Here is a 57,671-nt window from a genome sequence, read left to right as displayed (position 1 = left end):
CAATCGTCTCAACTTCTCCTAAAAAAAGTATTAATGAAATGATTCGTATCTGCGGTTTAGAAAACATGTTTGATCTGATAGTCAGCGGTGAAGATTATCCTAAATCAAAGCCGGATCCAGCTGTTTATAATGCAGCCAGAGATGCGCTTGGGTATGAAGCAGATGAATATCTGGTTATTGAAGATTCAGATACCGGTATAGCGGCGGCAAAAGGCAGCGGTTTATCAGTAGCTGCCATACGGGCTGCTCAGTATGGTTTCCATCAAGATCAAGCGGATATGCTGATTGATACGGTAGATCAAGTATTAGATATTATTAAAAAAATAAATAAGGAGTGATTCCATGAGTATGCTTAAGACAATTGGTACTGTATTTATAGGTATCGGAATGGCTGGTGTGGCAATCAGTGCAGTGTCCAAAATCGTGAAAATAAGTCAGGAAAAGAAAAACAAGGCTGAAACATCAGCGGTTAGTGAGCCAATCGTTTCCGTGCCAATTGAAAAGATTGCGATTGCAAGACCTAAACCTGCACAAATCCGTCACATGAATGAGCTTTTAAGACGGGTAGAGATACATGATGATCGTTTGAAAAGATCAGCGGCAAAACGTTTATCTACAATCAGAAAAAGAACGCGGGTCATTATTCATAAATAATAAAAAAATGCATTATTTAGCTGTCCGGATAGCGGATGGTGATAATAATGCATTTTTATTAGTCGAGGCTGATATATTATGATATTAATAATTATAGAAACGGTGCCAATACAAGTGAAAGTATCACAGTGATAATTCCGCAAAGACCTAAAGCAATACCGCTCATTGCACCTTCAACCTCACCGATTTCCAATGCTTTTGATGTGCCGAGCGCATGCGAAGAGGTGCCGATGGCAATGCCGCGAATAACAGGGTCTTTAATTTTAAATACTTTAATTAAGGTTGGTGCTAAAACAGCCCCAATTATGCCGGTTATAATCACAGCGGCAATGGTGATCGGTACGATGCCGCCTAAAGAAGCACTGACGTCCATGGCAATGGGAGTGGTTACTGATTTGGGAATCAGCGAATAAGCCATTGCTTCATCAAGCTGAAATACATTGCAAAGCAGCATGACAGAAGTCATGGATACGATGGATCCTACTAAAGTGCCGGCTAGAATGGGAATTAGATTCTTTTTAAGTTTATCAGCCTGGCGGTAAATAGATAGGGCTAACATGCAGGTAGCAGGTGTGAGAAACATTGAGATAAAAGAAGCGCCCTGATTAAATTGATCAAGAGATATGCCGGCAGCACTCAGAAAAACAATCACAATCAGAATTGCAATCAGCAATGGGTTGGCGACTGCCAGTTTCGTCTTCTGCTGGATCAGCAATCCGATTTTATAAGCAATGATACATAGAAATATAGAGAATAAAGGAGAAGCAATAATTTCGTTCATACTAATTTCCCCTCCTTATCAATTTCTGAACTCCCTGCACTGTCAAAACAGTGGCAAAAAAAGTAAGTAAAGTAGTGAACAGACAAATCAGCAGCAAAATCAGCGCCTGACTTTTCAATAATTCAAAATATTCCATGATGCCAACACCGGCAGGAATGAAAAGAAAAGCCATATTTTTTAATAGATAATCACCAATATCAGCAATCTGATGTTCCTTGATAATTTTAGTACATAATAATATAAAAAGGATAGCCATGCTGATAATGCTGACAGGAAAATTAAACGGCAGACTCTCGGCGATAGCAATTGATCCAAGACAGACAGCAAATAATAAAGCGCATTGTTCCAGAAGTTTCATAAGATTCCCTCATTTTTTGATATAACGATTTTTATTATAGTCAGTTTTCATAGTATTTACAATGCATTTACAATAAAAAAGTGATGAAGGGAATCATCACTTTTTCATAAATTCTTTGATTTTATTGATAGTTTCATCACAGACAACATGCTCAATCTTACAAGCATCATTCTCTGCGTTCTCTCTTGAAACATGCAGAACACCTTCTAAAAAATCACATAATATTTCATGTCGGTTATAGACATCACTGGCTTTTTGCCGTCCGGCTTCTGTCAGATGTACTTCACCATAAGTCTCCTGTGTTACAAAACCCATTTCTTTTAAAACATTCATCGCTTTATTAACGCTTGGTTTTGATACATTTAAACTTTTAGCTATATCCACAGAACGAACTTTACCGTTTTTCTCCAATAAAAGTATTGTTTCAAGATACATTTCAGCACTTTCACCTAATCGATCACTATGATTCATGATTCATTTCCCTCGCTATTTCTTCATATGCGGATTCCTTAAAACCAACTAATACTTTTGTATCACTGACCAGCAGCGGACGTTTAATCAGCATGCCATTCTCGGACAGGGCTTTGATTTTCTCATCATAGCTCATGATTTTAAGCTTTTCCTTATAATTGTTATCGCGGTAAACCTTGCCGCTGGTATTGAAAAATTGTTCGACAGTAAGACCGCTGAGCGGTATCCACCGTTTTAATTCATCAGCGGTAGGCGTATCAACATGAATATGCCGATCGATGAATGATACATTCTTTGCTTCAAGATATTTTCTTGCTTTGATGCAAGTGCTGCATTTAGGATACTCAATAAACTGCATCAAATCACCTCATGTCTATATTAACACAAAATAATAAATAAAGCGTCTATTTAGCCTGATGATCTTTTAAAAAGTTGACATAAGATAAAATATTGTTTTGTTCTTCAGCCGTAATTTCACGGTAACCGCTCAGCAGCTGGCTTTCTTGTTTAGTGAGGGTGTAAATCGTATCCTCTTCCATACCGCCTTGAACAACTGCGCGGAAGTCAAGTTTTAAAATATCGCAAAGCATCAGCAATGTTTCTGAATCAGGACGGCGTTTACCGTTGATGTAATTGCTTATTGTATTTTGAGATAAATGAGTAGCCGCAGCCACTTCTTTCTGTTTAAGGCCTTGCACTTCCATTGCATTTTTTAAAATCGTACCAATATCTCTAGTCATATAGTTACCTCCTTCAATCGATGGCAGAGCCATCTCTTCTACTATTATATAGTAAAGTTTAAAGAACTTCGATATTTTATTTAGAAAAATTCTCAAACTGTTGATTATTTTCTTGTGAAAATGTCAGTTTCAGCTTAAAATATCAGGGTGAGGTAGATGAAAATGTTATTTAAAAATTTTGATTTAAGTGATGAATTACTAAAAGCGGCAGCGCTTTTGGGATATGAAGAGGCTTTGCCGGTGCAGGAAAAAGTGATTCCTGCCTTGCTGGCGGACAGAGATGTTTTAGTGCAGTCAAAGACCGGGAGTGGGAAAACTGCAAGCTATGCGATTCCTGAAATTGAAAAGATTGACTGGCTGGGGAATGAACCGCAGGTGCTGGTGCTGACGCCGACTCGAGAGCTGGCGAGACAGGTGCAGGTTGATTTTAAGTCTTTAGGAGCATATAAAAGGATTAATGCGGTTACGTTATTTGGCAAGCAGCCATTTAAAAGTCAAATCATGGATTTAAAGCAAAAGGTGCATGTGGTAGTTGGTACGGCGGGCCGGGTGCTTGATCATTTAGAGCGTGGTACGCTGAATCTGGATCATGTCCATACGTGTATTTTGGATGAAGCGGATGAAATGCTGAATCTGGGTTTTATAGAGGAGGTAACTAAAATATTAAGTTATCTGCCGGCTAAATGTACGATGGCTATGTTTTCTGCGACAATCAATGATTCGATTAAGGAAATTGCGGAAACATATTTGCATGATGCGGAAGTGATTAAAGTCGGCGAAGTTAAAAAGTACAATACGAATGTAGATTTGTTTTATGTGAAGGCGGATAAGGAATGCAAAGAGGAGCAATTGCTTAAAGTGTTATATAAAGAATTGCCGCAGCAGGCAATGATCTTCTGTAATTTCAGGGAGAGTGTGGAGCAGGTGTTTGATCTGCTTTGTGAAAAGCGAATCAGCTGTCTGATGATACACGGTGGTCTGATGCAGGAAGAACGGCTGGCTAATATGCGGGATTTTAAAAAAGGAAAGTACCGTGTCTTGGTAGCGACTGATGTAGCAGGCAGAGGCATTGATGTTGCGAATGTTACCCATGTTATCAATTATGAGTTTCCAACTACCACCGAGGATTTTATTCATCGAATCGGCCGGTGCGGACGTGTTGATAAAAAAGGAAAAGCTATTTCGCTGGTGCTGCCAACGCAGATGAAGTATTTGAATATGGTGCAGGAAGAACTGGAAACGGAGCTGGCATGCATTGATGAGCAAGCGTTTGAAGGTGTGGTATATGATTCAATACTGAGCCGATCTGAAGAGATTAGACAGAAAGAGGAAGTGATTGATGAGGACAAATGCAAGCTTTATTTTAAAGGCGGGCGGAATAAGAAGCTGAGAGCTAAAGATTTGGTCGGGGCAATTATGGATGTGCCAGGTGTGGAATTTAATGATATAGGGATTATTGAGGTTTTGGAGACAACTAGTTATGCGGAGATTCTTAATGGTAAGGGAGAATTGGTGCTGCGGGGGCTGCAAGGAAAGAGTATAAAGAATAAGCAAATTACAGTGGAAAAGAAAAGATAAGCGGTTAGTGAATTAATTGAAGGTTATTTGACTTATCTTTTGATACTAAATAAAAGGCAGGCGTGAAGTGTTGTGAACGTCTGTCTTTTATTTGAATGATAGCGATGTAAAAAAGATGTAAAAAATTGTGCATTTTGTTCACTTTTTAAAAGTTTATGCTATAATATCAATGTATTGGAATTGTTGGCTTATGCTGGTCCAAAGTTGTGACAAGGCTAAGCCTGGATACAATGTAATCATTGATTTACCAGAAAAGGCTAAGATGTTTATATTACTGTTTGGTGATATAAAGGGAAAGCATTTTCAATCATTGCGTTTATTTGGATACTTTAATGGATTAGCTTTCCCACTTTTTCGTTAAATATTCGGATAAATACACTGTTTTCGGGGTGCTTTTTCGAAAAACTTTCAATTTTAGGTTGATTTCTGGTTCATGAATGATATAATAGTAGCAAGGATACGATTATGCACAAACAATAGACATAAAAGTGTCCTAAAATAAGTTAATTCCAATAGGGAAAGAGAAAGAGAGAGGAGATTTATTTTATGAATAAATATTCAAGTAAGGCCGTTAAGACTGCTGCTACCGTTGGTATGTCTTTGGCTATGGTTTTGAGTAGTGCTGCTCCTGTTATGGCTGCCAATGTGACTACTGATATGTGTGGTACTGGTGTGGAAGATACGACATGCGGCAGAACAGTATTAAATGCTGTATTAGAAAAATTAGATGGTACTCCATTTGCAGAATCGAATATGGATAACGGTTTAGAAGTAAAAAATAATGATGGAAGTAAAGTATCAATTTACGAAGCAATCGCTGAGAATATAGATTCTCTAAAAGCTTTCAAAAACACATTGTCTTATTCTTCAGATGAATACAAAACTATTACAGCAATGGTAAAATTCCATGATGCAATGGTTGTATTATTTGGCGCTGATTATGCAACTACTACAGTTAGTGATACTGAATTTGGTGCAGGTATAGTTAAAACAGTATTAGATGATACTGATGGTACAGATTTAACAAAAGCTAATTTAACTAAAGTTAAAGATGCAAAGAAAGATGCTGGTGAAGTTATTGGCAGTGACTTCCTAACATTAGTGAACCAAGCACAATACAAATTAGAAGATGCTCTTAATATTGATGAAGAGGATTTTGATGAAAAACTAGCTAACTTTTATGATGCCTTCAATAAGGTATTAGAAAACGATTTAGATGGCAAAGCTACTAAATTAACAGCTGCTGAACAAGCAATCACAGGTTATTCTGAGGATGTAACTAAAGTTAATTTGTCAAGTAAATCTGCAGTAAAAGCAAGAATCAATAAGATTAAAGACGCTGATGACTATGATCAGTTCAAGGATGAAGATTTAGTTATTTCATTAATTGATGCTTATCAGGAAATTATTGATAGCATTGGAAATATCTCTGACATCACTACAACTGACTCTTACAAAGCATATAACAAAACTAAAACTGATGATGAAGATAAGACAGTTAAATCATTCATTTCAGCATTAGCTAAAGGTAAAATAAATGTTGATGGTGATTTCGTAAAAGACGGTTCTACTACGGCCACTGAAGAAGCAAAAGCAGTAGCAAAAGTATTAGATAGCGAACAATGGGCTATCTTAAAAGACTTAAAAGAAGAAGTTCTTGATTCAGTATGGAAATTCGAAACTACAAAAATCGGTAACTACTATAGAGATAAGTCAGAGTTTAACTCTTATGTTTCAGGAACACAAAAGAATGTCGTTATGAACAATATTCCGGGATTCTTATTAAAAGTAGTCGACACTGAAACTGGTGAATTTGGTTATGATTATTTAGAAGCTCACATGGAAAAAGTTGCTGATGCTTTAGATGCAGTTACTAAAGATATCGAAAAACTTACTCCTGCAAATATCAAAGCTTCTGATAAAGCAACTTTAGAAGCTGCTGAAGATGCTATTTATGAATTAACTGAAGGCGGAAAATATGTTAAGAATTTAACTTCTAAACAAGCTAAAGAAGTTCGTAAAGCTGAAACTAAGATCACTAACTTACGTGAAGCATTCGACAACTTAGGTACAACTAATGTTGCTGGATGGTATGATATGGGTAACGGTAACTGGGGTTACAACAATGAAGACGGTACTCCTGCTGCTTACAAATGGGTCGCTTCAGGTTCTGATTGGTATATGATCAAAGACGGTAAGATGCTGAGAAATACTTGGTTGGCTACTGATGGTGGTCGTTGGTACTACTTAGACAATGCTGGTAAGATGGTTACGAACCAATCTGTTGATGGCTGCTGGATCAATTCTTACGGCGTTTACATGAGCCCTACTTACAATGGTTAATTGTAAATTAATCTAATTACTTAATTGAGATGTACAGAGATGTACATCTCTTTTTTGCATGCAAAAAGGAGATCCATCACGAATCTCCTTTAAGTGTTATTTTCTTTTAGTTAACTATTTAACCCAAACGCCGTAAGAGTTGAAAGTATAACCGTTAACAGTCGTATTAGAAACCATTACACCGTTATCATCAACATAATACCATCTAGTACCCTGAGCATCAGAAGCGATCCAAGAGTTACGTAACATTGTACCGTTCTTTACATAATACCAGTTAGCACCTGAAGCTACCCATTTAGAAGGTCTAGAACCATCTTCTGCGATGTAATCCCAATCGCCGTTTCCTTTATCTACCCATCCTGATTGAGTTACTGTGCCGTTCATAATCAGTTTGAAGTATAAAGTTTCAATTAATGTTCTATTGTTATTAACTGAACGTCTTTCCTTAGCAGTTAAACCATAAGGATTCTTACCATCTGTATCAATATCCAATTCATCTAATGCATTTTTAGCAGCTACAATCTTGGCAGCTTGAGCAGAAGTTAAATTAGTTCCTAAAGTAATGCCCTTAACGTCAGTTGTTGCAGCTTTGATTAATGTATCTTTAGTAGATGCATCATTTGCTATTAATACATCGTAATAGCTTTCTTCTTCATCTTTAGCAACTGTAGTAGTTAATAAATAAATAAGATTTGCATCAAACTCAGTACCTTCAGCAGAAATATAACGACCATAAGTAGCATTTTCAAGAGTCAATGCATAATTACCACTAGACAGTTTTCTGGCCTTAACTGTTTTGAATTCGTTGATAACATCTTCAACATAAGTTTGAATTGCTTCTAAATCAGCATTTGTAAACTTATTCATAGCTACTTCAATATCATCATCAGCTTTATCAATATCATCTTGATCTTTGCTTGACAATGTTTTACGTGTTTCAACGTAACCTTTTAAAGCTTCAACTTTATCAGCAACATCATCATAAGCTTTTTTAGCTTCATTAGAACCGTCCAACAAGTCTTTAGCTTCTTTCATTTCATCAACGATCGCCTGTAATCCATCCATGTATTCAACCACTTCATCAGCGTCTTTTACAGAGTTATACTTAGCTGCAGTAATTGTATCGATATCATTTGATTTAACATTTTTAATGAAAGTTTCAACATTCTTTACGCGCTTGTAGCTAATAGCATCTTCTTTAGAAACTAAATCAAGTACAGTCTGATTACCATATACTTTTGCTTGTTCTAATTGTTTAATATAAGTCTTTAATGTAGAACCTTCATGTACTTCGTCATAATCTTTCATGAAACCTTTGAAGTTATCCCAATTCTTATATCCAGCTTTAGCATCAGCACTTACTCCATTGTCAACATAATCAACGTAAGTAGTCAGTTCATCATAAAGTGCTTTTGCTTCACTATAGTTTTCTGTTACTTTAGCTAATGAACTATACTTATCAGCATAACCACTATTAAGCGCTTCTAATGCTGTTTCCGCATTACCTACTAAAGTTTCAAATGTAGTCCAATTTCCACTAATTTTTCTAACTAAATGTTTGGCAATAGCCACTAAATCCTCATCAGCTCTATTACAAGACACTACCTGTGACAGAGCATCTACTACTTTGATAGTAGAGCCTTTGATTTCTAAAGCAAGAATTTCATCAATTGTAAGTCCAGTTTTAATAGCATCAGTTTTAAGAACAGAAGCTAATTCAGGATAATCATCTGCTGTAAATTTATCAGCTTTTTTTATTTCTTTAACACTAGTAATATTAGAAGTGAAGTCACTATCTAACGCCTCTAAAACTGCAATACCAGCACTCTCATATGAAGAATCACAAAATGCTGGAGCATCTGTAACAGCAGTAGCAGCAAACACCGGAGCAGCATTGCTCAAAACCATAGCCAAAGACATACCAACTGTAGCAGCAGTCTTAACGGCCTTACTTGAATATTTATTCATATAAATAAATCTCTTCTCTCTTTCTCTTTCCCTATTGGAATTAACTTATTTTAGGACACTTTTATGTCTATTGTTTGTGCATCCTTCCTCAAGGTTAACCGAATACTCCCTATTGACCGTGTTTGTGAATATTATTTGTTAATTTAAAAGGCATATACCATTTATTGAATTATTACAATTAAGCATACTCTTTGTACCATTTCTTCAATAACTTAGTATTTAATTAGAGTAACTCTCTAACCTATGAACGCAAAAAAGCACTCACCTTTCAATGAATGCTTTCTGCTATATTCGTAAACGTATTTAAATGAATTATGTCAACTTTGATCGTATTGATTTAACCTTATAAATCTAAAATCAAGTTCCCTTTCGTAAAATATTAAGATATGCTTCATAGGAAAAAGTTCGATTCCTGCTACCTGTTGATGTTTGAACAAGAATTCCAAGTTCTTTCAATCGTGTAATCACGCTTGATGTTGTATTGAAAGCTATGTCTAATGCTTCTGCTGTCTTTCGTATGTCAATTATAGGATTAGTTTCTAAATATCTAAAAACAAGTAAAGCATTCTTAGAGATTCGCCCCATTTTAGAAATTAATGCTATATTCATATCATGTAGGGCAGTCAATTCCTCAATAGTTCTAATCGCGTCTTCTGCAGATTCAATCAATGCTTGAAGAAAGAATTTTATCCATTGCTCATAATCTCCTTTTGTTCTGACTTCCGTCATCCGATCGTAGTATTCTATACGGTTCTTTTTTAAAAAGTATGAGATATATAGAGCAGGGGTTGAAAGTATTTTCTGTTCCATGAGAAAAAGCGTAATTATTAATCTTCCAACACGGCCATTCCCATCAAGAAAAGGATGGATAGTCTCAAATTGATAATGTATCAATGCGGCACGAATTAATGGATCTAATTGATCCTCTGAATGGATATATTTTTCTAGGTCAGACATGCCTTCATTCATATCGCTAGGAGAAGGAGGTATATATCTTGCGTTATGAAGAGAACTTCCTTGGCCGCCAATCCAATTCTGAGAAGTTCTATATTCCCCAGGACTTTTTTCCTGACCTCTCACCCCCGACATAAGAACAGCATGTGTTTCTCTTATTAGACGATTGCACAGAGGTAATTCTTTTAATCTATTAATAGCGAATTCGGTAGCTTTGATATAGTTTACTACGTCTGCGACATTACGATTTGTATTTTCCTCAAGCAAAGGATCAAGAATATCTTCTAAAGTTGCCTGTGTTCCCTCTATTTGCGATGACATCAATGCTTCTTTACGAACATACATAGAAACAAATAACTGAACATTGGGTATATGAGTGGCAATGTTTTCTAAGACTGCGAGCTGAGAGTTCGCTTTGACAAGCAGATTGATGAGATCATTTGATAATTGAATCGGTGGTGTTGGAGGAAGTGGATTAGGAACAAATGATTTGTATGCCGCTTCTCCAAATAAATTAGTTATTAAATGACCTGCACGATTTCTCATTTTTAACACCTCCAAGTCTATCTTTCATCCTATGACACTATTATACCTTGCTTTATTTCAAAAATAAACATCAAGTTGAAATAAGGTTTGAGTTTATATGAACTTATTTCAATTTAACGAACTTATAAACTGATTTGAATAATTAACAGATAATTGGTAAATAAATGTATATTTGTAATAGTTGAATACGATGTACAGGCGTGATATTGTAAAGTCAGGAGTTAAAGCAAATTAGTATATAGCTTTTATTAACTAATTTAGTTAAATGAAAAAAAGGAAAATAAGCAAATTAAAATATAATTATCACTTTGCTAATATTGAAATAAGCAAAATATGCCTTTGTTTAATTTGGTGTTATTTTGTAAATATTATCAAATACTGCCAATTAATTTCATGAATAAAGAATAAAATGAAATAAGGAAGAATTTAAAACCTACATATTTCATTAGAAAAGTCTAAAACAGCCAAAATTGTTAAACTTGTACTGATGAATATAAGTGATATTGTAATAATTAAATATAAATTGTATGTCTTTCAAAATAAATGATAAATCTTAATTTGGTATAAATATATTTCTTGAAATGATAAATATGCAAGCTGAACAATACAAAATATTTTTGTTATTTTATGTATAGCATATGCATGATTGCAATAATGAAATATATGTTACATGCCTTTTAATAAAGTTAATATTGCATACAAATGTGATAAATAGGGAGTATTCGATCAACCTTGAGGAAGGATGCACAAACAATAGACATAAAAGTGTCCTAAAATAAGTTAATTCCAATAGGGAAAGAGAAAGAGAGAGGAGATTTATTTTATGAATAAATATTCAAGTAAGGGCGTTAAGACTGCTGCTACCGTTGGTATGTCTTTGGCTATGGTTTTGAGTGCTGCTGCGCCAGTATTGGCAGCTGCTGACGTTATGGGTACAAAAGCTCAAGTTTGTTATACTGCCGAAACAAAACAAGCAATGTCAGAGGCTAAAGATGCTTTAAATGCAATGATTCAAGATTTGAAATCAGCTGATAATGGCAAAATTAATTTAAGTAAAGTACAGGCTTCTACAGAGTACACTTGGACAAATACAGCTACATTCTTGAAAACTGATGAAGTAGAAGGTAATCTGAGTTTAGAAAATTTATTAGAAAAAGAATTGCCTACTGGTGAAGTAACATTGGCTAATGGTTTGGCATTATTAGCAGATTGTAATGCAGATGCGGATGCAAAATACATTATTGGTACACATATTGCTGATGATAAATTTGGATCAACAACAGCTGCAGAACGTGAATTCGGTATTGTTAATGCTATCGAGTTGATTACTGACGACACTAATAGCATGATCAAAGAATTAGCAATTAATTATGGTGATAAGGATACTACTTACACTTGGAAAGACGGTAAAACAGTAGCTGGTAAAGCAGGTAAGATCGGTAAAATTACTGACTTAGCTACTTACAATACAGAAAAAGGAAAATACAATGATTTAGTAGACTTAAAGCAATATTTTGGAAATATTCCTTCAGCTGACCAAACATACGTTAAAGACGTATATAATGACCTTCTTGATGTAATGAAAGAAGAATTAGATACTTATTCAGCAGGAACAAACCAAATTGTTAAAGACTATGTTAATAAATTAAAAAATGAAGATATTATTGAGGGTACAAATGTAGCTGATGTAGTTGATAGTGGAGCAGATTTTGACCGTGCTAACCTTGATGACTTAAAAGATTTCTTAGCTGATGTTAAAGCTGATAAAAACTCAACTTTAAAAGCTGTAGCTTTATATGAAGATGTAGAAGATGAATCAGCAGTAGCAGAATATATCGATGCGTTGGAAACAATGGTATCAGAAATTGAAGAGGTAAATGATGCATTAAAATCTACATCTGCAGTTAATAAAGGTTTAAGGGATATTACAGGTAAATTAAGCTCACTAATTACTGCAATTAACAATTACGAAGATGATACAACTAGTGATACACTTTATAATAAATATCAAGCAGCAATGGCAGCTTTCACTCAGGCAGATTTAACTAAATTAACTGACTATGTTGAAGATGTATATGAAATGTTCTATACTCTTAATGCAGTCCAACGTTCTAATGGAAAATATGTAGTAAGATCAGAAGAAACAGAATATGCTAGATATTTAAGCGAAGATGACATCGCTGATTTTGACACTAATGTTAAGACATTATTAACAAAATTAGTTGACGATTCAAATGACGAAACATATTATCAGGTATTAACAGAAACAACTTCTGACATTACAAAGTATTTAAAAGCATGTACAACTGATATCGAGGGTATTTCATTAGGAACAACATTCACTTCATCTGATGCGAAGAAAATTGTAGCTGCAAGAAATGCTTATGCTGAACTAGAAGCAGTAAATTTTGCTGGTCTAACTGCAAAAGAAAAGAGAGCAGTAAAAGCAAATGAAGATTTGATTGAAGCTTTATATGCTAAATTGATTATCAATGGAACAATTACACAAACAGGATGGGTAGACAAAGGCAACGGTGATTGGGATTACATCGCAGAAGATGGTTCTAGACCTTCTAAATGGGTAGCTTCAGGTGCTAACTGGTATTATGTAAAGAACGGTACAATGTTACGTAACTCTTGGATCGCTTCTGATGCTCAGGGTACTAGATGGTATTATGTTGATGATAACGGTGTAATGGTTTCTAATACGACTGTTAACGGTTATACTTTCAACTCTTACGGCGTTTGGGTTAAATAGTTAACTAAAAGCAAATAACACTTAAAGGAGATTCGTGATGGATCTCCTTTTTGCATGCAAAAAGAGATGCACATCTCTGTACATCTCAATTAAATAATTAAATCGATTTACAATTAACCGTTGTAAGAAGGGCTCATGTAAACGCCGTAAGAATTGATCCAGCAGCCATCTACTGATTGGTTAGTAACCATCTTACCAGCATTGTCTAAGTAGTACCAACGACCACCGTCAGTAGCTAACCAAGTATTTCTCAGCATCTTACCGTCTTTGATCATATACCAATCAGAACCAGAAGCAACCCATTTGTAAGCAGCAGGAGTACCATCTTCGTTGTTGTAACCCCAGTTACCGTTACCCATGCTATACCATCCAGCTACATTTGTTGTACCTAAGTTATCAAATGCTTCACGTAAGTTTGTGATCTTAGTGTCAGCTTGACGTGCTGTTCTCTTTTGTGCTGAAGTCAAATTGTCAGCATAATCACCATCAACTAATTCGTAAATAGCATCTTCTGCAGCTTCTAATAAAGCTTTATCTGTTGCTTTAATATTTGCTGGAGTTAATTTAGCAATATCAGTTGTAACAGCTTCTAAAGCTTTAACTACTTTATCCATATGTTCTGCAACTAAATCATATCCGAAAAGACCTTCTTCATTATCAACTAATGTATAAAGATATTCTGGGAAAGCATTTTTGAATGTATTTCTTTGTGATGTTGTAGAAGTTGAAGTGTAATCAGACTTATCTACATAATAGTTCCCCACTTTTCTAGTTTCCATTGTGTAAATTGAATCCATAACTTCTTCTTTAGCAGCTTTTAAGATTTCCCATTGTTCAGAATTTAATACATCTGCTAACGCTTCAGCTTTTTCTTTAGCCGTTCCAGTAGTGAAAGTTTTTACGAAATCACGAACTGAAACTTTGTTATCTTTTTTTACATTTGAAATTTTTGTCTTAATATATTCGTTATATTCATCAGATTTCAAAACATCTGAGTTTGCACCGATATTATCAATTAATTCTTGATAAGCATCTAAGATAGCAATTACTGCATCTTCATCTTTAAAACGATCATAATCATCATGATCAGTGATTAGTTTCATACGATTTTTAAGTTGTGTTTTATTATTCAAAGCAATAGCGTCTAATTCATCTTCTGAACTACCAATAATCGCTTTAATTGTTTTGGCACCTGTATCTTTAGAAACAGTCTTTGTTAAATCTGTAGCTTTTTCTTTCAAGTCATTTTGTAAAATAGCATCATAAGCTAAAACAAAATTTGATAAGTCAGCATCTGCAGTCACACCAAGATAATCATTGATGTTCGATTTTAAAGTGTTATAAGTATCTGCTACAGCACCAGCTAAATCATTTGTATAGTCATCACCACTGATGCCTAAGTATTTACCATAATCATCTTTATAGTCTTTCAGAGTTTCTAATGCATTTTTTGCATCAGTATAGTTATCCTTAGTTACAGTAGAGAAGTCCTTACCAGCGCCATCTTCTCCATTTACATTAGCTACTAATTTAGCTAAATCACTATTAGCTTTAACATCTTTAGCAGCAATAGCACCAGTACCAGCATAAGCTTCGATACCTTCAACTACATTAGTCCATGTTGTGATATTAGCTTTTTCTGTATAACCAGCATCTCCACCTTTAGCAAATGCGTCTAATTCAGCTTTGTAATCAACAATTACTTCTAAGATATTTACTTTTTTGCCAGCTTTATTTAAAGCCTTCATATCATTATCTAATGTGACAGTAGTAAATTTTGCACCATCTAATTGGCTTAAAATTTCTAAATATACTTTTGCACCACAATCAGCAATATCCGTTGTATCGTCAAGCCCTTTACATATACCAGATGTGATATCAGTTGCAAATACAGGAGCAGCATTGCTCAAAACCATAGCCAAAGACATACCCACGGTAGCAGCAGTCTTAACGGCCTTACTTGAATATTTATTCATAAAATAAATCTCCTCTCTCTTTCTCTTTCCCTATTGGAATTAACTTATTTTAGGACACTTTTATGTCTATTGTTTGTGCATGCTTTCTAAAAGTTTCTTTTATTTGCCTATTCATCATATTTGTAAGTATTATTCACTTTTTTAAAGGGCATATAACATCAAATTATAATATACAATTATGCCCAAAATCATTCACATTACTGGTCTTATTTAGATATACAATCACTATGATCTGTGAATCAGTAAATTAACAAAATAGAAGCAAACTATAGCTGATTTTTTCCCACTTTAAAAATATTTCAATCTTTTTGTGTATCAAAATAAAAAGGTGCATTTTGCACCTCTCATTGTTTAATCTATTAAAAATTTATTTGAATAATATGTGAACATAATCACGTCTAGTATACAATATTCTGTCAATATAAATATCAGTCTGTTCAATTCGATAAAAGATCATGTAGTTGCCTGATATTATGTAACGATAGTTTGTTTCTATATTTATGATATTTGCTAATGCGGCACCCATGTTAGGAAAATCAATAAGTTTATCGATTTCATTCATAATAGCGTCTAGCATTTTATCAGCTGCTTCATTATTACATAACTCTAGTGCGATATAACTCCAAATTTCTTCCAAGTCTCTGAAAGATTCAGGTGAATAATGTAGATTATAATTCATGCTGCTTTTTTTTGAAATGGGATCTTACTTCTTCTGCAGAAAGCCATCCTTCTACTTCGCCTGATTTTCTGCCTTTTGATAATTCATCCATCAATGTTAAAGTTGCCATTATGTTTTCGTATTCTTGAATATCGATGATAGCATAACGTCCTCTTCCATTTTTAGTAAGAAAAACTGGTGAGCCAAACGTTACATCATGTAGCACTTCGCTATAATTTCGTAAATCTGAAATTGGTTTAATATTAGGCATATAGATTTAACCTCCTTAGTAAACACAATAGTTCCTATTTATATTATATACATGTTCTCTGATATATTCAATGTTAAATAAGGTGACATATTTTACAACAATTTTTAAACTTAAAACATTGAGAGTATGAATAATAGACTGAATTATATGAAAATATGACATTGCTAACTGTCAACTTCAAATGGGTATATGCCTAAAGAGAGCTACTTGAATGCTTATATCATTCCTAGAATAAGGTTAATATACATTTTTTTGAAAACATGCACAAACAATAGACATAAAAGTGTCCTAAAATAAGTTAATTCCAATAGGGAAAGAGAAAGAGAGAGGAGATTTATTTTATGAATAAATATTCAAGTAAGGCCGTTAAGACTGCTGCTACCGTTGGTATGTCTTTGGCTATGGTTTTAAGTGCTGCTGCTCCGGTTTTCGCCGCTACAGAAACAACATATGAAGCAGAAGGTATCTGTAAAGACATTAAAGTAATAACGGATTCTGCCGACCCAAAGGATGATAATGATGGCAAAGCTGATTGTGGCGCACAAGTTTATTTAGAAATTCTAAGTCAGTTAGATGGTGCTAAATTTAGTACAGTTACTTTAGATAACGACATGAAAGCTTTAAATAAAGAAGGCAAGAAAGTTAATATCTTAGAAGTAATTGCTGATTATGCTACAGAATTAGATGCTTTTGCTAAAAGCGGTGTTGGTTATACAGAAAAAGCTAACATTATTACATGGACTAATGTGGTTAAAGGTATTGAAGATTATGCTGGCAAAGGTGCCATTAAAGCTAAAGATGTACAAGCTGGCTCAGATTTAGCTACAGTAATGGAAAATACTAATGCTGAAAAAGATGCAGATGCTGATTGGTCAACAATCAAAGAAGGTACTTATAAGGAAGCTAAAGCTGCATTGAAAGAGTTAAAAGATTTCAAAGCTGACTATGGCAAATATTTAGGTATTGATTCAGACGGTGAATACAGTAATGATCTAGCAGGTGCAGTACAAGATACTTATGTTTCATTAAATAACAATATCAATGAGTATTTAGGCGTAAATGCTGATGAAGATTTATCATTCTTTGTATTAGCTTTTGATACTATTTTACAAAACGATTTAGAAGGTAAAGAAACTGCTTTAGATAAAGAACTTGAAAAAGGAAATGATAAGAGTACTATCGCCCTGATTCTTCAAGGAGAAAAATCAGATGAAGTTACGGCTTTAGATCCGGAGAAGATTGAATTAAACAATAAAACACAAATCAAAAAACGTATCGATTTGATCAAGAATCATAGCTATTATGACAGATTTAAAGATGAAGATGCTGTAATCGCTATCTTAGATGCTTATCAAGAATTATTGGATAACATTGGTACAAATGCTGATGTATTAAAATCAGATGAGTATAATGCATTTATCAAAACTAAAGTAGCTAATGTTAAAGCTGATAACAAAGTTACTTTAAAGGAATTCTTAAAAAATATCGATGAAGACAAAGATCTAAAAACTGATAAAGAAAAAGCTGAGAAATTAGCTGGCTTGCTGAACTCTGAACAATGGGTAATTCTGAAAGATGCCAAAGAAGAAGTAATGGATTCAATTTACACGATGGAAACTAGAAAAGTGGGTAACTATTATGTAAATAAATCCGACTATACTTCTAATTCAACTAATTCACAAAGAAGTACATTTGAGAACACTTTCCCTGGATACCTTTACGCTTTAGTAGATAAAGAAGAAGGCTTATTTGGTTATGACTTAGTTGAAAAGCAAATGAATGAAGTAGCTGAAGCTTTAGAAGCAGTAACATCAGCTATTGCTAAGATTACACCTGCAAATATCAAAGCAACCGATAAGAAAACTTTAGAAGCTGCTGAAGATGCTATCTACGAATTAACTAAAGGCGGGGATTATGAAGACAATCTGACTAAAACAGAAGCGAAAACTGTTAGAGCTGCAGAAACTAAAATTGAAAACTTACGTGAAGCATTCGATAACTTAGGTACTACAGCAGTAGCTGGATGGTATGACATGGGTAACGGTAACTGGGGTTACAACAATGAAGACGGTACTCCTGCTGCTTACAAATGGGTTGCTTCTGGTGCTGATTGGTATATGATCAAAGACGGTAAGATGCTGAGAAATACTTGGTTAGCTACTGACGGTGGTCGCTGGTACTACTTAGACAATGCTGGTAAGATGGTTACTAACCAATCAGTAGATGGTTGCTGGATCAATTCTTACGGCGTTTACATGAGCCCTTCTTACAACGGTTAATTGTAAATCGATCTAATTAATTGAGATGTACAGAGATGTGCATCTCTTTTTCATGAGCGTACGTTTAAAAGAGGTGCTACTTTCCGTAACACCTCTTCTGGGGATGGGTAATTAAATTCTTTATTATTCTATCCTTTTTCGATTATTTAACCCATACTCCATATGAGTTGAATGTATAACCATTAACAGTCGTATTTGATACCATCTTACCTGCATCATCTACATAGTACCATTTTGTTCCTTGTGAATCACTAGCAATCCAAGAGTTACGTAACATTACGCCGCCCTTTACATAATACCAGTCTGAACCTGATGCTACCCACTTAGTTACTGCATTTCCATTTTCATAGTATGTCCAGTCACCATTACCTTTGTTATTCCAGCCATTCACTGTTGAATCGATGGATCCAAATTGTTTACGGTATGCTTCCATTAATTCAGTTACTTTACGTGCTGCATCTCTTACAGTACGTGTCTGAGTTGTTGATAAGTTACCTGCTCCATCATTCTCTAAGAAATAAACAGCATCATCCATTTTAACAAGAACTTCTTTATCATTAACACTTAATGTAATTGCATCATACTTACTCAGATCTGCTAATGCTGCTAAGCTGTCATTAACCTTAGTCATATGTGCATCTAAGATGTCCCAACCAAATTCACCAGTTTCTGAATCTTTTAATTCGATAAGATCAGCATTGAAGTCATTCAGTACTTTATTTAATTGTGTAGCTGTTACATAAGGTGATTTTGTTGATTTGTCTAAGTAACGATTAGCAAATGATTTTGCTTCCATTGTCCACACAATATCAACAACATCCTCTTTGAATGCTTTCAAGATTTCAAAATCCGCAGTTTTCATACTATCAACAATTGCATCTGTATCTTTATTTGCATATTTAGATTTTACAGACTTAGTACCCTTTAACAAGTCAGCATAAGCATCATTTGTTCTAGTGTTAATAGCAGCTGCAACATCATTGATAGCATCTGTCATTTCTTCATATTGAGCGATGATAGCTTCTACATCTGCTTCATTTTTGAAACGTTTATAATCAGAAGTATCCTTAATATTAGCAATTTTTTCTTTCACTAAAGTCTTAGTGATTGCTGAACCGTTCTTAGCTGTATAAATTGTATCTGTTACGAAATCTTCTAATGCTTTAGTTTCTTTATCAATATATCTAGAAAGTGCAGTTTGGTAAGCATCAGTTGATGACTCATAACCTAATTCTCTTTCTAAACCATAGATTGTATCATTTAAAAGATTAGCTTGTTCTGAAGTTAGGTTATCAGCATAGTCAGCATTGAAGTCAGTTAATTTATCTAAATCATCAGAAGTAGGATTAGTTTTAGCAATGATAGTAGCTAATGTACCATAAGTGGCGCTATAATCAGCACCTAACATAGCTTTGATATCTTTGACAGTATCATTCATTAACTTAGCTAAGTCTCTAGCTGAACCTGTGCAATTGTCAATTACATGTTCCCATGCACCACCAGTAGCAAATTCAGTAGAAATTTTATCAAACAAAGCTACTTTATCAGTTGTACCAGATGTTGCTGGAGATTTTTCAATATTCTTTTTAACGATTTGATACATCACAACATTGTCTGCAGCTATTTTTTCCAGTTCTTCAGCAGTAGTTACTTGCGTATAAGTTCCAGCAGAATCACTTTCTTTAACAAATAAAGCAGCACCTGCTTCTGTTTTATTAACAGTAACTGTTAAAGGAAGCTTTTTAACGTTATTAATATTATCACCTGCTGTATCAGTAACTTTTAGACCAGTAGCAGGCACAGTAAGATCAGCTCCTTTGTACTCAAAACCTTCATCTAATGCGTAGTATTGAGCAGATTCTGCTCCTGTAGTGATTTTAACTGAATCTTCAGAATTTTTAGTTTTGAAGCCTTCCTCAGTCAAACCTGAATCAGATAAGAAATTCAAAAAATCATTTAATTCACTTGTATAAGTTGAATTACATACACCACTTACATTTGTAGCAGCGAACACAGGAGCAGCATTGCTCAAAACCATAGCCAAAGACATACCAACGGTAGCAGCAGTCTTAACAGCCTTACTTGAATATTTATTCATATAAATAAATCTCCTCTCTCTTTCTCTTTCCCTATTGGAATTAACTTATTTTAGGACACTTTTATGTCTATTGTTTGTGCATGCTTTCTAAAGGTTTCTTTTATATGCCTGTTTATCATGTTTGTTGGTATTCGTTTGTATAATTCAAGGTATATACCTTAATAATAAATATCACACATATGAACAGATCTTTATTGAAATCTATTGTTATTATGATTATGATTTTGACTATTCCCTTAATTTTGTGTATAATTTAAGGGAAATGGTGGTGTTTAAGGGAATGAGAGATTTTAATTATTCAAAAATCAGAGATCAAAAATGGGATTCTGACATTCTGGCTTATATTGCTGCTATCTATAAAGAAATGGGGAAACAGGAGCAATATCTAAAGCAACGATCAGCCGAACTTGAAAAACTTGTCGAAATTGCAAAGATACAAAGTACAGAGGCCTCAAATGCTATCGAAGGTATTGTCACAACCAATACTCGCATCAAACAGTTAGTCGAAGAAAAAACTACTCCAAGAAATAGGGATGAACAAGAAATTGCCGGATACCGAGATGTTCTAAATATTATCCATGATAGCTTTGATACTATTTCTGTTACTAGAAACTATATCTTACAGTTGCATAAAATCATGTATAATCATATGAATAATCCAATGGCAGGCAAAATAAAGAATGTTCAAAATTATATCAGTGTCAAATATCTTGATGGACATACAGAAACACTATTTACTCCGCTTGCTCCATTTGAAACTGCTGAAGCGTTGGATAAAATTTGTGAAGAGTATAATCGAGTAATTGGAAACTTTGAAGTAGAACCTTTGATTGCCATTCCTATATTTATTCATGACTTCCTTTGCATTCATCCTTTTAACGATGGAAACGGAAGAATCAGTCGTTTGCTCACAACCTTATTGTTATACAAAAATGGCTTTTATGTAGGTAAATATATTTCTTTAGAAGCCAAAATAGCTCAGAATAAGGATTTATATTATGATGCATTAAATCGTTCGCAAAATGGTTGGCATGATGGTAGTGAGGATATAATTCCTTTCATTAAGTATCTTTTAGGAATTATTTTATCTGCCTATAAAGATTTTGAAGATAGATTTTTCATAATAGAAACTAAATTACCTGCTGTAGAAATTGTAAAAAAGGCTACACAAAATAAGTTGGGTAAATTCACTAAACAGGATATATGGGAATTATGCCCATCATTGAGTATTAGTTCAATAGAAGGTTCTTTACGGAAATTAGTTGAATCAGGAGAGTTAGAGAGAAAAGGCTCTGGAAAAGCAACTTACTATGTACGTTTGAAATAAAATACGCTTAATCACTATACTATCTCTTAAATATAATTCATATCTAAGAGGATACAGGGTTTATAACAGGAGGCATTCATCTTAAAGGTGAGTGCCTTTTCATGTTTGAATTTAAACTTACTTAAAATAAGTACAAATTATACTATAAGCTGATTATAAAGTATGCAATCTTATAATATCTTATTTGTTGTTATATGCCATCTATAATCCATTAAAATTTCAAAATAGTTGATGAAAAGGAAGCATTGAATCCTCTTTGGAAAGCATGCACAAACAATAGACATAAAAGTGTCCTAAAATAAGTTAATTCCAATAGGGAAAGAGAAAGAGAGAGGAGATTTATTTTATGAATAAATATTCAAGTAAGGCTGTTAAGACTGCTGCTACCGTTGGTATGTCTTTGGCTATGGTTTTGAGCAATGCTGCTCCAGTGTTTGCTAATGATGATACACCTACAACTACAGAAGTTAGTGAAACCAGAAGTGTTATAGAAATAGTAATTGATCAAAAAGATGCTGTTGAGGATTTACTAGACTTATTAGGAGATGGAAAAAACATTGCTGCTGATGATTATGTTGGTGGTACTAAGGAATATTTTAAAGTTGCTAGTGAATTAAAGTTCAAAGAAATTTTCAGTCAAGAAATAACAAATGGTGCGACTAAAGAAACTGTTAAAGTGGTATTAGAAAACGCATATAAGTATGCTTCTGTAGCAGGCTATACTGCTGAACAAACTGATATTTTGAAGTATTTAGTTGGAACTAAAATTGATGGTGATGTAAAAACAGCAGTTGAATTTGCTGAGGTATTAGTATCTGACGATGTAGTTGAGAAATTAGATGAATATGCTAAAAGTGGAGTTGTTGACAAAGATATTGTTGCCTTTTATAATAAAGTTTCCTCATTAATGGATTTCAAGGGTAATATTGCTAGTGATAAAGCTGATACATTGGAAAAAGTGGAAGATTTATTTGCGGATTTAAAATCTGATGTTGAAGACTACAAAGAAGATACAGTCGGAAATGATGCTAAGAAGTTTGCTAAAAAATTAGCTGATGAAGCTGTAGCAGGATCAACAGTTTCTAAATTAGTTGACGATGAAGATAAAATTTCATATACTAATCTATCAAGCCTTAATGCTTTCATTTCTAAAGTTACTAAGGATTCTTATAAATTAGAAGTGGAAACGGGTTTATTTATAAAATATGGAGATGTTAAAAATGAAGATGTAGTAGCTGATTACATTGACGGATTGGAAACAATCGCTTCTGAAATGCAGGATGTTAAAGACTTAATTAATGATACTAAATCTGAAAAGAAAGAATTTGATAAATTAGATAAAAAACTTAAAGCACTTGTGGAAGCTTTTGAAGGGACTGTAGGTGAAGGTAAAAAATTCGCTACAGAAGATAAGAAGCAAGACGCTATTGATGATGCTATCACTGCTTTCCGTGCAGATGATGTAAAGGCGTTAAAAGAATACGTTGATGCATTTGTTAATGAATTTTGGACAGTAACTACTGAGCAACGTACTAGCGGAAGCTATAGAGTAAAAGAAGTTAATGCCGGTTTGGGTCGCTATTATGAATTTGCCAAAGTAGCAGGTAATGATTTATATAAAATTATGACAACTCTAGTAGATTCTGATGAAGAAGATACTTACTATGATTTATTGATTGCTGATGCTGCTTCAGTTGACGAATTATTAAAAGCTGTAACAACTGATATCGAAGGCATTTCATTGAATACTACTTTAACTGATAAACAAGCTGCTAAGATTATCGCTGCTAGAAAAGCTTTAAATCGATTAGTTGATAAAGATGGAAATATCGAAGCAGAATATGCTAATTCATTAACAAGAAGTGAGAAAAAAGAAGTTCTTGCTAATCAAGAAATCATCGAAGCTCTTTATTTGAAACTAATTCTCAATGGCACAATTACTCAATCAGGATGGGTAGACAAAGGTAATGGCGATTGGGATTACATCGCAGAAGATGGTTCTAGACCTTCTAAATGGATTGCTTCAGGTGCTAACTGGTATTATGTAAAGAACGGTACAATGTTACGTAACTCTTGGATCGCTTCTGATGCTCAGGGTACTAGATGGTATTATGTTGATGATAACGGTGTAATGGTTTCTAATACGACTGTTAACGGTTATACTTTCAACTCTTACGGCGTTTGGGTTAAATAGTTAACTAAGCAACTAACACTTAAAGGAGATTCGTGATGGATCTCCTTTTTGCACGCAAAAGAGTTCAATAATAGCTCTTCATATCATCTTTGATAACTTTAATTACTTCATATACAATCATGGTATATGCCTATAAAATGATTATATAAAATAAAAATCTCCACTCATTAAAGGACATTTGTAAATCCATTGGAAGGATGCACAAACAATAGACATAAAAGTGTCCTAAAATAAGTTAATTCCAATAGGGAAAGGGAAAGAGAGAGGAGTTTTATTTATGAATAAATATTCAAGTAAGGCCGTTAAGACTGCTGCTACCGTTGGTATGTCTTTGGCTATGGTTTTGAGTAATGCAGCTCCTGTTTTAAGCAATCTTACTGTTGCTTATGCTGCTGATCTTGCAAGTGATAAGCAAACTGCTGAAAAAGCTCATGATGTTGTTTCTAAAGTTTTGGATGCTTTGACAGAGGACTATACAGAAGCGTATAGCGGAAATGAAGTTTTAGCTGGCACAGACATTGAAATTAACGACGACGTTGATTTAAAAATGAATTCTAAAAAAACTTTGGCAGATTTGGTAGATCCAAGCATTGTGCTTTCTGCTGATCTTGCTGGTTCAAAATTCGAAAACGGTGCTACATTATTAGATATCGCAACATTCTTAGCTAACAACTCTAGTTATATGGATGATGCAGATATTGATGAAGATGTGGTAGCATTCGCAAAATTCATCAAAGGCTATACTAAAGCAACTGGCGCTGGTAAATTAGGTGATTACTTTGCTGGTGGTGACCTTAATACTACTGCTGGTAAAGGTGCTGTAATTACTACAGTTGCAGAAGACGGTGTTACTAAAGCTACTGCTAAAAATGCTGAAGAAATCTATAAAGTCATCAAGGATAACGAAAAATATCTGAATGCCATGATTGATGATGATCATAGAGATGCTGTTACTGATACAATCAATAACTTCAAGTCAGAAGTAGAAGATTACAAATCTGAAAGAGAAGATGTTTACGTAACTGATTATGCTAATGAACTTGAAAAAGTTGAACTGATTTCTGGTGTAACTGTTTATGAAGCAGTTGAAAAAGAAGAAGCTATCTCTTACAAGAACTTAAGCAAAGTTGAGAAAGTATTAAAAGATATCAAAAATGATGATAACGATGATTTAAGCGCAATCGCAGATTATGATGATGTAAAAGATGCTGAAGAAGTTGCAACTTTAATTGATGGTTTAGAAGCTATCATTGAAGATATGAAAGAAGTTAAGAATCTTCTGAAATCTACTAACGCTGATGTTAAATCATATAAGAAAGATTTAGCTACTAAAGTTAAGAATTTGGCTAAAGCTGCTTCTGACTATTTGGCTGATGACAAAGAAGCAAATGAAATTGCGCTTGATAAAGCATTGAATGCATTCAGAGAAGCAGATTCTACAGCTTTAAAAGAATTTGTTGAAGGTTTCGTAGCTGAATTCTATACATTAACTCCAAAACAATTGAACAGTGGTAAATATGTTGTACGTTTAGAAAATGCAGACTATGGTCGTTATGTAGAGAATAAGGATGTATTTGATTTATTAGAAACTAATTCTTCAACTGCAGGATTACAATATGTATTGACTACAGTGATTGACAATGAAGAAAGCGATGAAACATATTATGATGTATTAGTAAACACTGTTACTTCAGTAGAAGAATTATTAAAAGCTGTAACTGATGATATCGAAGGATTGACATTAAATTCTAACTTAACATCAGCACAAGCTAACAAGATCATCAAGGCTAAAAAAGCATTAAATCAATTAGTTGATGGTGACAAGATTGCTACAGAATATGCTTCTGCATTGACTTCAAAAGAAAAGAAAGAAGTATTAGCAAATGTTGAATTAATTGAAACTTTATACTTAAAACTGATTCTTAACGGAACAGTAACTCAATCAGGATGGGTAGATAAAGGCAATGGTGTTTGGGATTACATTGCAGAAGATGGTACTAGACCTTCTAAATGGATTGCTTCTGGTGCTAACTGGTACTATGTAAAGAACGGTACAATGTTACGTAACTCTTGGATTGCTTCTGATGCTCAGGGTACTAGATGGTACTATGTTGATGATAACGGTGTAATGGTTTCTAATACAACTATTAACGGTTATACTTTCAACTCTTACGGCGTTTGGGTTAAATAGTTAACTAAAAGCAAATAACACTTAAAGGAGATTCTTGATGGATCTCCTTTTTGCATGTAAAAAGAGATGTACATCTCTGTACATCTCAATTTAGTAATTAGGTTGATTTTACAATTAACCGTTGTAAGAAGGGCTCATGTAAACGCCGTAAGAATTGATCCAGCAGCCAACTACAGATTGGTTCGTAACCATCTTACCAGCATTGTCTAAGTAGTACCAACGACCGCCGTCAGTAGCCAACCAAGTGTTTCTCAGCATCTTACCGTCTTTGATCATATACCAGTCAGAACCAGAAGCAACCCATTTGTAAGCAGCAGGAGTACCATCTTCATTGTTGTAACCCCAGTTACCGTTACCCATGTCATACCATCCAGCTACTGCTGTAGTACCTAAGTTATCGAATGCTTCACGTAAGTTTGTAATTTTTGCTTCAGCAGCTCTTACTTCTTTTGCTTCATCCTTTGTCAGATTTTGTGAATAATCACCTTTTTGTAATTCATATAAAGCATCTTCTGCAGCAACTAGTGTAGCCTTATCAGTTGATTTGATATTAGCAGGTGTGATTTTTTCAATATCAGTTGTTACTGCTTTTAATGCTGTTGCCAATCCTTCCATATGTGCTTCTAAAACATCCCAATAGAAGTCACCTGTTTCTGTATCAGCAAGATCATTTAAGCCACCAAAGATATCTAATACTGCCTCAACTTGAGTAGAAGTCGCATAAGGAGACTTAGTAGATTTGTCTAAATATCTGCTTCCTACTTCTTTTGATTCCATTGTCATAACAACGTCAACAACATCTTCTTTAAAAGCTTTTAAAATTGCATAATCTGCTGATGTGAATGACTTACTCTCTACTACTGAAACTTCACCGTCATCAAGTTTTAAATAAGTGTTTACTTTAACTTTTACGCTCGTTGTACCCTTGAGATATTCTTTATAAGAATCATTTTTAGATTTGCTTACTGCATCAATTACAGCTTTAACATCATCTTTAGCAGATTCTACTTCAGCTATAAAGTCAACAACAGCTTCATCTCTCTTATACTGTGTATAGACAGCATCAGCTTTTACTACATCATCAATAAAGGCTTCAATTTCACTATTGGTAATAGCGGTTCCACCACTAATCTTAGTAACAGAAGAAGCAGTTAATTTATCTTCCCAAGCGCCTGTTACTTTGTCTAAGAATTTAGAAAGACCTGTCTGATATTCATTAGTGTCTGTATCCGGAGTTTTCTCATAGATGGCATCTTCTAAAATACCCTTTTGTTCAGCAGATAAATTGCTAGTATATTTATCTAAGAACTTCTGGATATTTTCAACAGCGTCAGCATCATTATCCGCATCATCCATTGCTAGCTTAATTAAATCAGCAGAGTTAGTTGTAGAAACAGCATCAACTAATTTAAGCATTGCACTTGCATTTACTTTAAAGGCGTTGTCACCTGAATCATAGCAATTTGTATTGATAGCTTTTAAAGCTTCATTAAATGTTGATGACTTTCCTGTAGGGATAATGATGTCGCCAACCTGAGTAGCTGTTGTAACTACGTTAGCATCTTCACTGTATTTGCCAGCCATGTAAGTAATCATATTTACCTTTACAGTTTCAGTAACTACCACATTTGCATCACCAGCCACTGTTGTTGCATAAAAATATGTTGCACTACCATCTCCATCTTTTGGACCAGTAGCAATTGAACCATCCCATACTAATTTTAATTCTGTATTACCAACTTTGATTGTTGCGGGATATGTTGTATCTGCAACAGAAGTTTCAGCACCAGAAATAGCGGTGCCATCCTTGTCGAATTTTGAGCCAAATACTGTAACTTTTTTAGCATTGAAAGTAGTATTAGCTTTAGCTTTAGCCCAATCACTATTGTTGCTTCTGAATTGGTTTAATAGACCTAATTGCTCTTTAGTTACTGTTGTAGTACAAATTGATGTATCATCATTTTGTGCAGCAAATACCGGAGCAGCATTGCTCAAAACCATAGCCAAAGACATACCAACGGTAGCAGCAGTCTTAACGGCCTTACTTGAATATTTATTCATATAAATAAATCTCCTCTCTCTTTCTCTTTCCCTATTGGAATTAACTTATTTTAGGACACTTTTATGTCTATTGTTTGTGCATGCTTTCCAAAATAATCTCGAAACCTCTTGTTTATCGCCTTTTTGAAACGTTAATAAACTTTTATCTGTCATATAGCTATTCAATATTTCTACTACTTATAGTCATGATTCTCTACACATATAATTATTATTTTCCATCATTCATAAATTTAGTGATAAATATTTCGAATTATTCGTGTATTTTAATGTAATTTATTCTTGTTAATTGAATCAAAACTGCACTTTTGTGTTATAATCCTTATTATAAGGAGGACCTTGTTATGGATAGAAAAATCATGAAAGAATTGATAGCTTGGAAAGATAGTGCTTATCGTAAGCCTTTAATCTTACAAGGTGCACGTCAAACCGGTAAGACATATACCATGCTTGAATTAGGCAGAAAGTTTTATGAGAATGTCGCATATTTTAATTTTGAAAGTGATCCTTCATTAAGTAAAACCTTTGATGAAAATATCAGTCCTTCTTATTTAATTCCTATTCTTTCAAGGATTTCTAAGCAAACTATCATTAAAGAAAAGACTTTAATTATTTTTGATGAAATCCAGTTATGCGAGAGAGCTTTAACTTCATTAAAGTATTTCTGTGAAGAAGCTCCGGAATATCATATTATTGCTGCTGGTAGCTTACTTGGTGTGGCTGTGAATCGTTCTCAATTCTCTTTTCCTGTTGGTAAAGTTGATATTAAGACAATGTATCCATTGGATTTTGAAGAATTCTTACTTGCATTAAATGAGAAAAATCTTGTGGAACTAATTCAGGACTGCTTTAATTCCAACGTTCCTATGCCGCAGGTTCTTCACAAAGATGCGATGAGTTTATATAGAACATACTTAGTTGTAGGTGGTATGCCTGAGATTGTTAGTAAGTATGTAGAAACAAAAGACTTCTTGCTTGTTCGCCACTTACAGGATATGATACTTGCCAGTTATCTCAATGATATGAGCAAATATAATACGAATAATGAAATCAAGAAAACACGTCAAGTTTATGATAATATTACTGTTCAGTTATCAAGAGCAAATACACGTTTCCAATATAAGCTTGTTAAAAAAGGCGGTCGGGCATCTGAATTTGAGAATGCCATTGAATGGTTAAATTTATCAGGAATAGTCAATCGAATTTATCGTGCGGATAAGATCATGAAGCCTTTAGAAAATTATAAAGATATTGACGCATTTAAAATTTATGTATCGGATGTTGGCTTGTTATGTGCAAAGAAGAATATTTTAGCAGAAGACATCTTGTATATGAGCGATGAGCTTAATGATTTTAAAGGTGGAATGACTGAAAATTATGTGTGTAATCAATTGACATTTAATGGTTATACAAGTTATTATTGGGAATCAGAAAGAAGTGCAGAAATAGATTTCGTTATTCAACGCGAAGGACAGATTATTCCCATAGAGGTAAAAGCAGCGGATAATGTGAAGGCAAAGAGTTTAAAAGTATATATGGAACAAAATAAGCCTGCTTATGCAATAAAGATAACAGGAAAGAATTTTGGATTTGAAAATAATCAAAAATCAATTCCTTTGTATGCTGCATTTTGCATATAGTTAAATGAATATAGAGTATGGAGTGCATGATAAGTGCATTCTTTTTTTGTATAAAAGTTATGATTGTTATTACTAAATTGTATGCTTGAAAAGAAAGAAAAAAGCTTAGGTATATGCCTTTAAAGAATTGATAAAATGCAAACAAACATGATGAACAGGCAAATAAAAGAAAGCTTTAGAAAGCATGCACAAACAATAGACATAAAAGTGTCCTAAAATAAGTTAATTCCAATAGGGAAAGAGAAAGAGAGAGGAGATTTATTTATGTGAATAAATATTCAAGTAAGGCCGTTAAGACTGCTGCTACAGTTGGTATGTCTTTGGCTATGGTTTTGAGTGCTGTACCTGCTGTAGGTAATGCAGTTGTTGCACAAGCTGCTACTGTATGTACTACTAAAAAGAGTTATAAAGCAAATGATGTTTATGCCTCAAAAACAATAACGGGTGCTAAAGTAATTGCAGATGTTCAAACTGAAGCAGCTAATGCAATTAAAGGACTAGATTTAACTAAAACAGTTACAGTTGGTGCTACAGAGGTTGAGTATTATTTGGGCTATAAAGTAGATAGTGGATCACTTAAAAAAGCTTCTGATGGTGTTGATGTGAGTAGTGCAACTAGTAAAGTAACTTATGGTTATTATGCTACAACAGGAGATAGCATTACAGGTTATCCGGTAATTAATGCAGATGATCCATTAAAAGGGTCAGAAGTAATAATCGCAGTTCGTGACAATGCAAATATTGGTGCCGATATTAACACTTATGTTACTAGTGTACTTGGTAGTGCTTGGGGTAGTGATGCAGCTCTAACAGGAAATGTTGAAATCACAGATGCAAGCGGCAATAAAACGAAAACTGGAGCAGTAAAAGCAGTTTACAATATTGATGGAACTGATGTTGAGGCTACTAATCCTGTTGGTAATGGTAGTTTAGATACTGCAAAATCAGTTGTTGTTAAAATCGTCGTAACTACAGCATTTGAAGATTATTCAAATTGCGCAGAAGTAGGTACAGGCTTAGGAATCACAGACAGATATACAGCAAAGAACGTATATAACGAGATCGTTTCTGCTTTCGATAAAGCTAGTTTAACTTTTGAAAATGTTAAGCCTGGTGACGAAGTTGAATTCACTAAAACGAATACTGCTTCTTTAGGTAAAGTAACTATCTTATCTAAAGGTGCCATCCCTCAATTAGACATCGATTTCAAAGCAGTTCTTAAAGAATTAGCTAGATATTTAGACAATACTACCGATGAAGGTAAGGCTGTTGAACGTATGCTGGATATGGATACAGCTATGAATGACATGTTCAAAGCTAACGGTAACTTGGCTGCTGCTGAAAAATATGATGAGGATACTGAATTCAAAACAACTTCTGCTTATGCTACTGCTGCAGATCTGTTAGAAGATTTCAATGACTTCGAGACTTATTTGACTAACTTGGATACTGCTAAATATGATCGTGTTACCGATGCTAAGTCAGTATTAGAAGATCTGGTCAACAGCTATGTAGCTGAGAACGATGGAGATCTGTTAGACACTTATCTGACTAGCTTAGACAAGTTCTATGAAAAGTTCGTTGATCAATATGGTGATGCAGGTATCACAAAAGCTAATGTTGATGCTGCCATCAAACAAATCAAGAATGGTACTACTTTCACTGATCTGAAGGGTAAAGAAGTAACTATCGAAAAGTCTGATTATACTACTTTCAAAGAAAATTCAGGTGTTGAAGAATACATGACTAAGTTTGAAGATATGTATGATGAGATCGAAGCAGTCAAAGAAGCAGTAGCTAAGACGAACGAAGCGTATAAAGACTTGATCAAGAACGATACTTCAGTTAAAGACTTCTTGACTAACAAAGACAGCGACAGAAAATTAACTTCAGGAAAAGAATTCAGCTCAATCAAATCAAATCTGACTGTAGATGAATACAAGATCTTGAAAGCATACAAAGAAGAAGTATTGGATGTCGTACTGACTCTTGAAACAAAAGAAGTTGGTAACAGCTATGTTAACAAATCAGCAAAATCAATCTATGCGACAACTGCACAATTGAATACTGTATTAAACAATATCGGTAACGGAACTGATCTTGACAAGGGTGTATTCACTAAATTGGATAAAGAAAAAGGTGAATTTAACTGGGATAAGTTAGTTGCTCATATGGAAAAAGTAGAATCAAGCTTAGAAGCATTGACAACAGGCATCGAAAAGTTAGATTCAATCTCATTGACAGTCAATGACCGTGCTGCAATCATTGCTGCAGATGATGCAGTTTACTTCTTGACAGGAGATGGAGAAGATAATTTAACTTCAGCACAAGCAAGAACAGTTAAGAATGCAGATCGTAAAGTAACTGAATTGATGGAAGCTTATCGTATGAAATTCGGATCATTGAATGCTGAATTAAACGGATGGGTAGACAAAGGCGCAGGCAACTGGGCATACTATGAAAATGGAAATGCAGTAACTAAGTGGGTAGCATCAGGTTCAGACTGGTATTATGTAAAGGGCGGCGTAATGTTACGTAACTCTTGGATTGCTAGTGATTCACAAGGAACAAAATGGTACTATGTAGATGATGCAGGTAAGATGGTATCAAATACGACTGTTAATGGTTATACATTCAACTCATATGGAGTATGGGTTAAATAATCGAAAAAGAATAGAATAATAAAGAATTTAATTACCAATCCCCAGAAGAGGTGTTACGGAAAGTAGCACCTCTTTTAAACGTAAGCACATGAAAAAGAGATGCACATCTCTGTACATCTCAATTAAGTAATTTAGTTGATTTACAATTAACCGTTGTAAGAAGGACTCATGTAAACGCCGTAAGAATTGATCCAGCAGCCATCTACAGATTGGTTCGTAACCATCTTACCAGCATTGTCTAAGTAGTACCAGCGACCACCGTCGGTAGCCAACCAAGTATTTCTCAGCATCTTACCGTCTTTGATCATATACCAATCAGAACCAGAAGCGACCCATTTGTAAGCAGCAGGAGTACCGTCTTCATTGTTGTAACCCCAGTTACCGTTACCCATGTCATACCATCCAGCAACGTTAGTTGTACCTAAGTTGTCGAATGCTTCACGCAGGTTTTCAATCTTAGTTTCAGCAGCTCTTACCGTCTTTTCTTCATCTTTAGTTGTATTAAAGTAGAAGTCACCTTTACTATTACCTAATTCATAAATAGCATCTTCAGCTGCTTCTAATAATTTCTTATCAGTAACTTTGATATTAGCAGGTGTCAATTTAGCAATATCAGTAGTAACAGCAGCTAATGCCTTTTCAAATGCTTCCATATGTTCAGCTACTACATCATAACCAAATTTACCTTCTTCTTTATCAACTAATGTATATAAGTAACTTGCAAAATTATTATTGAATGTAGTCTGCTGAGAAGAAGTTACTGTAGATAAGAAATCTGAATTATCAGAATAATATTTACCTACTTTTTTAGTTTCCATAGAATAAACAGAATCGATTACTTCTTCTTTTACAGCTTTTAGAATCTCCCATTGATCTAAATTTAAAGTCGCTGCTAAATCGTCAGACATATCTCCTTCCGTATAATCTGCTTTTCCACTTGCAGCAATAGCACTTACAAATGCTTTTACAGTTTTCTTTGTTGTTTCACCATTAACGGCTACTTTTTTAGTTGTATAATCTTTATACTCATCACTCTTATATACATCTTTAGTAGTAGTGATGTTGTCTAATAATTCTTCATAAGTGTCTAAAATATTAATTACAGCATCTTCATCTTTAAAACGATCATAACTATCGTGATCTTTGATTGATTTCATACGATTTTTGATGATAGTACTCTTACTAAGATCCATTTTAGGGAAATCATCAGCTCCATAATCTGATCCTAATACATCACCAATTGATTTAGCACTCTTTTTAGAAATTTTAGCAGTTAAATCAACAGCCTCTTCTTTTAAGTCCTTTTGTAAGATAGCATCAAATGCTAGCACAAATTCACCTAAAGCAGTGTCATCAGTAGTGCCTAAATAAGTATCAATCACATCATTTAATGCATTATAAGCGTCTAAAACAACACTACCAGCTGTATTAACCGGACCATCTTCTAATTCAGTACCTAAATACTTACCGAAGTCTTTTTTGAAATCTTTAATTTCTTTTAATGATGCTTTTGCAGCAGTATATTCAGCATCACTATCAATAGTACTCCATTCACCATCTAATTTGCCAATCAAAACTTTCAATTTAGAGCCAGCAACTGGGAATTTAGTATCATCATCAAAATCAGTTTTGATATCACCAATATAAGCTTCAATACCTGCAACAGCAGCTTGCCATTTACTTACGTTAGTAGCAACAGTGCTTGTCCATTCTAAATCTTTTACAGCTTCAGTCAATTCAGCATCGTATTCTTTAATTGCAACTAAAATATGAACACTGTCACCTGCACCATTTTTAACTTTTAAATCGTCATCTAAGGTAATTGTATCGAATTTTTTACCATCCAATTTGTCAATAATAGCTTGATATACAGCCTGTCCACATTTCTCTTTTTCTGTAGCTGTAGGATTTGCAATATCTGCTACACTAACATTTTTACATACACCAGCATCATAGTTGCCAGCTTCAGCAGCGAAAACCGGAGCAGCATTGCTCAAAACCATAGCCAAAGACATACCAACGGTAGCAGCTGTCTTAACGGCCTTACTTGAATATTTATTCATATAAATAAATCTCCTCTCTCTTTCTCTTTCCCTATTGGAATTAACTTATTTTAGGACACTTTTATGTCTATTGTTTGTGCATGCTTTCAAAAGGATAATCATATAGCCCATTTTTATCGTGTTTGTAATTATTTAAAGCTATAATATAAGTCATATAACTATCACTAATTTATTACATTTCGCCATATATAAATACAAACTATCAGTATCTATTCCAGCACATTCACTTATTTTTTCTATAATTTAAAGTGTAACTGATTATGAAGATTCTCAAAAACTATTTAAATATAACTTGATAATTTAAGGTTATTAAATTTACTAGTGAAATTCACTTTTAACAAAAAAAGCGTAATCCCATCATCTGAGTTCACGCTCTTAATATGCAACTACACATTGTTTTTTTATCACAAATCACTTAAATTTAATTCATCATAAAAGTATTCAATAATTGTTTTTTATACTCAATAATCTTTTATCTTCGATATTGCCCAGAGCGGTAAATTCAACAATCTTTCTTCTTTTTTATAATCCGCCATGGAAGTACGAACAGCTATTTTAGGCTGATACTTTTCTTGATATACTTTAAGGCTCTTAGCCTTAAGATTTTGTTCAGCTTTGACTTCAATTGGAATGACATTGCTGCCATTGTCAATAATGAAATCTACTTCCGCCAATCCACGCTCAGCTGTCCAATAATAGACATTCAATCCTTTTATTGTTTTCAATTGCTGTAATACATACTGCTCGGTTAACGCACCTTTAAACTCTTTAAATAACTCGTTACCATCCAAAAGAACTTTCTGTTGTAAACCTACCATACAAGATAATAATCCTATATCAACCAAGAATAATTTAAATGCTTTCAGATCTTCATAAGCTTTCAAAGGTAAATTAGGGGCCGACACTCGATGGACTTTATGTACAAGTCCACAATCAGTGAGCCAAAGTAAGGCTAACTCGAATTCTTTCGCTCTAGCACCTTCTTTTATTAAACCATATATAAACTTCTTATTTTCTTTTGCAAGTTGAGCAGCGATACTGTTCCATAGCATACGAATGCGAGGTACTGTTTCGTTAGGAGCATGTTTTGAGAAATCCTGTTCATAAGCAGTTAAGATATTTTGCTGAATCTCTCGTACTTCATTAAAATCACGACTATCTACAAATGCTTGCACTGCTTCGGGCATCCCACCAACATAATAATAATATTTTAGTATGTCGATAAAATCCTGTTTGAATGTAACTGCCATGTCGAAATTACCATCTTGTAAAAGATCAACATACTGAGACTTATTCATAGCTATCATGAATTCAACAAAAGATAGAGGGTAAAGATCCATAAATTCAACTTTTCCAACTGGAAAAGAAGTACCTTCATGAAGGGCAACTCCTAATAGACTACCAGCACATATGATTTGATATTGAGGCGCTTGCTCATTGAAATACTTTAAGCTAGTTAGAGCCTTTGGTACTTCTTGTACTTCATCAAATATTAACAGTGTATTATCAGAATCAATCTTATGACCAGCATATAATTCTAGCCCTGTAATCAACCGACTTATTTCCAAACTGCCTTCAAATAAATTTCTCATTAGCTCATTATTATCGAAGTTTACATAAACAACTTTTTCATAAGAGCTATCTCCAAATTCTTTCATTAACCAAGTTTTACCTACTTGACGTGCTCCACGAATAATGAGAGGTTTTCTTCTTTCATTTGCTTTCCATTCTCTTAATTGTTCAATAGCCGTACGATACATTAATATCACCTCATAATTTCTAATGATAGTATATCACTTATCATCAAAAATTCATACGAAAAAATGTAAATCAATACTAATAAAACGTATCAATAATGAAAAAATGTGCAAAATCATAGTTATAAATTAAATGTTATGTGCCTTAAAAAGGAAAATCTATTAGATAAAAAAGCGATAAATAAGCTGCGATTTGAAAGCTTTTGAAAGCATGCACAAACAATAGACATAGAAGTGTCCTAAAATAAGTTAATTCCAATAGGGAAAGAGAAAGAGAGAGGAGATTTATTTATATGAATAAATATTCAAGTAAGGCTGTTAAGACTGCTGCTACCGTTGGTATGTCTTTGGCTATGGTTTTGAGCAATGCTGCTCCTGTGTTTGCTGCTGCACCTGCAGTACCAACATTAACATGCACAGATTCAGATACTAAAGATTGTAAAGACATTTTTTATGATTTATCAAAAGCAATTGAAAAAATTGGCTTAGATGAACTCACAATGGATAGCGAAGGAACAATTAATGGTTCAGAAAAACAAAATATCATCGCTACAATTCTTAAATACAGAGCAGGTTTAGCCAAATATGCTGAAGGATCAGATTATACTACATTAAGAAAATGGACAGATATTATTGACAAATTGATCGATGCAAGTGGAAATGTTGCTGGAGCTGATAATACTGGAATGTTTGATGAAACAAAATTCTTAGCAGGAACTGCACAAGCAAATGATGATAAAGGGTTGGTAAACTACTATAGCAAAATGTTAGCTGATGCAAGCGATGCTGGTTGGAAAGATTTAACTACTGGTTCCGCTGCTACTAAACAAAAAGCTGCAGTTAAAGCATTTGAAAAATTGGAAAAATGGGTTGAAGAAGGTTATGCGGATCGTTTGAATGATGATTTAGCTGATCGTTTCGATACTGTTTATAATGATTTAGAAGAAGTTACTTCTGAATATAGAAGCTCTGATGAAGATGTAACTAATCTTTTCGTAGCAGCTTGGTCTACAGTTTTAGAACAAGATTTAAATGGTAATAAAACTTTAGATTTTGGTAAGAATAAAGTAAAATTTGAAGCAGAAACAGGATTAACTGAAGGATCAGATACTATCAATCTTTCAAGTAAAACTGAAATTAAAGATCGTATCCAAGCTATCAAAGACGCGCCTAATTATTACCGTGTAAAGAATGAAGATGCAGTACAAGATATCATTGATCAATATAATGATTTATTAGGTACTATCACTGATCTTAAAGATTTATTAAAAGATGATGCATATAAAGCTTATTTAACAACAAAAACCGATGATGCAGAAGCTACTGTTAAATCAGTAATTTCAGGATTCAGTTATACAAAAACAACTGAGAAAGATAAAGCTAAAGAATTAGCTAAAACATTAGATGTTGAACAGTATGAAATCTTAAAAGCAATGGTTGAAGATGTATTAAATAACGCATACAACTTTGAAACTAAAAAAGTAGGTAACTATTATGTTGATAAATCAGGATGGGTTGATGGCTTCACAGGTTCTTCCACTATTACTAGAGATTTAGGTAATTCTGATTTCTTGTTAAATTTAGTAGATACTAAAGAAGGAACATTCGGTATCGATGTAGTAATGAATCACTTAGCTGATTTCGTTGAAGCTTGGGATGCAGTTACGACAGATATTGCTAAATTAACACCAGCTAATATCAAAGCTAGTGATAAAGCAACATTGGAAGCTGCTGAAGATGCTTATTATGAAATGAGTGCAACTGATGGTAAATATGTAAATAATTTAACTAAAGATCAAAAGAAAGAATTAAGAAAAATTAAAACAAAAGTTGAGAATTTACGTGAAGCATTCGATAACTTAGGAGTAACTAATGTAGCAGGATGGTATGATATGGGTAACGGTAACTGGGGTTACAACAATGAAGACGGTACTCCTGCTGCTTACAAATGGGTTGCTTCTGGTGCTGATTGGTATATGATCAAAGACGGTAAGATGCTGAGAAATACTTGGTTGGCTACTGACGGTGGTCGTTGGTACTACTTAGACAATGCTGGTAAGATGGTTACGAACCAATCTGTAGATGGCTGCTGGATCAATTCTTACGGCGTTTACATGAGCCCTTCTTACAACGGTTAATTGTAAATCAATCTAATTAATTGAGATGTACATAGATGTGCATCTCTTTTTACATGCAAAAAGGAGATCCATCACGAATCTCCTTTAAGTGTTATTTGTTTTAGTTAACTATTTAACCCAAACGCCGTAAGAGTTGAAAGTATAACCGTTAACAGTCGTATTGGAAACCATTACACCGTTATCATCTACATAGTACCATCTTGTACCCTGAGCATCAGAAGCAATCCAAGAGTTACGTAACATTGTACCATTCTTTACATAATACCAGTTAGTACCAGAAGCAACCCATTTAGTTGGTCTAGAACCGTCTTCTGCGATGTAATCCCAATCGCCATTGCCTTTGTCTACCCATCCTGATTGAGTTACTGTGCCGTTAAGGATCAATTTGTAATACAATGTAGTGATTAATGTTTCATTAGCTTCAACTGCTTTCTTTTCTTTAGAAGTTAAAGCATTATAGAATTCACCATCAGTATCCATTAATTTATCATAAGCTTTTTTAGCAGCAACAATTTTAGCAGCTTGCTTATCAGTTAGTGTAGTACCTAATGTGATTCCTTCAATATCAGTTGTAACAGCTTTTAATAAAGTATCGATATCAGTTGTCTGACCTACTAAAGCATCATAAACACTTTCATCACTGTCTTTTTCAATATTAGTAGTTAATAATGTTTTAAGAGCAGCTGATACAACATCAGTTTCATTTTCAAGATAACGTGCATAATCTGCATCTTTTAATCTTAAGCTATAGTTACCATTGGTACGTTTAACTGTTTCTACAGTATAGAAGTTTTCAACTACCTCTTCTACATATGTTTTTAATTTCTCAATATCAGCTGAACGTAATGCGTTAAATTTCTTATCGTAATCCTCTGTATCGTCTTCATCATACTTAGCTGCTTCTGCAGCTAACTCTCCTACCTTAGTAGCAATTTTCTTGTAGTCTTTAATAACAGTATTGCTTGTTTTTAACATTACATTTACTTCTTTGATCTCTTCAACCATTTCTTCTAAACGGTCTACATATTTAGCAACATCTTCTTCATCAGCTACTTTAGAATATTTTACTTCATCTTTCAATTCGTCTACTTTATCAGCTTTTAAATCTTTAATGAAATCTTCTAAATCAGAAAGATTAGTGCGAGCAAATTCAGCATCTTTATCAACTAACATAGCTACTGTTACATCTTCAATAACTTCTGCACCTTTAAGCGCATCAACATAGCTATCGACAAAATCACCGATATAGCTGTCTTCGTAATCTTCTACAGCTGTTTCCATTCTTGAAAATAATTCATCATAAATTTCTTTATTTCCTGCCTTATCAGCTTCGGACATGTTGTTTTTGTAATCAGCATAATAAGCAGTCAAATCATCATAATAAGGTTTTACAGCGTTATATTCACGTTCTGTTAAATCAGCTCCATCTAAATCAGCATCATCAGCAAATTGATCCTCTAAATATTCTATTGCAGATTCAATAGCTGCCACTTTCTCAAGGATCGTAAGACGATTATCGTCATCCTTATCACCAGCAAGATAGATAGCATCAGTTGTTTCTTCACAATTTGCTAAAGTTGTCATATATCCAACAACAGTACCTTCACCATTTTCAGGTGTAATGCTTAATAATGCTGCTAGAGTAGCTTTCTTCTCATTTGGAGCAGCATTACCTAAAAGAGCTGCAGTATTAGTCCATGTAATTTCCTTATCAACTGAAATCGTAGATAATTTTAAATCCGCAGCTTTAATGTCGGCTTTTATAGCATTCAATAAGTCCTTTGCTACATTCGTATCCTCAGTCTTACATACTGTGCTAACTGGATCGGCAGCAAATACAGGAGCAGCATTGCTCAAAACCATAGCCAAAGACATACCAACGGTAGCAGCAGTCTTAACAGCCTTACTTGAATATTTATTCATATAAATAAATCTCCTCTCTCTTTTTCTTTCCCTATTGGAATTAACTTATTTTAGGACACTTTTATGTCTATTGTTTGTGCATCCTTCCAATGGAATTGCGAAATGTCCCTTAATGAGTGAAGATTTTAAATTTATCTAATCGCTTTATAGGCATATACCATAATAGTATATGAACTAATTAAAGTTATCAAAGATGATACGAAGAGCAATTATTGAACTCTATTCATGCAAAAAGGAGATCCGTCATGAATCTCCTTTAAGTGTTAGTTATTTAGTTAACTATTTAACCCAAACGCCGTAAGAGTTGAAAGTATAACCGTTAACAGTTGTATTAGAAACCATTACACCAGCATCATCAACATAGTACCATCTAGTACCCTGAGCATCAGAAGCAATCCAAGAGTTACGTAACATTGTACCGTTCTTGACATAATACCAGTTAGCACCAGAAGCTACCCATTTAGTTGGTCTAGAACCGTCTTCAGCGATGTAATCCCAATTGCCGTTGCCTTTGTCTACCCATCCTGATTGAGTAACTGTACCGTTCAGAATCAGTTTGAAGTATAAAGTTTCAATCAATTCAGCATTACCTAATACTTCTTTCTTTTCTTTAGAAGTCAATGCAGAAGCGTATTCTGTAGCAATCTTACCATCTGTTACTAATTGATTTAAAGCTTTCTTAGCAGCAACGATCTTAGCAGCCTGCTTATCAGTTAAAGTAGTACCCATTGTGATGCCATCAATATCTGTAGTAACTGCTTTTAATAATTCTTCAACAGTGGTTACAGTATTAACAACAGTATCATAGTAAGTCTCTTCACTTTCTTCATTGTCGATTACTGTAGTTAATAAATATTGTAAACCAGATGTTTCAGAATTTGTTTCTAATAATTTAAATACATCATTAGCTTCAACATAACGGCCATAATCAGCATTCTCTAAACGTACAACATACTTACCGCTATTCAGTTGTTTTGGAGTTAATGTATAGAATGAACCAATGAAATCTTCAACAAAGTTCTTTAATGCTGTAGCATCAGCTTCTCTAAATGCATTAAGTGCTTTATCTAAAGCAGCTTGTGTTTTTCCGTCTGTTTCTTCTTTATCTAAATTTTTAACAGCATTAACTAAGTTTTGAACTTTAGTAGCCAAGTCTTTCTTATAAGCCTTAACATCCGTATTTGTTGATTTAAGAAGATCTTTTACTTCCTTCATATCTGAAATGATTGTCTCAATTCCTTCAATATAGTTGGCAACTTCGTCGGCATCTTTAACATCATCATAATCAGCATACTTAGTCAACTCATCAATATCATCATTTTTGATATTTTTTAACACTTTTTCTACTGCACTTAACTTTCCATAAGGTATTGAAGCATCTTTTTCAACAGCTTCATAAACTGTAACGCCGTCAATTAATTTAACTTTTTCTAACTCGTTAGCATAATCTGAGACATATACATCTTCTCTTTCTGCTTTGTAATCTTCTACTTCTGCCTTAAAGTTATCAATAGTAGTCATAACGGTATCCCTGTTTTTAACTGAAATCAGAGCATTTAGATACTTTTCGTTATCTTTGATTACTTTATAAATAGTTTCGGCATCCTCTGCTGTTTCTTTAGTTACACCATTCTGTGCAACAGCAGTGATTACTGCACCTTTTCCAGGAGTGTTATTTAAAGTGCCAGATCCGAAATAGTCGCCTAATTTTCCTTCACCAATAGCTTTTTCATAGCCTTTAATGTATTTAGCAAAATCAACTACATCTTGATCAACATCTGCTTCATCCATTGAACTAACATTATCGACTAAGAATGTAGCAATTTGTTCAAGTGTATCACCTTTCTTGATACCATTAATAGCTTGGGTGAAATCATTACCTACTTCCAATGCGCCCAAGCCCTGAAGTTTTGTATTTGCTACTGCAAATACTTCTTTTTCTGTTCCACTTACTTTAACAGTAATAGCTACTTTTAATAGCACTGTTGAATTAGCGGCCTCAGTATAGTCTGAATCCAAAGCATCTAATACAGCTGAAACAATATTGTGTGCCATTTCAGTTGTGCTTTTAACCGTTACAATATCACTTACGCCCTCTGCTAATACAGGCATTACAGGAGCAGCATTGCTCAAAACCATAGCCAAAGACATACCAATGGTAGCAGCAGTCTTAACGGCCTTACTTGAATATTTATTCATAAAATAAATCTCCTCTTTCTTTCTCTTTCCCTATTGGAATTAACTTATTTTAGGACACTTTTATGTCTATTGTTTGTGCATGCTTTCAATAAAGAGAAAGAACCCCCCTATTTATCATCCTAATGAATAACCAGCCAATAGATAAAAGGCACATGCACTTATAGAAAAATACAAGCTAATGGCATATTTTTACTGAAAAGAAAAAAGACACACGCAGAAATTGCTGTGTCTATAATTCAAGCATTAATTAATTCCATCCACTGATTCAGGATATAATCAAGATCAAACTCTCTTACCGATAAATTGCAATTATTACTAAATTCTGTTCTTAATTTTTCATCTTTAATTAGTTCTAATAGTTTAATTGCATAACCACATTCATCATAACAAGGTATCAAAAACCCATTTTCACAATCTCTGATAATTTCTGATGGACCGCAATCGCAATCAAAACTTATCATAGGAAGATGATGGGCATATGCTTCTAGTAAAACAAGCGGCATTCCTTCGTATCGTGAAGTTAATGCGAATATAGAATAATTAGAATAGATTTCATCGATTGCTTTAGATTTTCCTTTTAAATGAATGAAATTATTTAACCCTTCCTTGGCGATCCTTTCTTTAAGTTTTTCTATTTCAAGACCATCTCCATATATATCCCATGACCAATCTTTACATTCGCCGGCGATTACTTTAGCAATATTAATCAGTTTATCATAACCTTTTTGATACTCAATACGTCCGATCGTCAGTATTTTCTTTTGCTGTATATCAGAATAAACATGATTTGTGATTAATAAAGGATTATATATCTGTATTATCTTACTTTTACAACCAAACTTTCGGACATAATTTGACTGATCACGTTTTGTTAAGACCACTAAGCTGTCAACATATTTCAAATAATATCTACGGCCTAGATCTGATAATAAGGAAAAAGGTTGTGTGCAATTAAAATGCTCCCATAATATTAATTTGAATTTATCTTGATTTTTCTTTTTTATTTTAGCTAAGTACGTTCTTAAATCGCCACTAATTACAACCTGATAATGATTAGATAAAATTTCTTTTTCAATAGTATCAATTATATATTTGGCATGCATTCTGACATTGATTGATTTATTAAATAAATATTTAATGTTAATATTTGATTTATCAGATAGTTTAAAAAATTCATTTCCTATATCACCAAATAAAGAAAGTAATGTAATATCATATTCTTGATGTGTAGCTAATTCATTAACTAAAATAGAATTTACCTTTTCCATTCCACCTGAATGATTAAAGTTATATACTATAAAACATAATTTTTTCATTATTTAGCCCCTTTATATCTGCCAATTTGCGACTTTATAATATTGACAAGAACTAACATTTGAGCATTTTTTCTATAAAATAGTAATTCTAAAAGTAAAAATGAAACAATAACCATACACATATTCAAAATAAACGATATGATACCATATTGGAATGCTAACATCTGATTTAATAGACAGATTGCAGCAATCTGTAAGAATGAAATAATAATGTATTTTACCTCTTTGAAAATGTAATCAGTTAATTTTAAATTTAAACCTGATTTAACAACCATATACACAATTAAAAAATATGAAATTATATTACTAACTGCGGTTCCGACAAAAACACCAAGCAAACCGTAATTGACAGCTAATACAACTGAAACAACTAAATTAATCACAACCTGCAATAAACGAATCGGCAACTCTTGTTTAAACAAGCCTTTAGTCACGATAACATTCGATAGCGGTGCTGTTACTAATCCATAATAATTATTAAAAATTACTACCAATACAACAATAAAACTCATCACATAGTTTTCGCCAATCCACATATGAATAAAGGGTTGAATCAAGCAGATTGTCGCCACCGCATAAAATGTACTGACCTGAACTGAAATAAAATTATAAAGATTGAAAATCTGATGGATCTTTGTACTATCATTTTCAGCAAATAAATCTCCCAGTGAAGCAACAACACCATTCAGTAAACTCCAGAGCAAGTTTGAAGCTGATGATAAAATTAAAAAGTAATTGCTATAAACGCCCAGTGCCGCAGTGCCTACAAATTTAGAAATGATAATGCTGTCAGTTCCGTTGATACCAACATTAGCAATTTTTGATAAACTTAGAAATTTTATGTCATTAAAAATAGTCTGCCGCTCGTCCTCTTTTAATTGCGAAGGATATGTATAAAATTCAGAATACTCTTTATGTGCTTTTTTCATTAATCTAAAATTAAAGAATAACGTAATTATAATCTCAATCCCTAAATACCAAAGATAACTAGGATGGATTAAAAGAATGATTACTTGCAGCGTCTTTGTAAAAATTTTAGCCAAAAAGTCAAACATTAAGACTTTATAATTTTGCTGGTGTGCATAGTAAACAGTTCGAACATCGGTGAAAAAATAGCTGGAAAATGTAAGGAAAGCATAAAATACGAATACTTTCTGCATGTAAGGTATACTATTAACACTGCCTTTGACAAACAAACCGATAAAAGGTGTAATACAAAATGCAAGAATAAATAGAAGAACTCCAAGCCGGCAAAATATTTTCTTAAAATACTGAACAATAGCTGCCACTTTTTGGCGTTCATTATTCCTTATTGGCGAATATAGCGAGAAGTTTAAAGCCGTCCCCAATCCTAAATCTACAATTGATAAAATACTTAAGATGTTTGTAAATAAAGCATCAAAGCCTAAATATTCAGAACCCAATATTCTAATAAATACTGTTCTTGTAATGAAAGCAAATATTAAGATAATGAATTGCGATACAACCGCAAAGCCAGAATTCAATATAGAATTAATTGTTCTCATAATGTTACCTTATCTTCAATACAAATTAATTTGAACAATAATTTTTTTAATTCATCATTATCATCATTCAAATGATTTCGTAAAATATCCAACTTAACATTGATTTCATCTGTACTTATATTGATCGGTTTGTTAACAAAAATTAAATTATTTTTTGTTTTACTAACTTCTTCAGTATCAGAATGTAACTCTTCAAACATCTTTTCGCCAGCCCTAAGGCCAATTTCAACTATATCAATATCTTTATAGGGTTCATAACCAGCGAGTCTAATCATACGCTCAGCAAGCTCAAGAATGCGTTCTGGCTGCCCCATGTCTAATATGAAGGTTTCTCCCTTGTTTGCATAGTAACCAGCCTGTAACACCAGCTGTGCTGCCTCAGGGATAGTCATAAAGTATCGGCAAATGTTTTTATCTGTTATCGTTACCGGTCCGCCATTTTTAATCTGCTCTTGAAAGATAGGAATTACAGATCCACTAGAACCTAAAACATTGCCAAAACGCACAGCAGCTAATTTTGTAACTCCATTATTTCTGTTTGCTTCAAGCATTAACTCTGTCATACGTTTTGTTGCACCCATAACATTAGTTGGGTTGACTGCTTTATCAGTGGATATTAAGATAAACCGTTTTACTTCATATTTAATACAAGCAGTAAGTACATGATTCGTACCGAATACATTATTCTTAATTGCTTCCTTAGGACTATTTTCCATTAAGGGTACATGCTTATGTGCTGCTGCATGGAAAACGGTAGATGGCTGATAGGCACATATTATCTCACTAATAGCATTTAGATCTCGAATCGATGCTATTAATGATCGAATTACAATTTCTGAAGATAATTCATTTGAAATTTTTAAATGATTAAACTCTTGTTCCAACATATATAAACCATTTTCATTTATATCCACAAGCAATAGCATCTTTGGCTGATATTTTACGATCTGCCGGCATAATTCTGATCCGATAGAGCCTCCAGCTCCAGTAACCATGATTATCTGTCCTGTAATATAAGAAGTAATCTCATCCTGTTCCAACTGAATTTCACCACGGCCTAACAAATCTTCAATGGATATATCCTGTATTGGAAGATGCCTGTTAGCTAGTTCACTTTCTTTTAATGTAGTTGTACTCATATTAACCATCTTAATCTTAATATTTAAAGGTTCTATGATTTCAAATACACGCATTTTCAATTCTTTGGAAGCATTTGGCATAGCAAAGTAGAACAGCTGTATCTGATATTGTTTTACTATTTCAGCTATATCATTGATTGTACCTAGAACTTTTTTACCTGAAATAATCACACCATTTTTATAATCATCAACAAAACCCACAATGTCAATTTTATCGTTTTCGTACTGTTCAAGCTCTTTCAGCAAAATATAACCAGCATCTCCCGCACCAATTATTAAGACTCTAGTTTTCTTATCATTCTCAAGTGCCGATCTTTTGAATAATTTATAACCGGCTCTCAAACTGAACATAGCTAGAATGGTGAGCATTCCTGAAACTAAAATTATATTAATCAGCATTGTCTTAAAATTGAATATGAATGTATAAAGCAACAAGATGGCGGTAGCACTGCCTACTGCAAAAGCAATACTTTTGGTTTCCTCAATACCCATGTATTTCCATACACTTTTATATATTTTAAATTTCCAAAAACAAATTAGATATACGATTAATACACCTATCCCTTTATACAGATTCATTTGAAAACCATAAACCAATAACTGATGAAGACTGAAATCAAATCTTCCCCAAGTGGTAATCAAAAAGGATAAAGTTACAATTGTAAGATCAATACTCAAAATTATTAGTTCTCTATATTTTGCTGATTTATTAAGATTCATCTTTAATCTCCAATCGAATCACTCGGACTCAAATATAAATAATAAAAGCAATTAAATATGAAAAAATAAGCTCTAATAGGCAGCCATAAACGAATTAATTCAGTGAAGAATTTTCTTAATTTAATTTTAAATAGCATTGGGTTGTCATTCATGCGCATCCGTTTCCATTGTATTGGATATGGATAGACACCTAAATTTTTTAAAATACGGAAATATGTTTGCTGCTGCTTACAAAATGGTTTTAGCTTACCTAAATTAATTAACATAACGGCATATAAGTTATATTCATAATAATTAATTAATTCCAGTTGTTTGTGACTAGCATTTTGAATTAAGATTCCTTTATTATCTAAATAATGCCTGATACGCCATAAAGTATTCTCAAGCTTGATTTGATTTATACTATTACTATGTATATGTGTGATTGATTGCCTTCTTTGTCGATAGAAATATATTATTTTTTGATACTCTCTTATCGGCCATTCTTTTAAAACAAGTGAAAATATGAACTCATCATCCTCACCATATAGCAAATGTTCATTAAAAGTTTTATTTATAAAATTTCTCCTAAATACTTTTTGCCATACAGATGAAACATATGTATTTGCTGTTTTAACATATCCACTCTGATACGAGCAGGGCAGCATATCGTGATTATAAGAAAATTGTTCAGAAATAGTTATATACTGAAAACTTAATATCTTTAAATCATCTTTACATAGCGTTTCATATAATTCTTTTAGACAATTTGGAGCAATCATATCATCACCGTCAATGAACCATATAAATTCACCACTTGCGGCAGCAATACCTTGATTTCTTGCAGCACTTACACCTTTATTTTTTTGGCTGATTAATATTATATTCGAATATTGGCTTTGATATTTCTTAATGATGTTTGTTGAATCATCTAACGATCCGTCATCAATACAGATCACCTCATATTCATTGACTGGAAGATCTTGTTCACATACTGAATTTAAGCAATCTTCTAAATAATTATCAATATTATATACTGTTATTATTAAAGAAAATTTCATCCAGCCACCTCCAATCGCTATTTTAAGCCATATATATTTTTCATTTCAGATATTATATTATGAATATCTAATTCCATGATTTTATCAGTTCTTGGCTTGATTTTAATATTTTGGATTTGATTCAATAATTGTGCCAATTCTTCAGGCTTATTTTCATCAAAGTAATAGATATTAGAACCATATTCTTTTAAGTCAATATTTCCTCTTATTTCAGATAGGAAGCATATTTTATTACATGCTATGGCTTGCATAGCCGCCACTGATAGACCTTCTCGATGAGAAGGGAAAATAAATACATCAGCAGTTTTTAATAATTCAATAATATCAGTACGATAACCAAGCATAAAAACTTGATTTTGAAGTTTTAAGTCATGAATTAATCGCTGTAATTTAGTTTCATACTTACCTTTCCCACATATCAATAGCTTTAGGTTTGGATTGTTACTCTTGTGCATTGCTTTAAGAATCATTTCCTGATTTTTGTTTTTATTTAATTCACCTACTGTTATCAATACAACATCATTCAAAGAAAGCTTTAATGCAGCACGCACTGACATAGGATTAACTACTATTTTATCAATAGCATTGATATCAATTCCTACACCATTAATTTTATAAACTTTGCCATTATTATGCAAATGAAACTGCTGTGCATTCGTGTAATCTTCTTCATTGATTGTTAGTAACACATCGGTATATTTTGCCAGATATTTTTCAATTGGATAATAAAGCAGCCAGCTGAAACTAGAAGCCTTATTATAAAAATGAAAACCATGAGCTGTATAAAAAATTTTAGCAATCTCCTTATTTTTTGAATGAGCCCATGCTAATCTGCCTAAAACTCCGCCAACCGGCGTATGACAATGTATGATGTCAAATTCAGTTTCATTTAATAGTTTTCTTAATTCATGAAAAGCTTTAATATTATTTATATTTAATGGTGAACGTTCAAAACATATATTATGTTGAATATTGCAATAGGGAATAATTTCTTTGCCATTAGTAGCTACATGTGTTTCATATCCATTGTCCTGAAAGATTTTTAAAAAGGGTAAATGAAAATGTAAAATATGACTCTCTACATGGGCGATAAATAATACACGCTTCATTTCTTCATCTCCTTATACTGAATTATTTCATTATATATGCCTTGCTCAAAGCATCTAGGCTGAAAGCCGAAATCACGAGTTGCTGCCTGATGATCATAAGAGCGGTCTTCTCCCATTCGTTGTACTTTTTCGATAATATCAATTTTTCCAAGCGAGATAAACTTTAAACATTTTGCACTGAATATAGCTAACCATAAAGGTACATGAATAAATAAGTTATGACTATTAAGCTGAGTTTTTATTATTTTTAAGCATTTAATTAATTCAATAGGCTTTTCGCCTGAGAGAATATATTCTTTTCCTTCAGTATTGGAATTAGTTAATACTTGGTAATATGCAAGACCTAAATCCGCTGCATGAACAGGTTGAATTAGGCAATGACCACCGGCAATATTAGGATACAATTTGAGTTGATCGATCATTTTAATAAATTTACTCATGTTATGATCACATAGATCACCATAAATCATTGTAGGTCTTAAAACAGTAATTTTTATTTGGGTTTGGTAACGGGCAAGTTCCTGATCAATTTTTATATATTCAGACGCAGCTTCTTTATATTTTGAATAACTCCCAGTTGTATGTACAACAATCAATCTTTTACATTTATTAATTATAGCTGCTTTTACAATATTAAGCGAATATTGAATTCCTGCTATATGGATAATCGTATCTATATTTGATAAAGCCATTGTTAAAGAATCATCTTGATTTAAATCGACTTTAATAATATGGAAATTAGATTGATTCGCGATAAAGGTAGTATCTGAACTTTCTCTAACTAAAAAACATATTTCTTCTTTATATTTATGTTTTATGAGTTCTTGATAAAAATAACGGCCACTATGACCTGTTATACCGGTTATAGCTATCATATTACTGCTTCCCCTCTTTAATTCCGCTATGTGTTAATACAATGAAAATGGTATTGATTATGATTTTAAGATCCTTTAAGAATGTTATATGTTCTGCATAGATACCATCATAATTAGCTTTTTGATCAATTGGCAGTTCATCACGTCCGTTGATTTGTGCTAGTCCGGTTAAACCTGGCCGAACTGCAGAAGATCCATTGTTATTTCTCAGCAGAATTAAATCGGTTTGATTCACTAGACTGGGTCTTGGCCCTACTATACTCATATCACCTTTTAAAATGTTTATTAGCTGCGGCAGTTCATCTAAGCTAGTACCACGCATGAACTTACCGGGTTTTGTGATAAAAGCTTCTGGTTTTTCAAATAAATGTGTTGGGCAATTTGTTGGAGCATTTAAAGCCATTGTTCGAAACTTATACATCTGAAAGACTTGACCATTTCTGCCAATTCTAGCTTGCATAAATACAGCAGGACCAGCAGAATTAGATTTAATTACAATGAAAATGCATAAAAATAGAGGGCTTAAAATAATCAATGCTATTAAAGCAAATATAAAATCGAACCATCGTTTTAAATATTTTCTGTACATGATCATCCCTCCCTCTAAAAATAAATGGGAACAGCGTCCCCATGTTTTAAACAAATCTGCTGGATTTATTCAATGCCCAGCCTGACAGTAATCCTAATATCATCCAAAAAAATGGTGCAACGTCGATTACGCTTATATTAAATATTGCCTGAAATAGATAACCTATAACAGCAATAAATAAACCAATATATAAATAATCGAATTTTAAATCTTTTTTCAGATACATCCTTTTAAACTCATTAATACTTTTCTTAATAGTGTAAAAATAGAGTGTTAAATAGCATAGCAAAACTGGTATGCCCTGAGTGATGAGTATTTGAATATATTCATTATGAGCCTTGTTAAAAAATTCATCTCGTACAGGAAATACAGCATGATAGGCTTCACCAAATGTATCGGGGCCGCTTCCGGATAGCCAGTATGTGGGTACTAAAGTCAATGACTCTTTCCAAACCAAAAACCTTCTTGCACCAGATTCTACTGTGATTTCACCGCCTGTCAGTAAATTTTTTAAATCTTCAAACATCACTATAATTTGTTCAATGTAATTGTTATCTGTAAGTAAAAGTAAAGAGAATAAACCAAAAATTCCAATAACCATAGCTACTAACAGAAGTTTAAATGAGCTAAATGGTTCACTATAATTTGAATATTGTTTTCTGGTCAGAAATAAATATACAAAGAAAACAATAATCATTATGCAGGTTCCAAACAATGCACTCATAGCATCAGTTAATATCATTGTTAGTAAAAATAAAATTAAACATATTAAATAAATAATTCTTTCTTTAATTGTTTTGGAAAAATAGAAGAAGGCACTGGCTAAGCCACATAGTAAAACTGTATATGTTCCCATGAAATTAGGATTACCAGCCACACCACTTATAGCATGATAACTAGCGTAACGGTCAATGACTATGTTTTCAAATAGATCAAATCGTTGACAGAGCCCATATAATGAATGAACCACACCAATAAACAAGAAAATTCTTATTAGATTCAAGCGCAGCTTATCATCATTTAAAATGGCTGAGCTTAAAAATATCGTGTAATAAGACAGCAACATGAATAAGCCTTCAAAACGGCCATTTGTACCCCAGATTGAGGTGTTCGGATTTATGGATCTTATCGTTGAGAGAATAGCTAGTACAGTCATTAGACAAATTAGTACAGGTATAAATTTTGCATTGAATCTTAAGCCGCCTAATACTACTCCAAATATCATCGTTATGAATAAGAGTAAGCTTATTACGTATATACTGTTTTGTATTGCATTATAGTAATTACCTGCTGCAAGTATCAGATAGTGTGAAGCAGGTATAAATAGCATTAAACCAATTAATAAGATAAAAATGAAATGCTGACAAATATTCGAAATGTATCTTTGTAAATCGCTCATGATCAACCTCCATTTCTAATACTAATTTTATCACATTACAATTATTGACTCAATGTAATTCCCTAATCATGCAAAGATGATACTTTTTAATTTTATTGAAATATATGGTTATTAATTTAGCCTTTTATTATCAAGAGAAGGAATCTTTTTTATAACTTTAATGCCTTAGTTAACAGAAATGTAATTGGGTATATGCCTGAATAATAGAATTGAATATTTATATTGTCCTTAATATAAAGCAAATTTTTTATTTTATGGAAAGCATGCACAAACAATAGACATAAAAGTGTCCTAAAATAAGTTAATTCCAATAGGGAAAGAGAAAGAGAGAGGAGATTTATTTATATGAATAAATATTCAAGTAAGGCCGTTAAGACTGCTGCTACAGTTGGTATGTCTTTGGCTATGGTTTTGAGTGCTGCTACTCCAGTGTTGGCTGCTACTCCTGATGTATGTTCAACTACAGGAACTGTTGATTGTGGTAGAACCGTTTATAATGCAATTTTAGACAAATTAGGTGATACAACTTTTGCAGATTCAAATATGGATGATGCATTAAAAATCACTGCTGCCGATGGTAAGACAAAGGTAACTATTTATGAGGCAATTGAAGCTAATGCTGCAGATTTAGCAACTTTCAGAACTTCATTATCTTATGGTGATGCTTATAAAAATGTAACAAAAATGTTGGATTTCAACTCTGCAATGACAGCTGCTTTCGGTGCTGGCTATTCTTCATTAGCAGATGTTACTTCAACTACGGTTGGTGGTTATGTTGCAACATATTTAGCTACTGATTACACAACAACTAAAACTGACGCTAAATCTAAATTATCTGATTTAAAAGATGATAAGAAAGCAATGACAGGAATCATGGGCGGTGATTTTGAAGTATTATTGAATCGTGCTCAAACTGTTCTAGAAGATATCCTAGAAATCTCATCTGATGATTATGATGCAGATTTAGCTGATTTCTATGATGCATTCTCTAAAGTTTTAGAGAATGATTTAGATGGCAAAAATACTATTTTAAATGCTGATGAACATTCAATCACAGGATTAGGTACGGTAACTGATGAGACTAAAGATAAGGATGATAAAGACAAAAAGTATGAAGTAACAAAAGTGACTTTATCAAGTAAATCTGCAGTAAAAGGTCGTATCAATGCAATTAAAGACGCAACTGATTATGACCAATTCAAAGATGAAGATTTAGTTATTTCTTTAATCGATACTTATCAAGATGTAATTGATAATATCGGTAATATTACTGATATAGCTTCAACAGATGCATATAAAGCTTACAATAAAACTAAAACTGATGATGAAGATAAAACTGTTAAATCTTTCTTAGTTGATTTCTTCAAAGGTGAAACGAATCTGAAATACGGTAAAGTGGACGCAAATGGTAAATATGTAGCTGGTACTAATGCATCAACTGCTAAAGAAGAAGCAAAAGCTGTTGCTAAAGTATTGGATAATGAACAATGGGCTATCTTAAAAGATTTGAAAGAAGAAGTTCTTGATTCTGTATGGAGTTTCGAAACATCAAAAGTAGGCAATTACTATAGAGATAAATCAGATTTTAATTCATATGTTTCAGCTGCTCAAAAGAGTATCATCATGGACAATGTACCAGGATTCTTATTAAAAGTAGTTGATACTGAAACTGGTGAATTTGGTTATGACTATGTAGAAGCACATATGGATGCATTCAACGAAGCTCTTGATGCAGTAACAACTGGTATTGCAAAGATTACACCTGCTAATATCAAAACGACTGACAAAGCTGCTTTAGAAGCTGCTGAAGATGCTATCTATGAGTTATATTACAATAAGGGCAAATATGTAAATAACTTAACTGATAAAGAGCTTAAGACAGTACGTCAGGCTGACACTAAGATTACTAACTTACGTGAAGCATTTGATAACTTAGGTACTACAGCAGTAGCTGGATGGTATGACATGGGTAACGGTAACTGGGGTTACAACAATGAAGATGGTACTCCTGCTGCTTACAAATGGGTTGCTTCAGGTTCTGATTGGTATATGATCAAAGACGGTAAGATGCTGAGAAATACTTGGTTGGCTACTGACGGCGGTCGTTGGTACTACTTAGACAATGCTGGTAAGATGGTTACGAACCAATCTGTAGATGGTTGCTGGATCAATTCTTACGGCGTTTACATGAGCCCTTCTTACAACGGTTAATTGTAAAACAATCTAAATTACTAAATTGAGATGTACAGAGATGTGCATCTCTTTTTGCATGCAAAAAGGAGATCCATCACAAATCTCCTTTAAGTGTTATTTGTTTAGTTAATTATTTAACCCAAACGCCGTAAGAGTTGAAAGTATAACCGTTAACAGTCGTATTAGAAACCATTACACCGTTATCATCAACATAATACCATCTAGTACCCTGAGCATCAGAAGCGATCCAAGAGTTACGTAACATTGTACCGTTCTTTACATAATACCAGTTAGCACCTGAAGCGATCCATTTAGAAGGTCTAGAACCATCTTCTGCGATGTAATCCCAATCGCCATTGCCTTTGTCTACCCATCCTGATTGAGTTACTGTTCCGTTAAGAATCAATTTTAAATATAAAGTTTCAATTAATTCTTGATTAGCTAATACAGCTTTCTTTTCTTTTGAAGTTAAAGCATTAGCATATTCAGATTCGATTTTACCATTTTTATTAACTAATTGATTCAATGCTTTTTTAGCCTTAATGATCTTGTTAGCTTGTGCTGATGTTAAAGTAGAATTTAATGTTAATCCTTCGATATCATCAGTTACAGCTTTTAGTAATTCTTCAACTGTAGTTACAGCATTAATTACTGTATCATAGTAAGTTTCTTCACTTTCTTCATTGTCAATAACCGTAGTTAATAAGTATTCTAATCCTTTATCTGTTGTTTTTTCAAATAAACCAAATACATCTTTAGTTTCCACATAACGGCCATAATCAGCATTTTCTAAACGAACAACATATTTACCACTGTTTAACTGTTTTGGAGTTAATGTATAGAATTCTCCGATGAAATCTTCAACAAAGTTCTTTAAAGCAGTTGCATCAGCTTCTCTGAATGCATTTAATGCAGCATTAAGAGCAGTTTCTTTTTCTTCTGTTTTTACAGTATCTTTGCCATCATCTGTTAAATAAGCGTTAGCAGCATCAGCCAGTTTATTAACTTTGGAAGCAAGATCTTTTTTGTATGATTTAACATCATCATTTGTTGATTTAAGAAGAGCTTTTACTTCTTTCATTTCAGAAACAATAGTTTCTAAACCTTCGATATAGTTAGCTACTTCTTCGGAATCTTTAACATCATCGTAATCAGCAATATCAGCTAATTTAGTAACATCGTCATTTTTGATGTTCTTTAATACTTTTTCTACTGTTGCTAGCTTAGTATATGAAATAGCAGCTCCCTTTTCAACAGCATCATAAACTGTTACATCTCCAACAAGTGGTGTGTCTTCTAATTCTTTAACATATTCCTTGTTGTATACATCTTCATTTTCGCCTTTGTAATCTTCAACTTCTGCTCTAAAATCATTAATTAAATCTTTATCAGCATCAGTTTTTACAACAGCGTTTAGATATTTTTCATTATCTTTGATGATTTTGTATATTTCTTCTGCTTTATCTGTATCTGTATCTTTAGTATATCCATTTTCTGCAATTTCTTTGATTACAGTTGTTCCTTCATTTATAAATGCACCATCAGCATCAAAATAATTTCCTAATTTATCTGTAGCTTCTTTATAACCCTTAATGAATTTAGCAAAAGCGATAACATCTTCATCAATATCAGCATCATCCATTGCGTATGAGTTAGCTACTAAATACTTAGCAATTTCTTCTAATTTTGTTGCATCACCAATACCATTTCTGACTACTTCATCAGTAGTGCTGTCTTCTTGACTTGTAACTACTAAATCCTTTAAAGTGCTGAATTCTGCATTGGCAGGAATTGTAACATAATAGTTTTTAGCGTCGCTAATCTTAATTTCAGTTTTATCAGTTGCCAAAACAGTTTTGCCAAACAAGTCAGCATAATCTGTAATTTCATCTAAAACAGCTGCTAAGACTTTTTGTGCTTCTGTTGCAGTAGTTCTTGCACTTACAACATCTTTAATGGCAGCCTGAGCAACAGTTGCGTTACCTACAGCAGGTACAGCACTCAAAACCATAGCCAAAGACATACCAACTGTAGCAGCAGTCTTAACGGCCTTACTTGAATATTTATTCATATAAATAAATCTCCTCACTCTTTCTCTTTCCCCATTGGAATTAACTTATTTTAGGACACTTTTATGTCTATTGTTTGTGCATGCTGACTGAAGAAGTAGAGATTTTTGTGTTTTCGAACATGAAAATTAATATTATAACTGCACCTAGTTACACAAAATGAAAAATCAAACTCATTGGCGGTTTTCACAAAATAAAAATCAATATAAATGAAATAAACATCATTTCTCCTTGTAAATCATCAACCCTATATGATAAATTAAACCCATAACCCCAGAGGAGGAATTAATAACATGTCTGTTTATCAAAGGGATAATAAATTTTACTACAAAGGGAAATACACACTACCCGACGGCAGAAGTGTATTCTACAATCGATTAGCCAAGGGATGCACCTGTCTGGAAGATGCACGCATACTTGAAAAAAATTTCATAATGAAAAAAGAACTGGAACGCTACGAGGTAAGAACGGGCAGCACAGTAACATTCGGCAAGCTCTGCGAAATTTATTTTGAAGACCGCCGCAACGTGCGCAAAAGCACAACCATTCAAAATGATAAATTTGGATTAACAAAACTCGTTCGTCTCCGTCCAGTATGTTTGTGTGATATAAAACCTGCAACCATACAAGTCATCCTTGACGAAATGGAGAAAAACGGCGCCAGTACTTCATATGTAAATAAAATCAGAAGCCTTGCCCATAAAATACTCGCTTACGCTGTACGAGAAGACCTGCTTGAAAGCAACCCGGTAGATAAGGTCGCTAAACTGGTAAGACCCGATGAGCTCGAGGAGGAAATCCATTTCTGGACCTACGACGAATTTTCGGCATTCATAGAAAACGTAGATCAGAACAAACACAACCGCTATTATTGCTTCTATAATTTCCAATACTTCATGGGCTGCCGAAAAGGGGAAAGTCTTGCCTTGAACTGGAACGATATCAACTTTGATAATAATACCGTCAAAATTAATAAGACAATCGCCCAGCAATTAAAAGGTATTCCTTATAAACTTACACCCCCTAAAACCAAAAACAGCATCAGGACGATAAAAATGCCGGACATGCTGATCAAAATCATGCGAGACCGTTATGCCAGAGTTTCCCAAG

General features: G+C 33.5%; 39 protein-coding genes (2 of these 39 running past the window's edge). 14 read left to right on the top strand and 25 right to left on the bottom strand.

Going from position 1 to position 57,671, the window contains the following annotated elements; translation table 11 throughout:
* Both DWZ33_RS07170 and DWZ33_RS07165 read left to right on the top strand, forming a co-directional pair.
* Nucleotides 1–338 carry the 3' portion of an HAD family hydrolase gene (locus DWZ33_RS07170; RefSeq protein WP_022939120.1) on the top strand. The gene continues 313 nt to the left of window position 1, outside the view, so 338 of the gene's 651 nt are visible here — the last part of the coding sequence; the start codon falls outside the window, past its left edge; its stop codon occupies nt 336–338.
* A 4-nt stretch (nt 339–342) separates the two neighbouring features.
* Nucleotides 343–654, top strand: a complete 312-nt coding sequence (locus DWZ33_RS07165; protein WP_118454322.1) for a hypothetical protein — start codon at nt 343–345, stop codon at nt 652–654.
* A gap of 91 nt (nt 655–745) precedes the next feature.
* Here DWZ33_RS07165 and DWZ33_RS07160 read toward each other — a convergent pair whose 3' ends face one another.
* From DWZ33_RS07160 to DWZ33_RS07140, 5 genes are all read right to left on the bottom strand, one after another.
* Entirely contained in the window at nt 746–1,435 is a 690-nt protein-coding gene (locus DWZ33_RS07160; protein ID WP_118454321.1) for an LrgB family protein, read from the bottom strand.
* A gap of 1 nt (nt 1,436) precedes the next feature.
* The gene (locus tag DWZ33_RS07155) at nt 1,437–1,793 is read right to left on the bottom strand and encodes a CidA/LrgA family protein (protein WP_118454320.1); all 357 of its coding nucleotides are present in this window, start codon (nt 1,791–1,793) and stop codon (nt 1,437–1,439) included.
* Nucleotides 1,794–1,889: 96 nt separating this feature from the next.
* Entirely contained in the window at nt 1,890–2,264 is a 375-nt protein-coding gene (locus DWZ33_RS07150; protein WP_022939116.1) for a metal-dependent transcriptional regulator, read from the bottom strand.
* Entirely contained in the window at nt 2,254–2,622 is a 369-nt protein-coding gene (locus tag DWZ33_RS07145; RefSeq protein WP_118454319.1) for a Spx/MgsR family RNA polymerase-binding regulatory protein, read from the bottom strand. The genes DWZ33_RS07150 and DWZ33_RS07145 overlap by 11 nt, the downstream gene beginning before the upstream one ends.
* 46 nt (nt 2,623–2,668) lie before the next feature.
* Nucleotides 2,669–3,004, bottom strand: coding sequence for a helix-turn-helix domain-containing protein (locus DWZ33_RS07140; protein ID WP_022939114.1), 336 nt, complete (start codon nt 3,002–3,004; stop codon nt 2,669–2,671).
* A 156-nt stretch (nt 3,005–3,160) separates the two neighbouring features.
* Here DWZ33_RS07140 and DWZ33_RS07135 point away from each other — a divergent pair, with 156 nt between their 5' ends.
* On the top strand, nt 3,161–4,582 hold the full coding sequence (locus DWZ33_RS07135) for a DEAD/DEAH box helicase (protein WP_118454318.1): 1,422 nt from the start codon (nt 3,161–3,163) through the stop codon (nt 4,580–4,582).
* A gap of 546 nt (nt 4,583–5,128) precedes the next feature.
* Nucleotides 5,129–6,925 carry a hypothetical protein gene (locus tag DWZ33_RS07125; protein WP_118454317.1) on the top strand — a complete coding sequence of 599 codons (1,797 nt, stop codon included), beginning with the start codon at nt 5,129–5,131 and terminating at the stop codon, nt 6,923–6,925.
* A gap of 114 nt (nt 6,926–7,039) precedes the next feature.
* Here DWZ33_RS07125 and DWZ33_RS07120 read toward each other — a convergent pair whose 3' ends face one another.
* On the bottom strand, nt 7,040–8,893 hold the full coding sequence (locus tag DWZ33_RS07120; protein WP_118454316.1) for a hypothetical protein: 1,854 nt from the start codon (nt 8,891–8,893) through the stop codon (nt 7,040–7,042).
* 357 nt (nt 8,894–9,250) lie between these two features.
* Nucleotides 9,251–10,393 (bottom strand): Fic family protein, encoded by a 1,143-nt coding sequence (locus DWZ33_RS07115; RefSeq protein ID WP_182425568.1) that lies wholly within the window; start codon nt 10,391–10,393, stop codon nt 9,251–9,253.
* An 823-nt stretch (nt 10,394–11,216) separates the two neighbouring features.
* Between DWZ33_RS07115 and DWZ33_RS07110 the strand changes: the two genes are divergently transcribed.
* The gene (locus DWZ33_RS07110) at nt 11,217–13,151 is read left to right on the top strand and encodes a hypothetical protein (protein ID WP_118454315.1); all 1,935 of its coding nucleotides are present in this window, start codon (nt 11,217–11,219) and stop codon (nt 13,149–13,151) included.
* Nucleotides 13,152–13,264: 113 nt separating this feature from the next.
* On the opposite strand, the gene DWZ33_RS07105 is transcribed toward DWZ33_RS07110, so the two are convergent.
* The 3 genes from DWZ33_RS07105 to DWZ33_RS07095 all read right to left on the bottom strand — a co-directional run bounded on the left by DWZ33_RS07105 (nt 13,265) and on the right by DWZ33_RS07095 (nt 16,056).
* A complete protein-coding gene (locus tag DWZ33_RS07105; RefSeq protein WP_110370666.1) occupies nt 13,265–15,127 on the bottom strand; it encodes a hypothetical protein in 1,863 nt (620 codons plus the stop codon).
* Nucleotides 15,128–15,494: 367 nt separating this feature from the next.
* On the bottom strand, nt 15,495–15,806 hold the full coding sequence (locus DWZ33_RS18515) for a type II toxin-antitoxin system RelE/ParE family toxin (protein WP_118454314.1): 312 nt from the start codon (nt 15,804–15,806) through the stop codon (nt 15,495–15,497).
* The gene (locus DWZ33_RS07095; protein ID WP_022936297.1) at nt 15,796–16,056 is read right to left on the bottom strand and encodes a type II toxin-antitoxin system prevent-host-death family antitoxin; all 261 of its coding nucleotides are present in this window, start codon (nt 16,054–16,056) and stop codon (nt 15,796–15,798) included. The genes DWZ33_RS18515 and DWZ33_RS07095 overlap by 11 nt, the downstream gene beginning before the upstream one ends.
* Before the next feature lie 341 nt (nt 16,057–16,397).
* Here DWZ33_RS07095 and DWZ33_RS07090 point away from each other — a divergent pair, with 341 nt between their 5' ends.
* Nucleotides 16,398–18,335, top strand: coding sequence for a hypothetical protein (locus DWZ33_RS07090; RefSeq protein WP_118454313.1), 1,938 nt, complete (start codon nt 16,398–16,400; stop codon nt 18,333–18,335).
* A 142-nt stretch (nt 18,336–18,477) separates the two neighbouring features.
* Here DWZ33_RS07090 and DWZ33_RS07085 read toward each other — a convergent pair whose 3' ends face one another.
* A complete protein-coding gene (locus DWZ33_RS07085; RefSeq protein WP_118454312.1) occupies nt 18,478–20,433 on the bottom strand; it encodes a hypothetical protein in 1,956 nt (651 codons plus the stop codon).
* Between the two features lie 268 nt (nt 20,434–20,701).
* Between DWZ33_RS07085 and DWZ33_RS07080 the strand changes: the two genes are divergently transcribed.
* From DWZ33_RS07080 to DWZ33_RS07070, 3 genes are all read left to right on the top strand, one after another.
* Nucleotides 20,702–21,760 (top strand): Fic family protein, encoded by a 1,059-nt coding sequence (locus DWZ33_RS07080; protein ID WP_244925859.1) that lies wholly within the window; start codon nt 20,702–20,704, stop codon nt 21,758–21,760.
* A 346-nt stretch (nt 21,761–22,106) separates the two neighbouring features.
* Nucleotides 22,107–23,954, top strand: coding sequence for a hypothetical protein (locus DWZ33_RS07075; protein ID WP_118454310.1), 1,848 nt, complete (start codon nt 22,107–22,109; stop codon nt 23,952–23,954).
* A 277-nt stretch (nt 23,955–24,231) separates the two neighbouring features.
* On the top strand, nt 24,232–26,145 hold the full coding sequence (locus DWZ33_RS07070) for a V-type ATP synthase subunit I domain-containing protein (protein ID WP_118454309.1): 1,914 nt from the start codon (nt 24,232–24,234) through the stop codon (nt 26,143–26,145).
* Nucleotides 26,146–26,259: 114 nt separating this feature from the next.
* Here DWZ33_RS07070 and DWZ33_RS07065 read toward each other — a convergent pair whose 3' ends face one another.
* Entirely contained in the window at nt 26,260–28,206 is a 1,947-nt protein-coding gene (locus DWZ33_RS07065; protein WP_118454308.1) for a hypothetical protein, read from the bottom strand.
* Between the two features lie 341 nt (nt 28,207–28,547).
* Here DWZ33_RS07065 and DWZ33_RS07060 point away from each other — a divergent pair, with 341 nt between their 5' ends.
* Nucleotides 28,548–29,843 (top strand): ATP-binding protein, encoded by a 1,296-nt coding sequence (locus DWZ33_RS07060; RefSeq protein ID WP_118454307.1) that lies wholly within the window; start codon nt 28,548–28,550, stop codon nt 29,841–29,843.
* Nucleotides 29,844–30,109: 266 nt separating this feature from the next.
* Nucleotides 30,110–32,506 (top strand): hypothetical protein, encoded by a 2,397-nt coding sequence (locus DWZ33_RS07055; protein ID WP_118454306.1) that lies wholly within the window; start codon nt 30,110–30,112, stop codon nt 32,504–32,506.
* 146 nt (nt 32,507–32,652) lie between these two features.
* Here the strand turns inward: DWZ33_RS07055 and DWZ33_RS07050 are convergent, their stop codons facing one another.
* Both DWZ33_RS07050 and DWZ33_RS07045 read right to left on the bottom strand, forming a co-directional pair.
* On the bottom strand, nt 32,653–34,569 hold the full coding sequence (locus tag DWZ33_RS07050; protein WP_118454305.1) for a hypothetical protein: 1,917 nt from the start codon (nt 34,567–34,569) through the stop codon (nt 32,653–32,655).
* A 461-nt stretch (nt 34,570–35,030) separates the two neighbouring features.
* Nucleotides 35,031–36,329, bottom strand: a complete 1,299-nt coding sequence (locus DWZ33_RS07045) for an ATP-binding protein (RefSeq protein WP_118454304.1) — start codon at nt 36,327–36,329, stop codon at nt 35,031–35,033.
* A gap of 290 nt (nt 36,330–36,619) precedes the next feature.
* Between DWZ33_RS07045 and DWZ33_RS07040 the strand changes: the two genes are divergently transcribed.
* Nucleotides 36,620–38,464, top strand: coding sequence for a hypothetical protein (locus tag DWZ33_RS07040; RefSeq protein ID WP_118454303.1), 1,845 nt, complete (start codon nt 36,620–36,622; stop codon nt 38,462–38,464).
* 108 nt (nt 38,465–38,572) lie between these two features.
* Here DWZ33_RS07040 and DWZ33_RS07035 read toward each other — a convergent pair whose 3' ends face one another.
* The 10 genes from DWZ33_RS07035 to DWZ33_RS06990 form a co-directional block, all read right to left on the bottom strand.
* Nucleotides 38,573–40,387, bottom strand: a complete 1,815-nt coding sequence (locus DWZ33_RS07035) for a hypothetical protein (protein WP_118454302.1) — start codon at nt 40,385–40,387, stop codon at nt 38,573–38,575.
* Between the two features lie 279 nt (nt 40,388–40,666).
* Entirely contained in the window at nt 40,667–42,586 is a 1,920-nt protein-coding gene (locus DWZ33_RS07030; RefSeq protein WP_118454301.1) for a hypothetical protein, read from the bottom strand.
* Between the two features lie 236 nt (nt 42,587–42,822).
* Nucleotides 42,823–43,902, bottom strand: a complete 1,080-nt coding sequence (locus DWZ33_RS07025; protein WP_118454300.1) for a glycosyltransferase family 4 protein — start codon at nt 43,900–43,902, stop codon at nt 42,823–42,825.
* Nucleotides 43,902–45,428 (bottom strand): lipopolysaccharide biosynthesis protein, encoded by a 1,527-nt coding sequence (locus DWZ33_RS07020; RefSeq protein ID WP_118454299.1) that lies wholly within the window; start codon nt 45,426–45,428, stop codon nt 43,902–43,904. Before DWZ33_RS07020 ends, DWZ33_RS07025 begins: the two co-directional genes overlap by 1 nt.
* Complete coding sequence (locus DWZ33_RS07015) at nt 45,425–47,287, bottom strand: polysaccharide biosynthesis protein (protein WP_118454298.1); 1,863 nt, start codon at nt 47,285–47,287, stop codon at nt 45,425–45,427. The genes DWZ33_RS07020 and DWZ33_RS07015 overlap by 4 nt, the downstream gene beginning before the upstream one ends.
* Nucleotides 47,288–47,289: 2 nt before the next feature.
* Nucleotides 47,290–48,327, bottom strand: a complete 1,038-nt coding sequence (locus DWZ33_RS07010) for a glycosyltransferase family 2 protein (protein ID WP_022939733.1) — start codon at nt 48,325–48,327, stop codon at nt 47,290–47,292.
* A 17-nt stretch (nt 48,328–48,344) separates the two neighbouring features.
* Nucleotides 48,345–49,436 carry a glycosyltransferase gene (locus tag DWZ33_RS07005; RefSeq protein ID WP_022939732.1) on the bottom strand — a complete coding sequence of 364 codons (1,092 nt, stop codon included), beginning with the start codon at nt 49,434–49,436 and terminating at the stop codon, nt 48,345–48,347.
* Nucleotides 49,433–50,311 (bottom strand): NAD-dependent epimerase/dehydratase family protein, encoded by an 879-nt coding sequence (locus DWZ33_RS07000; protein ID WP_118454297.1) that lies wholly within the window; start codon nt 50,309–50,311, stop codon nt 49,433–49,435. Before DWZ33_RS07000 ends, DWZ33_RS07005 begins: the two co-directional genes overlap by 4 nt.
* 1 nt (nt 50,312) lies before the next feature.
* Nucleotides 50,313–50,900, bottom strand: coding sequence for a sugar transferase (locus DWZ33_RS06995; RefSeq protein WP_220452407.1), 588 nt, complete (start codon nt 50,898–50,900; stop codon nt 50,313–50,315).
* A gap of 46 nt (nt 50,901–50,946) precedes the next feature.
* Nucleotides 50,947–52,299: an O-antigen ligase family protein gene (locus DWZ33_RS06990; RefSeq protein ID WP_118454296.1), complete on the bottom strand. Its 1,353-nt coding sequence runs from the start codon at nt 52,297–52,299 to the stop codon at nt 50,947–50,949.
* Nucleotides 52,300–52,644: 345 nt separating this feature from the next.
* On the opposite strand from DWZ33_RS06990, the gene DWZ33_RS06985 reads away from it, so the two are divergent.
* On the top strand, nt 52,645–54,510 hold the full coding sequence (locus DWZ33_RS06985) for a hypothetical protein (protein WP_118454295.1): 1,866 nt from the start codon (nt 52,645–52,647) through the stop codon (nt 54,508–54,510).
* 112 nt (nt 54,511–54,622) lie between these two features.
* On the opposite strand, the gene DWZ33_RS06980 is transcribed toward DWZ33_RS06985, so the two are convergent.
* Nucleotides 54,623–56,563, bottom strand: coding sequence for a hypothetical protein (locus DWZ33_RS06980; protein ID WP_118454294.1), 1,941 nt, complete (start codon nt 56,561–56,563; stop codon nt 54,623–54,625).
* A 291-nt stretch (nt 56,564–56,854) separates the two neighbouring features.
* Between DWZ33_RS06980 and DWZ33_RS06975 the strand changes: the two genes are divergently transcribed.
* Nucleotides 56,855–57,671 carry the 5' portion of a tyrosine-type recombinase/integrase gene (locus DWZ33_RS06975; RefSeq protein ID WP_022937370.1) on the top strand. 290 nt of this gene lie beyond the right edge of the window, so only the first 817 of its 1,107 coding nucleotides appear in the window; it begins with the start codon at nt 56,855–56,857; its stop codon lies beyond the right edge, outside the window.

The sequence above is a fragment of the Dielma fastidiosa genome, from assembly GCF_003475485.1.
Taxonomy (GTDB): domain Bacteria; phylum Bacillota_I; class Bacilli_A; order Erysipelotrichales; family Erysipelotrichaceae; genus Dielma; species Dielma fastidiosa.
The sequence above is the reverse complement of the archived record's forward strand: the minus strand, read 5'-3'. Positions and strand labels throughout refer to the sequence as shown.

Coding starts and splice junctions, on each gene's coding strand:
- DWZ33_RS07160 (WP_118454321.1), bottom strand. CDS start 1,435: ATGAACGAAATTATTGCTTCTCCTTTATTCTCTATATTTCTATGTATC.
- DWZ33_RS07000 (WP_118454297.1), bottom strand. CDS start 50,311: ATGATAGCTATAACCGGTATAACAGGTCATAGTGGCCGTTATTTTTAT.
- DWZ33_RS07150 (WP_022939116.1), bottom strand. CDS start 2,264: ATGAATCATAGTGATCGATTAGGTGAAAGTGCTGAAATGTATCTTGAA.
- DWZ33_RS07035 (WP_118454302.1), bottom strand. CDS start 40,387: ATGAATAAATATTCAAGTAAGGCTGTTAAGACTGCTGCTACCGTTGGT.
- DWZ33_RS07030 (WP_118454301.1), bottom strand. CDS start 42,586: ATGAATAAATATTCAAGTAAGGCCGTTAAGACTGCTGCTACCATTGGT.
- DWZ33_RS06985 (WP_118454295.1), top strand. CDS start 52,645: ATGAATAAATATTCAAGTAAGGCCGTTAAGACTGCTGCTACAGTTGGT.
- DWZ33_RS07025 (WP_118454300.1), bottom strand. CDS start 43,902: ATGAAAAAATTATGTTTTATAGTATATAACTTTAATCATTCAGGTGGA.
- DWZ33_RS07165 (WP_118454322.1), top strand. CDS start 343: ATGAGTATGCTTAAGACAATTGGTACTGTATTTATAGGTATCGGAATG.
- DWZ33_RS07140 (WP_022939114.1), bottom strand. CDS start 3,004: ATGACTAGAGATATTGGTACGATTTTAAAAAATGCAATGGAAGTGCAA.
- DWZ33_RS07010 (WP_022939733.1), bottom strand. CDS start 48,327: ATGAAATTTTCTTTAATAATAACAGTATATAATATTGATAATTATTTA.
- DWZ33_RS07155 (WP_118454320.1), bottom strand. CDS start 1,793: ATGAAACTTCTGGAACAATGCGCTTTATTATTTGCTGTCTGTCTTGGA.
- DWZ33_RS07020 (WP_118454299.1), bottom strand. CDS start 45,428: ATGAGAACAATTAATTCTATATTGAATTCTGGCTTTGCGGTTGTATCG.
- DWZ33_RS07095 (WP_022936297.1), bottom strand. CDS start 16,056: ATGCCTAATATTAAACCAATTTCAGATTTACGAAATTATAGCGAAGTG.
- DWZ33_RS07040 (WP_118454303.1), top strand. CDS start 36,620: ATGAATAAATATTCAAGTAAGGCTGTTAAGACTGCTGCTACCGTTGGT.
- DWZ33_RS07115 (WP_182425568.1), bottom strand. CDS start 10,393: ATGAGAAATCGTGCAGGTCATTTAATAACTAATTTATTTGGAGAAGCG.
- DWZ33_RS06990 (WP_118454296.1), bottom strand. CDS start 52,299: ATGAGCGATTTACAAAGATACATTTCGAATATTTGTCAGCATTTCATT.
- DWZ33_RS07125 (WP_118454317.1), top strand. CDS start 5,129: ATGAATAAATATTCAAGTAAGGCCGTTAAGACTGCTGCTACCGTTGGT.
- DWZ33_RS07090 (WP_118454313.1), top strand. CDS start 16,398: ATGAATAAATATTCAAGTAAGGCCGTTAAGACTGCTGCTACCGTTGGT.
- DWZ33_RS07135 (WP_118454318.1), top strand. CDS start 3,161: ATGAAAATGTTATTTAAAAATTTTGATTTAAGTGATGAATTACTAAAA.
- DWZ33_RS07050 (WP_118454305.1), bottom strand. CDS start 34,569: ATGAATAAATATTCAAGTAAGGCCGTTAAGACAGCTGCTACCGTTGGT.
- DWZ33_RS07145 (WP_118454319.1), bottom strand. CDS start 2,622: ATGCAGTTTATTGAGTATCCTAAATGCAGCACTTGCATCAAAGCAAGA.
- DWZ33_RS07045 (WP_118454304.1), bottom strand. CDS start 36,329: ATGTATCGTACGGCTATTGAACAATTAAGAGAATGGAAAGCAAATGAA.
- DWZ33_RS07060 (WP_118454307.1), top strand. CDS start 28,548: ATGGATAGAAAAATCATGAAAGAATTGATAGCTTGGAAAGATAGTGCT.
- DWZ33_RS07105 (WP_110370666.1), bottom strand. CDS start 15,127: ATGAATAAATATTCAAGTAAGGCCGTTAAGACTGCTGCTACCGTGGGT.
- DWZ33_RS06995 (WP_220452407.1), bottom strand. CDS start 50,900: ATGTACAGAAAATATTTAAAACGATGGTTCGATTTTATATTTGCTTTA.
- DWZ33_RS07005 (WP_022939732.1), bottom strand. CDS start 49,436: ATGAAGCGTGTATTATTTATCGCCCATGTAGAGAGTCATATTTTACAT.
- DWZ33_RS07065 (WP_118454308.1), bottom strand. CDS start 28,206: ATGAATAAATATTCAAGTAAGGCCGTTAAGACTGCTGCTACCGTTGGT.
- DWZ33_RS06980 (WP_118454294.1), bottom strand. CDS start 56,563: ATGAATAAATATTCAAGTAAGGCCGTTAAGACTGCTGCTACAGTTGGT.
- DWZ33_RS18515 (WP_118454314.1), bottom strand. CDS start 15,806: ATGAATTATAATCTACATTATTCACCTGAATCTTTCAGAGACTTGGAA.
- DWZ33_RS07085 (WP_118454312.1), bottom strand. CDS start 20,433: ATGAATAAATATTCAAGTAAGGCTGTTAAGACTGCTGCTACCGTTGGT.
- DWZ33_RS07075 (WP_118454310.1), top strand. CDS start 22,107: ATGAATAAATATTCAAGTAAGGCTGTTAAGACTGCTGCTACCGTTGGT.
- DWZ33_RS07070 (WP_118454309.1), top strand. CDS start 24,232: ATGAATAAATATTCAAGTAAGGCCGTTAAGACTGCTGCTACCGTTGGT.
- DWZ33_RS07120 (WP_118454316.1), bottom strand. CDS start 8,893: ATGAATAAATATTCAAGTAAGGCCGTTAAGACTGCTGCTACAGTTGGT.
- DWZ33_RS07015 (WP_118454298.1), bottom strand. CDS start 47,287: ATGAATCTTAATAAATCAGCAAAATATAGAGAACTAATAATTTTGAGT.
- DWZ33_RS07110 (WP_118454315.1), top strand. CDS start 11,217: ATGAATAAATATTCAAGTAAGGGCGTTAAGACTGCTGCTACCGTTGGT.